At 41.0% G+C, this 55,383-nt stretch carries 53 protein-coding genes, 1 tRNA gene and 2 pseudogenes; 26 read left to right on the forward strand and 30 right to left on the reverse strand.

Annotated elements, in window-relative coordinates:
- The 4 genes from H6G69_RS28905 to H6G69_RS28920 all read right to left on the reverse strand — a co-directional run.
- Window positions 1-2,231, reverse strand: a 2,231-nt coding sequence (locus H6G69_RS28905) for a hypothetical protein (protein ID WP_190692561.1), incomplete at its 3' end; no start/stop codon positions are given.
- 6 nt (window positions 2,232-2,237) lie between these two features.
- The gene (locus tag H6G69_RS28910; RefSeq protein ID WP_190692562.1) at window positions 2,238-2,741 is read right to left on the reverse strand and encodes a phage tail protein; all 504 of its coding nucleotides are present in this window, start codon (window positions 2,739-2,741) and stop codon (window positions 2,238-2,240) included.
- A 14-nt stretch (window positions 2,742-2,755) separates the two neighbouring features.
- Entirely contained in the window at window positions 2,756-2,914 is a 159-nt protein-coding gene (locus H6G69_RS28915; RefSeq protein WP_190692563.1) for a hypothetical protein, read from the reverse strand.
- A gap of 66 nt (window positions 2,915-2,980) precedes the next feature.
- Window positions 2,981-5,233, reverse strand: a complete 2,253-nt coding sequence (locus tag H6G69_RS28920) for a substrate-binding domain-containing protein (RefSeq protein WP_190692564.1) — start codon at window positions 5,231-5,233, stop codon at window positions 2,981-2,983.
- A gap of 151 nt (window positions 5,234-5,384) precedes the next feature.
- On the opposite strand from H6G69_RS28920, the gene H6G69_RS28925 reads away from it, so the two are divergent.
- Both H6G69_RS28925 and H6G69_RS28930 read left to right on the forward strand, forming a co-directional pair.
- Window positions 5,385-6,086 carry a Uma2 family endonuclease gene (locus tag H6G69_RS28925; RefSeq protein ID WP_190692565.1) on the forward strand — a complete coding sequence of 234 codons (702 nt, stop codon included), beginning with the start codon at window positions 5,385-5,387 and terminating at the stop codon, window positions 6,084-6,086.
- A 101-nt stretch (window positions 6,087-6,187) separates the two neighbouring features.
- Window positions 6,188-7,357, forward strand: coding sequence for a homocysteine biosynthesis protein (locus H6G69_RS28930; RefSeq protein ID WP_190692566.1), 1,170 nt, complete (start codon window positions 6,188-6,190; stop codon window positions 7,355-7,357).
- A gap of 142 nt (window positions 7,358-7,499) precedes the next feature.
- Here the strand turns inward: H6G69_RS28930 and H6G69_RS28935 are convergent, their stop codons facing one another.
- A complete protein-coding gene (locus tag H6G69_RS28935; RefSeq protein WP_190692567.1) occupies window positions 7,500-8,531 on the reverse strand; it encodes a hypothetical protein in 1,032 nt (343 codons plus the stop codon).
- 638 nt (window positions 8,532-9,169) lie between these two features.
- Between H6G69_RS28935 and H6G69_RS28940 the strand changes: the two genes are divergently transcribed.
- A complete protein-coding gene (locus H6G69_RS28940; protein WP_190692607.1) occupies window positions 9,170-10,054 on the forward strand; it encodes a tetratricopeptide repeat protein in 885 nt (294 codons plus the stop codon).
- 82 nt (window positions 10,055-10,136) lie between these two features.
- Here H6G69_RS28940 and H6G69_RS28945 read toward each other — a convergent pair whose 3' ends face one another.
- From H6G69_RS28945 to H6G69_RS28970, 7 genes are all read right to left on the reverse strand, one after another.
- Window positions 10,137-10,757 (reverse strand): TMEM165/GDT1 family protein, encoded by a 621-nt coding sequence (locus H6G69_RS28945; RefSeq protein WP_190692568.1) that lies wholly within the window; start codon window positions 10,755-10,757, stop codon window positions 10,137-10,139.
- Between the two features lie 491 nt (window positions 10,758-11,248).
- Window positions 11,249-12,226 carry a protochlorophyllide reductase gene (locus H6G69_RS28950; RefSeq protein WP_190692569.1) on the reverse strand — a complete coding sequence of 326 codons (978 nt, stop codon included), beginning with the start codon at window positions 12,224-12,226 and terminating at the stop codon, window positions 11,249-11,251.
- A 473-nt stretch (window positions 12,227-12,699) separates the two neighbouring features.
- Entirely contained in the window at window positions 12,700-13,128 is a 429-nt protein-coding gene (locus H6G69_RS28955; RefSeq protein ID WP_313952331.1) for a DNA mismatch repair protein, read from the reverse strand.
- An 88-nt stretch (window positions 13,129-13,216) separates the two neighbouring features.
- Window positions 13,217-13,669 carry a DUF29 domain-containing protein gene (locus H6G69_RS28960; protein WP_190692570.1) on the reverse strand — a complete coding sequence of 151 codons (453 nt, stop codon included), beginning with the start codon at window positions 13,667-13,669 and terminating at the stop codon, window positions 13,217-13,219.
- Window positions 13,670-13,747: 78 nt separating this feature from the next.
- Window positions 13,748-13,879 carry a hypothetical protein gene (locus tag H6G69_RS34560; protein WP_277883490.1) on the reverse strand — a complete coding sequence of 44 codons (132 nt, stop codon included), beginning with the start codon at window positions 13,877-13,879 and terminating at the stop codon, window positions 13,748-13,750.
- A gap of 287 nt (window positions 13,880-14,166) precedes the next feature.
- Window positions 14,167-15,894 (reverse strand): succinate dehydrogenase/fumarate reductase flavoprotein subunit, encoded by a 1,728-nt coding sequence (locus H6G69_RS28965; protein WP_190692571.1) that lies wholly within the window; start codon window positions 15,892-15,894, stop codon window positions 14,167-14,169.
- A gap of 157 nt (window positions 15,895-16,051) precedes the next feature.
- Window positions 16,052-16,369: a hypothetical protein gene (locus H6G69_RS28970; RefSeq protein ID WP_190692572.1), complete on the reverse strand. Its 318-nt coding sequence runs from the start codon at window positions 16,367-16,369 to the stop codon at window positions 16,052-16,054.
- Between the two features lie 703 nt (window positions 16,370-17,072).
- Here H6G69_RS28970 and H6G69_RS28975 point away from each other — a divergent pair.
- Complete coding sequence (locus H6G69_RS28975) at window positions 17,073-18,272, forward strand: argininosuccinate synthase (RefSeq protein WP_190692573.1); 1,200 nt, start codon at window positions 17,073-17,075, stop codon at window positions 18,270-18,272.
- 211 nt (window positions 18,273-18,483) lie between these two features.
- Window positions 18,484-19,056, forward strand: coding sequence for a signal peptidase I (gene lepB, locus H6G69_RS28980; protein ID WP_190692574.1), 573 nt, complete (start codon window positions 18,484-18,486; stop codon window positions 19,054-19,056).
- 101 nt (window positions 19,057-19,157) lie between these two features.
- Here the strand turns inward: lepB and H6G69_RS28985 are convergent, their stop codons facing one another.
- A complete protein-coding gene (locus H6G69_RS28985; protein WP_190692575.1) occupies window positions 19,158-19,691 on the reverse strand; it encodes a ComEA family DNA-binding protein in 534 nt (177 codons plus the stop codon).
- 14 nt (window positions 19,692-19,705) lie between these two features.
- Window positions 19,706-20,080, reverse strand: coding sequence for an SHOCT domain-containing protein (locus H6G69_RS28990; protein WP_190692576.1), 375 nt, complete (start codon window positions 20,078-20,080; stop codon window positions 19,706-19,708).
- A gap of 158 nt (window positions 20,081-20,238) precedes the next feature.
- Here H6G69_RS28990 and H6G69_RS28995 point away from each other — a divergent pair, with 158 nt between their 5' ends.
- The gene (locus tag H6G69_RS28995) at window positions 20,239-21,153 is read left to right on the forward strand and encodes a J domain-containing protein (RefSeq protein ID WP_190692577.1); all 915 of its coding nucleotides are present in this window, start codon (window positions 20,239-20,241) and stop codon (window positions 21,151-21,153) included.
- A 137-nt stretch (window positions 21,154-21,290) separates the two neighbouring features.
- The gene (locus H6G69_RS29000; protein WP_190692578.1) at window positions 21,291-21,614 is read left to right on the forward strand and encodes a DUF1825 family protein; all 324 of its coding nucleotides are present in this window, start codon (window positions 21,291-21,293) and stop codon (window positions 21,612-21,614) included.
- A gap of 111 nt (window positions 21,615-21,725) precedes the next feature.
- On the opposite strand, the gene H6G69_RS29005 is transcribed toward H6G69_RS29000, so the two are convergent.
- Window positions 21,726-23,648 (reverse strand): transglycosylase domain-containing protein, encoded by a 1,923-nt coding sequence (locus H6G69_RS29005; RefSeq protein ID WP_190692579.1) that lies wholly within the window; start codon window positions 23,646-23,648, stop codon window positions 21,726-21,728.
- Between the two features lie 174 nt (window positions 23,649-23,822).
- Between H6G69_RS29005 and tyrS the strand changes: the two genes are divergently transcribed.
- The 4 genes and pseudogenes from tyrS (at window position 23,823) to H6G69_RS29025 (ending at window position 27,242) form a co-directional block, all read left to right on the forward strand.
- The gene (gene tyrS / locus H6G69_RS29010) at window positions 23,823-25,019 is read left to right on the forward strand and encodes a tyrosine--tRNA ligase (protein ID WP_190692609.1); all 1,197 of its coding nucleotides are present in this window, start codon (window positions 23,823-23,825) and stop codon (window positions 25,017-25,019) included.
- A gap of 48 nt (window positions 25,020-25,067) precedes the next feature.
- Window positions 25,068-25,781 (forward strand): orotidine-5'-phosphate decarboxylase, encoded by a 714-nt coding sequence (pyrF, locus tag H6G69_RS29015; protein WP_190692580.1) that lies wholly within the window; start codon window positions 25,068-25,070, stop codon window positions 25,779-25,781.
- Window positions 25,782-25,885: 104 nt separating this feature from the next.
- A pseudogene (locus H6G69_RS29020) lies at window positions 25,886-26,557 on the forward strand (GGDEF domain-containing protein); the annotation flags it as partial.
- A 34-nt stretch (window positions 26,558-26,591) separates the two neighbouring features.
- Entirely contained in the window at window positions 26,592-27,242 is a 651-nt protein-coding gene (locus H6G69_RS29025; RefSeq protein WP_242072224.1) for a hypothetical protein, read from the forward strand.
- On the opposite strand, the gene H6G69_RS29030 is transcribed toward H6G69_RS29025, so the two are convergent.
- The 6 genes from H6G69_RS29030 to H6G69_RS29055 all read right to left on the reverse strand — a co-directional run bounded on the left by H6G69_RS29030 (window position 27,239) and on the right by H6G69_RS29055 (window position 31,144).
- Window positions 27,239-27,922 (reverse strand): uracil-DNA glycosylase family protein, encoded by a 684-nt coding sequence (locus tag H6G69_RS29030; protein WP_190692581.1) that lies wholly within the window; start codon window positions 27,920-27,922, stop codon window positions 27,239-27,241. The genes H6G69_RS29025 and H6G69_RS29030 overlap by 4 nt on opposite strands.
- A gap of 91 nt (window positions 27,923-28,013) precedes the next feature.
- Window positions 28,014-29,096: a tetratricopeptide repeat protein gene (locus tag H6G69_RS29035; RefSeq protein ID WP_190692582.1), complete on the reverse strand. Its 1,083-nt coding sequence runs from the start codon at window positions 29,094-29,096 to the stop codon at window positions 28,014-28,016.
- A 220-nt stretch (window positions 29,097-29,316) separates the two neighbouring features.
- The gene (locus H6G69_RS29040) at window positions 29,317-29,646 is read right to left on the reverse strand and encodes a hypothetical protein (RefSeq protein WP_190692583.1); all 330 of its coding nucleotides are present in this window, start codon (window positions 29,644-29,646) and stop codon (window positions 29,317-29,319) included.
- A 315-nt stretch (window positions 29,647-29,961) separates the two neighbouring features.
- A complete protein-coding gene (locus tag H6G69_RS29045; RefSeq protein WP_190692584.1) occupies window positions 29,962-30,393 on the reverse strand; it encodes an NADAR family protein in 432 nt (143 codons plus the stop codon).
- A 30-nt stretch (window positions 30,394-30,423) separates the two neighbouring features.
- Window positions 30,424-30,903, reverse strand: a complete 480-nt coding sequence (bcp, locus tag H6G69_RS29050; protein ID WP_190692585.1) for a thioredoxin-dependent thiol peroxidase — start codon at window positions 30,901-30,903, stop codon at window positions 30,424-30,426.
- A 64-nt stretch (window positions 30,904-30,967) separates the two neighbouring features.
- Window positions 30,968-31,144 (reverse strand): hypothetical protein, encoded by a 177-nt coding sequence (locus tag H6G69_RS29055; RefSeq protein ID WP_190692586.1) that lies wholly within the window; start codon window positions 31,142-31,144, stop codon window positions 30,968-30,970.
- Between the two features lie 122 nt (window positions 31,145-31,266).
- Here H6G69_RS29055 and H6G69_RS29060 point away from each other — a divergent pair, with 122 nt between their 5' ends.
- The 5 genes from H6G69_RS29060 (at window position 31,267) to H6G69_RS29080 (ending at window position 36,524) form a co-directional block, all read left to right on the forward strand.
- A complete protein-coding gene (locus tag H6G69_RS29060; protein WP_190692587.1) occupies window positions 31,267-32,109 on the forward strand; it encodes an FAD-binding domain-containing protein in 843 nt (280 codons plus the stop codon).
- The gene (locus H6G69_RS29065; protein WP_190692588.1) at window positions 32,106-32,522 is read left to right on the forward strand and encodes a hypothetical protein; all 417 of its coding nucleotides are present in this window, start codon (window positions 32,106-32,108) and stop codon (window positions 32,520-32,522) included. The genes H6G69_RS29060 and H6G69_RS29065 overlap by 4 nt, the downstream gene beginning before the upstream one ends.
- Window positions 32,523-32,781: 259 nt before the next feature.
- Complete coding sequence (locus tag H6G69_RS29070; RefSeq protein ID WP_242072225.1) at window positions 32,782-34,512, forward strand: hypothetical protein; 1,731 nt, start codon at window positions 32,782-32,784, stop codon at window positions 34,510-34,512.
- A 91-nt stretch (window positions 34,513-34,603) separates the two neighbouring features.
- A complete protein-coding gene (locus tag H6G69_RS29075) occupies window positions 34,604-35,266 on the forward strand; it encodes a CAP domain-containing protein (RefSeq protein WP_190692589.1) in 663 nt (220 codons plus the stop codon).
- Window positions 35,267-35,357: 91 nt separating this feature from the next.
- Window positions 35,358-36,524, forward strand: coding sequence for a pyridoxal phosphate-dependent aminotransferase (locus tag H6G69_RS29080; protein WP_190692590.1), 1,167 nt, complete (start codon window positions 35,358-35,360; stop codon window positions 36,522-36,524).
- 291 nt (window positions 36,525-36,815) lie between these two features.
- Here H6G69_RS29080 and H6G69_RS29085 read toward each other — a convergent pair.
- Both H6G69_RS29085 and pdxA read right to left on the reverse strand, forming a co-directional pair.
- Window positions 36,816-36,889 (reverse strand) — tRNA-Val (locus H6G69_RS29085).
- 64 nt (window positions 36,890-36,953) lie between these two features.
- On the reverse strand, window positions 36,954-38,027 hold the full coding sequence (gene pdxA, locus H6G69_RS29090) for a 4-hydroxythreonine-4-phosphate dehydrogenase PdxA (protein ID WP_190692591.1): 1,074 nt from the start codon (window positions 38,025-38,027) through the stop codon (window positions 36,954-36,956).
- 394 nt (window positions 38,028-38,421) lie between these two features.
- Between pdxA and H6G69_RS29095 the strand changes: the two genes are divergently transcribed.
- The 6 genes from H6G69_RS29095 (at window position 38,422) to H6G69_RS29120 (ending at window position 43,027) form a co-directional block, all read left to right on the forward strand.
- Entirely contained in the window at window positions 38,422-38,526 is a 105-nt protein-coding gene (locus H6G69_RS29095; protein ID WP_190692592.1) for a PetM family cytochrome b6-f complex subunit 7, read from the forward strand.
- Between the two features lie 163 nt (window positions 38,527-38,689).
- Window positions 38,690-39,679 carry an SDR family oxidoreductase gene (locus H6G69_RS29100; RefSeq protein WP_190692593.1) on the forward strand — a complete coding sequence of 330 codons (990 nt, stop codon included), beginning with the start codon at window positions 38,690-38,692 and terminating at the stop codon, window positions 39,677-39,679.
- A 140-nt stretch (window positions 39,680-39,819) separates the two neighbouring features.
- Window positions 39,820-40,737, forward strand: a complete 918-nt coding sequence (locus tag H6G69_RS29105; RefSeq protein ID WP_190692594.1) for an NAD(+) kinase — start codon at window positions 39,820-39,822, stop codon at window positions 40,735-40,737.
- A gap of 180 nt (window positions 40,738-40,917) precedes the next feature.
- Window positions 40,918-41,604 (forward strand): response regulator transcription factor NblR, encoded by a 687-nt coding sequence (nblR, locus tag H6G69_RS29110; protein WP_190692595.1) that lies wholly within the window; start codon window positions 40,918-40,920, stop codon window positions 41,602-41,604.
- 180 nt (window positions 41,605-41,784) lie between these two features.
- Window positions 41,785-42,315: a DUF192 domain-containing protein gene (locus tag H6G69_RS29115; protein ID WP_190692596.1), complete on the forward strand. Its 531-nt coding sequence runs from the start codon at window positions 41,785-41,787 to the stop codon at window positions 42,313-42,315.
- Between the two features lie 484 nt (window positions 42,316-42,799).
- Window positions 42,800-43,027 (forward strand): DUF2949 domain-containing protein, encoded by a 228-nt coding sequence (locus H6G69_RS29120; RefSeq protein ID WP_190692597.1) that lies wholly within the window; start codon window positions 42,800-42,802, stop codon window positions 43,025-43,027.
- Window positions 43,028-43,230: 203 nt separating this feature from the next.
- Here the strand turns inward: H6G69_RS29120 and H6G69_RS29125 are convergent, their stop codons facing one another.
- The 3 genes from H6G69_RS29125 to H6G69_RS29135 form a co-directional block, all read right to left on the reverse strand.
- Window positions 43,231-44,382: an alanine--glyoxylate aminotransferase family protein gene (locus H6G69_RS29125; protein ID WP_190692598.1), complete on the reverse strand. Its 1,152-nt coding sequence runs from the start codon at window positions 44,380-44,382 to the stop codon at window positions 43,231-43,233.
- 348 nt (window positions 44,383-44,730) lie between these two features.
- The gene (locus H6G69_RS29130; protein ID WP_190692599.1) at window positions 44,731-46,026 is read right to left on the reverse strand and encodes an ABC transporter substrate-binding protein; all 1,296 of its coding nucleotides are present in this window, start codon (window positions 46,024-46,026) and stop codon (window positions 44,731-44,733) included.
- A 330-nt stretch (window positions 46,027-46,356) separates the two neighbouring features.
- A complete protein-coding gene (locus H6G69_RS29135; RefSeq protein ID WP_190692600.1) occupies window positions 46,357-47,022 on the reverse strand; it encodes a glycosyltransferase family A protein in 666 nt (221 codons plus the stop codon).
- A gap of 102 nt (window positions 47,023-47,124) precedes the next feature.
- Between H6G69_RS29135 and H6G69_RS29140 the strand changes: the two genes are divergently transcribed.
- Window positions 47,125-47,283, forward strand: a complete 159-nt coding sequence (locus H6G69_RS29140) for a hypothetical protein (RefSeq protein ID WP_190692601.1) — start codon at window positions 47,125-47,127, stop codon at window positions 47,281-47,283.
- A gap of 69 nt (window positions 47,284-47,352) precedes the next feature.
- On the opposite strand, the gene H6G69_RS29145 is transcribed toward H6G69_RS29140, so the two are convergent.
- The 3 genes from H6G69_RS29145 to lpdA form a co-directional block, all read right to left on the reverse strand.
- Complete coding sequence (locus H6G69_RS29145) at window positions 47,353-47,604, reverse strand: DUF5340 domain-containing protein (protein ID WP_190692612.1); 252 nt, start codon at window positions 47,602-47,604, stop codon at window positions 47,353-47,355.
- Window positions 47,605-47,788: 184 nt separating this feature from the next.
- Window positions 47,789-48,679, reverse strand: coding sequence for an indole-3-glycerol phosphate synthase TrpC (gene trpC, locus H6G69_RS29150; RefSeq protein WP_190692602.1), 891 nt, complete (start codon window positions 48,677-48,679; stop codon window positions 47,789-47,791).
- Between the two features lie 98 nt (window positions 48,680-48,777).
- A complete protein-coding gene (gene lpdA / locus H6G69_RS29155) occupies window positions 48,778-50,205 on the reverse strand; it encodes a dihydrolipoyl dehydrogenase (protein WP_190692603.1) in 1,428 nt (475 codons plus the stop codon).
- A 602-nt stretch (window positions 50,206-50,807) separates the two neighbouring features.
- Between lpdA and H6G69_RS29160 the strand changes: the two genes are divergently transcribed.
- The 3 genes from H6G69_RS29160 (at window position 50,808) to H6G69_RS29170 (ending at window position 55,012) form a co-directional block, all read left to right on the forward strand.
- Window positions 50,808-52,583, forward strand: coding sequence for an SWIM zinc finger domain-containing protein (locus H6G69_RS29160; protein ID WP_190692604.1), 1,776 nt, complete (start codon window positions 50,808-50,810; stop codon window positions 52,581-52,583).
- A 411-nt stretch (window positions 52,584-52,994) separates the two neighbouring features.
- Window positions 52,995-53,780: an RNA ligase family protein gene (locus H6G69_RS29165; protein WP_190692605.1), complete on the forward strand. Its 786-nt coding sequence runs from the start codon at window positions 52,995-52,997 to the stop codon at window positions 53,778-53,780.
- An 89-nt stretch (window positions 53,781-53,869) separates the two neighbouring features.
- On the forward strand, window positions 53,870-55,012 hold the full coding sequence (locus H6G69_RS29170; protein WP_190692606.1) for an AAA family ATPase: 1,143 nt from the start codon (window positions 53,870-53,872) through the stop codon (window positions 55,010-55,012).
- A 170-nt stretch (window positions 55,013-55,182) separates the two neighbouring features.
- Here H6G69_RS29170 and H6G69_RS29175 read toward each other — a convergent pair.
- Window positions 55,183-55,383, reverse strand: a pseudogene (locus H6G69_RS29175) (photosystem II q(b) protein); the annotation flags it as partial.

The following is a 55,383-nucleotide window of genomic DNA, read 5'->3' on the forward strand; positions in this document are numbered from 1 at the left end:
CTTTTATTATTTATCGTGCTAGATGTTGATTCTAGTTCATATGTTGATGCTAAATTATCTTCTGGAGCAGCAATTGAAGTGTGATTTTCCAGTTGCGCTTGAATGAGTGTTGGTTCTATACTTACATTATTTGTTGTGCTAGATGTTGATTCTGCTTCATATGTTGATGCTAAATTATCAACTGCTGTCTTTTCTTGCTCAACAATTGAAGTGTGATTTTCCAGTTGCGGTTGAATGAGTGTTGCTTCTACACTTGTATCATTTGATTGTTTACTAGATATCGATTGTGATTCAGATTTTGTATGTATACTATCAATTCCTGATAATATTTCTTGATGAGCGACTGAATCATTACTTTCCAGTTGTGCTTGAATGAGTGTTGATTCTACACTTTTATTATTTATCGTGCTAGATGTTGATTCTGGTACATATGTTGATGCTAAATTATCAATTGCTGTCTTTTCTTGAGCAACAATTGAAGTGTGATTTTCCAGTCGTGGCTGGATAAGCGTTGATTCTACACTTTTATTATTTGTTGTGCTAAATGTTGATTCTGGTTCATATGTTGATACTAAATTATCTTCTGGAGCAGCAATTGAAGTGTGATTTTCCAGTTGCGCTTGAATGAGGGTTGGTTCTACACTTTCATTATTTGTCGTACTAGATGTTGATTCTGCTTCATATGTTGATGCTAAATTATCAACTGCTGTCTTTTTTTGCTCAACAATTGAAGTGTGATTTTCCAGTTGTGGTTGAATGAGTGTTGGTTCTACACTTTTATTATTTATCGTGCTAGATGTTGATTCTAGTTCATATGTTGATGCTAAATTATCTTCTGGAGCAGCAATTGAAGTGTGATTTTCCAGTTGCGCTTGAATGAGGGTTGGTTCTACACTTTCATTATTTGTCGTACTAGATGTTGATTCTGCTTCATATGTTGATGCTAAATTATCAACTGCTGTCTTTTCTTGCTCAACAATTGAAGTGTGATTTTCCAGTTGTGGTTGAATGAGTGTTGGTTCTATACTTACATTATTTGTTGTGCTAGATGTTGATTCTAGTTCATATGTTGATGCTAAATTATCTTCTGGAGCAGCAATTGAAGTGTGATTTTCCAGTTGCGCTTGAATGAGGGTTGGTTCTATACTTTCATTATTTGTCTTACTAGATGTTGATTCTGGTTCATATGTTGATGCTAAATTATCAACTGCTGTCTTTTCTTGCTCAACAATTGAAGTGTGATTTTCCAGTTGCGCTTGAATGAGGGTTGTTTCTACACTTTCATTATTTGTTTTGCTAGATGTTGATTCTAGTTCATATGTTGATGCTAAATTATCTTCTTGAGCAGCAATTGAAGTGTGATTTTCCAGTTGCGCTTGAATGAGTGTTGGTTCTATACTTACATGATTTGTTGTGCTAGATGTTGATTCTGCTTCATATGTTGATGCTAAATTATCAACTGCTGTCTTTTCTTGCTCAACAATTGAAGTGTGATTTTCCAGTTTTGGCTGAATAAGTGTTGGTTCTACACTTACATTATTTGTCGTACTAGATGTTGATTCTGGTTCATATGTTGATGCTAGATTATCTTCTTGAGCAACAATTGAAGTATTATTTTCCAGTCGTGGCTGAATAAGCGTTGATTCTACACTTTTATTATTTGTCGTGCTAGATGTTGATTCTGCTTCATATGTTGATGCTAAATTATCTTCTTGAGCAGTAATTGAAGTGTGATTTTCCAGTTGCGGTTGAATAAAGTTTAAATCTGCATTAGTAGTTGTTGGTACAATAATATTTGTATTATTATTGACAGATGAAGGGTTAATATCTTTATCTAAAATAAATTTCTTATTTTCGACAGGATAGTTTTTACTTTGAGAGGGTGTTTGAACAATTGATGTTTTAGTATGAGATTTTTTTTGTATATCTGAATCTGAACTAGAGGATTTAGAAGGAGTAAAGTTTGTTTGTGATTGAGTTTCTGACAAAAATGGTGAATCTTGAAAAGATATATCTAATATATTAAAATCTATTGAATCATGTTTAAAAAAAATTGATGGATCAAAATGAGACAATGATTTAGCCCCTAATGGCAACAAAAATTTAGGGCTAATTAATTTTTGTCCTAAAGGTTTGTGAGCTAGTAATGGGTACTTGATTCCCAAGTTTAGATTTGCTATTTCTGGTTCTGAAGGCTGGGAGCCAAAACCCGATTCCAGATTTTCTGTCATATATTATTAATTGCTAGAAAAGTATCCTGAGCTATCGCGTCCTGAAAGAATTGATGCACCGCCAGCTCTGGTTTTATCAACTTTTAAGCCTTCGTAAGTTAAAGTTAATTCTTCAATAGCTACTGTGTTAGAATCTGCACTTAAACTGGGTGCTTTCCAGGAAATAGGTACAGCACCAATCAATGTCCAGCACTGCATTGTTTCTCCCGCTTGATTAAAAACTAAAATATTAACGTTGCGTCGTTCTATCCCACCACTCAAAATTTTATTAATCCAATTCCAAAATGTTAAGTCGTTAGTAATGCCGCGTTTGAGTGTAACATCAGAAAAGTCGGCGGGATTTAACAATACTCTTTGTTGGTCATTAACACCACCTTCGGCAAATTTTTCAGTTTTAATATTTACACCCAAGCCTTGGCATTCTGTAAAGCAGGCACTAATATTACTTTCTATCTCTACATAAAATCTATTAGCAGTAACATAGTTTAATTCTCGGCTACTATTAACCATATTTTTATTCCTGACTAATTTTTGATCCGCTCTTTTTGCTGCTGTAAGTCTTCAATCATCATTCTATAAATTTTATCTGTTAGCTTCCATAGCATTTGCCGATCGCACATTACTTTTGCTGCTAACTTTGCTAATATTTTTTGGTTATCTTGATTATTACTATCGTCTGTCATTTTGAAAAACTCTGAAATAGACTTAATCTATCAATCAAATTTATCTGTTGACTATTAGCCAAAAGTCTACTTCTGCTGATTGAGTGGTACTAAACCCGCTTTTTCTAATAGTTGCTGTACTTCTGCGGTTCTCAGCATATCAGCAAATTTTTGCCCAATAGGTGGTCGGTTATTGTCGCCTGGGTATAATACAACTAATGGATAGCTAAGGGGATAACTACCTGTTTTAAAAACTTGAATATCTGGTTGATAACTACCTTTATCATCACATAAATCTGTGTTGGGATTTATTGATTTTCCATTATCTTGAATTAAAGTTTGAACAGCAGGTTTATTGCCATTAACTATAGCTAAAGGATAAGCAGAACACTGTCCAAATACTTGACTGAGTGTAGCAAAGCCAATACTTCCAATATTATCTTCTTCAAAGTCACTTAATCCTTGCCGCAGCATTTCTAATGTAGGTAAAGTAGTAATATTGACTATTGGCTCTGTGATTGATTGATTTGATTTCTGTTGTTGAATTAAGTTGCGAAATTCTGCGATCGCACTTTCATTTTGCAGTACCCTTTGCTCAAATATTCTTTGTAATTCTTTATCTTGCGGTACATAAAGCTTAACTTTTAATTTGGGTAAATTAGCACCGTTTAAATTTTTCCAATTAGTTACTTTACCTGTATATAAATCTCGTAACTGTTCAATACTAATTTGTCCTTTTAATGCTTGGGGTAAACTTTTATCCCGTTTAGCATAACTAAAAGCCACAAATACAACTAAACCATCATAAGCAAATTCTTGATGTCGTAAATCAGGACTAAATTGCTCAACCATATTTGCGATCGCAAAGTCTGATTGCCGGGATTTTACTTTAGCGATCGCCTGTGCTAATGTGTCTTCTGGTTGATAATTTAATTGTAGTTTAGGCTGACTTTCTTTTAATTTTGCTTCTAATGTTTGATTTTGCAATATTAAATTGCTTTGTCGGCGGATAAAGCTCCAAGTGCTATCTTTTTCTCCAGTGTAGTTAAAGGTTCCTGGAGGTACAGCAGGTACATTTTCTAAACAACAAACTACTGTATTTTCAACTGCAACTTCTGGCTGTCGTAGCTTCTGAATTATCCACCAGATTAATGTACATAAAATTAATCCACCAAAAATACTCAATATTATTGTTGAAGGACGATATAATTTGTTATTTGTCTTTTCTTCTGCTGCTTGAATAATTAATATTTCTTTAGGTAATAATGTAAAAACTTGTGATAATGACTGTCGGGCTTCTTCTGCATTAGCAAATGGTTTATCTAGCTCTAATAGTCTGAATAAAAAAGCCTTAAATGCTGGTTCTATTGCAGGCCAGTGTGACTCAATTTTTGGGTCTAGCGGTAGATAATTAACTGCATCGACTGTACTGCCTGCTAATAAGTAAAAAGCTACATATCCCAAAGCAACTAAATCTTGAGCATAAGTAATATTGCTACTTTTACTAGTTGGTAAATCAAATAAACGCTCCCAAATTGCTAAATCACTTACATAGATAAAAAACTCTGGGGTATCTGCCATAATTAGCAGACTATCAAGATTAATATTACCGTGGGCAATTCCCTGCTGCACTTGACCAGTCGGAAGACTAAATTTTTGACCGTGGAGAAATTGCAGAGTTTGTAATACTTGGTCAAGCACACGGTAAACATCCCTTTGCGACATAGGTCTGTTGATAATTGCCAGGTATGTTCTTAGGCTAGGATAAGCATCTACATTGCCACTAGTAACAAGATAGCAACGTTCGGCAACTGGGTCAGCGACAGCATCCCAAGGAAAATTTAACCGGATATCTTGAATTCTGCCATCAGCTAAACTCAACCCCGCTAAACGTTCAAAAGCTTGTTTGCAGTCTCTAGCTTCTTCCGCATTAAATACCAATTCGGGAATTAAATACTCTTTAATAATTGCTGGTTGTTGGTCAGCTAACTGAGTACCATGATATAAACGGCCCATACCCCGACTACCAACATAACTATCTATGCGGTATCGCCCTTTATAGCCGCGAAATTCAGTTTTTGGGACTAAAATCGTCGGAAAGCCGCAATTTTGGCATTTTTTAGCCGTAGGATTTTGTGCTAAGGTTTTTTGTGTCCATTCACAGCTTACAGGGTTTCCTGTCCAGCAACGATACTTGCGGTAAATGGAATCGACTGCTAAATTTGCTGGCGGTTGCAGATTTACAGTAATAGGAACAGTCTCAGGTTCTACGATTGAAGGTTGTTGTTCTTTTTGGAACCATCCTTGAGGAAGTTTGGCCTTGATTTGTTCATAAACCACGACTGAAACCTTTAGCGATCGCTGTTAATTGCCGCATCCTATACTAATTCTTGGGCAATAGACATTAGACTTTCCGCTAAAAAGTGAGATTCCTATCAAACTTTTTCAAAGTTACAATAAGCCCATAACTACCAGATGCAGTAATTTCCCCATGTCCCTCGCCAAAGAATTAGATGCTCCTCAATCAACCCCAGAAGATGTTATCCTTCCTCCAGGTGATTTATACAGCGATGAACCCCCCTTGGAAACAGAACTGCATCTAGAGCAGATTATGCTCTTACTTAAATGTCTTAAATGGTTGTGGCGAGACAAAAACGACTTCTACGCTGCGGGAAATCTGACTATTTACTACAGTTGGAATAAACGCAAAGATGAACACTTCCGGGGGCCAGATTTTTTTGTCGTGCTGGACACAGAACGCAGAACTCGCAAAAGTTGGGTAGTTTGGGAAGAAGAAGGGAAATATCCTAACGTAATTTTAGAAATTCTTTCGGAATCAACGGCGAAAACCGATAAAGATTTAAAGAAAAAACTATACCAAAATACCTTCCGCACACCCGATTATTTTTGGTTTGACCCAGAAACACAAGAATTTGCTGGATTTCATTTAGTTGATGGTCAATATCAACCCCTAGAACCAAACCCTCAAGGCCATTTGTGGAGTCAGCAGTTAGGTTTATATCTGGGAATTCATGAAGGATTATTGCGCTTTTTTACACCAGAAAGTCAATTAGTTCCCACTCCAGAAGAAGCCGCAGAATTTGAACGCCAACAAAAAGAATTAGCTCAAGCAAGAGCCGAAAAATTAGCAGCGAAACTGCGAGAATTAAATATCGATCCCGAAACAATTTAGAAACAACAGGGTAGGGAATAGGGAACAGGCAACAGTAAAATAGATAGCTCAAAAAGTTTTAACCTACATCCATACACCCCTAAACCCTAATTTGGTATATTATGCGAACGATCGCCGAAATTAACGATAAAATCAGCCGCCAGCGTGCAGTAGTTCTGACAGTTGAAGAAGTCAAAGCACGAGTCGCAGAAGTCGGCGTGAGCAAAGTTGCAAAAGAAGTGGATGTAATTACCACTGGCACGTTTGAACCTATGGAATCAAGCGGTGCAATTATTAACCTGGGACATACTGACCCCCCCATTAAAATTCGCCGTTGTTGGATAGATGGCGTACCAGCATATACGGGGTTTGGGGCTGTAGATTTATACCTCGGTGCTAGTTGTGTTGTTGATGTAATGGACGGCGAAGAAGTCCGCGAACGTGGCGGTGGTCATGTTATCCATGATTTGATAGCAGGTAAACAAGTCAACGTCAGAGCGCAAGGGCAAGTTACAGATTGTTACCCACGGGCAACCTTTGAAACGACAATTACCCGCGACACCATTAATCAGTTTTATTTATTCAATCCGCGTAACCTCTATCAAAATTTTATCGTGGGTGTGAATGGTGGCGATCGCCCATTATTTACCTATCTCGGCCCCTTACAACCCCATTTAGGTAACGCCGTCTACTCTAACCCTGGGGCAATTTCTCCCCTATTCAACGACCCCGATTTACAACTAATTGGCATTGGCACGCGAATTTTTTTAGGCGGTGGTGTCGGTTACATCGCTTGGGAAGGAACCCAACACTTTCCCTTACAAAAGCGGTTAGCCAATCGCACACCCATTGGCCCGGCTGCCACCTTAGCCTTAATTGGCGATGCAAAACAAATGGATGCTCGTTGGGTGCGTGGTTGCTACTTTAAAAGTTATGGCCCTTCCTTGATGTTGGGTGTGGGAATACCATTTCCTGTGTTAAACGAAGCCGTAATTGAACACTGTGCCGTGCAAGACAAAGATTTAGTCGCGCCCATCGTTGATTTTTCCATTCCCCGGCGCGTGCGTCCGACCTTTGGTTTAGTGAGTTACGCCCAACTTAAATCTGGGCGACTCACCATCGAAAATAAACCAGTGCGAGCTGCACCTCTAGCCAGTATGCTTTTATCTCGGCAAATTGCCACAGAGTTAAAACAATGGATTGCCGCCGGCACATTTACCCTAACAGAAGCAGTCGCCCCCATTCCAATGGAGCGATCGTTTTTACCCCAAGACCGTTGGACAGATTTTTAATTTTGATAAGTGAAAGTGGTCAGATCCCCGACTTCTTGAAGAAGTCGGGGATCTCGCAGCCAAGCAAAATTAATGCGATAGACCACTAGGAAAAACTGAAGGATGAAATTTCATACTTCATACTTCACACTTCAGACTTTTGCTACTCTTGCGGTGGCTTTTGTTTCTTTATCGGTTTAGGAGTAGGAGCCGCGCTTTTGGGTAGAGGCTTGGACACAGTAGAGGCTTCGCCACCACCGATTTTTTTAACAGGGCGTGGGCTGGGGCTGTCGCCAACGTTGCGTCTGGGCGGGAATGGGCGACGACCACCGCCACCACCACCACCGCCACGGAACCCACCAGGGCCACCTCTTTGGGGTGGTCGGCGTTTTTTGGGTAAATCCGCTATAGCTTCAGCCGTTTCTATGGCTAATTGATCACCATCGCGTTTTGCTTGAAAGTCCCAGAACTTGCCCACAGCTTTCGTACCTAGGACACCTTTAAGTTTTAGCTTAAAATATTTGGGTTTTTCGTCTTGTTTGCGAGCAGCCTGCTTAATTTTGACAACCAAATTCTTGTCATCAAAAGACTGGTAAACTACCTCGCCACGCACAGAAAAACCGCCATCGGGAATATCTGATGAAGGTTTAATGTCGTTTTTATCAGTTGCAGCATCCTCGGCTGGTGGTGCTTCATTATCTGCCGAATCTTGCGCTTGCTGTTTCGCTAGATTTTCTGGTTCCCACACACCCACAATTTGAATGTGTAAGGCATCGCTTTCTTGCTTAGTCCGGGGATAAACTACCCACAGATGATTTTTTTCTAAATCAAGGTGATTCTTAACTAAGCTCATAATTCGACCGAGCAGAACGGCTTGGAGTTCTACTCCATCTGCCGTGAGCAGCGTACCTTGGGTAAACTGTTCCTCGGTAGCAATATAACGACCCCGAACCAAACCAATAGCTCGATACTGCATTGGTTCGCTAGGGGGGGGAATCGGTTGCTGCCGATTGGCTAAATTTCCATCGTTAGTAGTCTCGCTAGGGTCAACACTCAAATTTTCAGCCAAATTTTCAGATTCCGAGACTGGGGCTGCTACTGTTGGTACATTAGCGGTTGTCTCTAAACTGGTTTCGGGCTGATTGGACTCAGACAAATTAGAAGATTCAGGCGAAGGCATCAGGTCGGAATTCATAGAAACTCCTTGCGGCGGAGACACATCCCATTGTGGGATTTTACTAAGGCTGCTGGAAAGAGCGTTTGTGCGGCTGATGAAAGTATATTTATTTCCACTCTCGTCACATCAAAGCACCCAAGACAACCTTAAAAACGCTAGATTTACATTTATACTCTAAATGTTTAATCTAACGTCTAGACACTAGTTTCGGAAGCATATCATAGGTACAACTCTGACGGCTCCCCCTAAAGTCATCACTTACTTTAGCAGTGGAAATAGTTATTTGTTATAAAATTCACAGACAATTGGCGGTATTCCGCACAGTTTTGGAAATTTTTCATTTCCGATTTGTCAAGGAGGCAGGAGGACAAAGGCAGAAGGCAGAAGGGAATTTCTAGAAATAAATAGAGCTTTAACAACAAAAGAGACTCTTGATTTGTGGTGCGACACGGTTCAAATTACATTTGTTGACTTTGTTCATAAATAAATTTTCTTTTCCTGCCCTTCAGGTGACGCTCCTAACGTCGCTAACGCTGACGCTAACAGCAGTTGCTTATGGGGGAAACCCCCAAGACCGCACTGCTTCACCTCCTGCCTCTTGCCCTGTGCCTTTCTTCATTCATAATGTCATTAGAGTTCTGGAGAATTACACAATTGTGTCTCAACCGCGTAATCGTTGGATAGTTCGGGTAATCTTGGGATTAGCAGTTTTAATGTTTGTGGGTGTATCTGTAATTCCTATATTCGGCGCGTTTAATAATACGACATCTGCAAATCGCAATTCTGCTACTCCTCAAGGCAACTTAGCTTCCACTGACCAAAAAACAAAATTGCAAGACGAAGTACGGGGTTATGAACTAGTTTTGCAACGGGAACCCGAAAATCAAACTGCTCTTAAAGGTTTATTACAAGCGCGGCTACAACTTTTAAGTCTTAACCAAGGTGATATTCAAGGCGTAATTACCCCCCTCGAAAAGCTAGCTCAACTGAATCCTGAAAGGACAGAATATGGAGTTTTGTTAGCTCAAGCCAAACAGCAAATTGGTGACAAGGAAGGAGCCGCAAAAGCTTATCGCACGATTCTTGATACTAAACCCGGTGATTTGAAGGCTTTGCAGGGTATGGTGGTACTGCTTTTAGACCAGCAACGCCCAGAAGCTGCTGTTGGCTTATTGCAAGACACATTGAATAATGCCAACCAAGTTAATACAATTACGCCAGGAAGCGTGAATGTAGTCGCTGTGCAGGTGCTATTGGGTAATGTTTATGCTGCCCAAAAACGCTATCCTCAGGCGATGAATGTGTATGACCAAGCTATTAAGAAAGACCCTAAAGATTTTCGCCCAGTTTTAGCCAAAGCTATGCTCTTTAAAGAACAGGGCAAGATGACACAAGCCAAACCCCTGTTTGATAGTGCCGCAGCTTTAGCCCCGGCTCAATATCGGGACGAAATTAATAAAGCTGCTATGGCTGCCCCAACTCCTACCCCTGCTGCTACTTCTGTGCCAGCAACGACACCAGCAGCTACGTCTAAGCCATAAATAAGAGATGGGGGGCAGGGAGCAGGGAGCAGAGGGGAGGAATTTTCCCCCTGCCCCCTGCTCCTCCTCTCCCTGCCTCTTCTCACGCTCCTTCTATAGCGGCGACAACACCAAAAATTAAAAACAAGCAACCGCCAATCAATGTCAGCTGACGTTCTGAAATGCGTCCGGCGATGAGCTTGCCACCAATAACTGCGATCGCGGCACAAATTCCATGTCCTACAATGGCTCCAGTAGTCACCCCAATCGGGTTATAACTAGCAGCTAACGCAATGGTGGCAATTTGGGTGCGATCGCCCCACTCTGCCATAAATGTTAATACAAAGGCTTCTGTTATAATTGCCCAAGGTGTTTTGCGCTTTGGTAGTTGTAAATCTGCTTGTTTGACAGCCGCTTCCGCTTCTTCTACCACATCGTTATTGCCAGCAGCCGCAGGCATTTTACTCGCGTCATACAACAGCTTAATCCCGAAGGCAATAAACAAAGCGATTTCGGCATAATGAATGTAAACTTTTGGCAGCAACGATGCAGCTTGCCCAAATACGACAGAAAGAATCGTCATTGCCGCCAACGCAGCTATCACTCCTGCAAATACTAACCGCCGCGAATGGTGCATTGCCAAAATCACAGCGATGAAAAAAGTTTTATCACCAAGCTCGGAAACGGTAATTAATAATAAAGCTGCGGTAAAAGCTGTTAACACTCTCTCAAGCTCCTGAAGAATTCTTAGCGATGTGAGCTTGAAGAGAGCCAAAAGACCTCACCAAGCTCACATCTTGTCTGTGAACTTAGTGAAGGTCTCGCTTTCAAATACTTATATATTTGACATCTGAACCAGGTTCATCACCAGTATGTTGATTCAGATGGACTGGCTAGAAACTTTTGCCAGTAGCTACTCCCCTTCGATTAATAGAAATATTACATCTATCTTAGATTAGAGTCAATTATGAAGTATGAAGTATGAAGTATGAAGTATGAAGTATGAAGTATGAAGTATGAAGTGTGAAGTATGAAGTGTGAAGTATGAAGTGTGAAGTATGAAGTGTGAAGTATGAAGTGTGAAGTATGAAGTGTGAAATTAGTTTGTCTTCTTCACTTTAGCAAGTTTCTTAGCTCGTGTAGTGCGATCGCCCCCAATCTTTCTTTACTTTACTGAGTGCTGAGTAAATACAAACTACTCAGCACTCAACACTTTTAACTCAGCACTTTTGCTGCCAAACCAACCAATCTCTCACTCAAATCCCACAAACGTTCAGCTTTTTCATCATCGCGTGCTTGGGGCGAAACTCTCTGTACAAAAGACTTGCCATCTTTTTTCTGACGATTTCCCCAACTCCAATAAGCACCAGATTGCTTGTATTCTGGATCAATCACCACTGCGGCTACCCGTTCACCAGCCAATTCCTGAGACACATATCCCCCAGTGATGTACTTTTGGAACAAGGGGAAGATTTTTTGGAATAGTGGATAGTGGTTGCGGAATAATGGTGTTTCAGCTACACAGCCTGGATACAGAGAAGTGAAGGTAATGCCAGTGGAATTGTGATAGCGGCGATGCAGTTCGCGCATAGTCAGCACGTTGCAAACTTTACTATCTTTGTAAGCTTTGACTGGTTCAAATTTTTTACCGTCAATCATCGAAATCGGTGCTTTAAACCCAGCCTCAAAACCTTCCAAGTTACCCAAGTCAGGACGTGGCGGAATTTTACCACCAAGTTCATCGGGGTTGTGGGTCACAGTTCCCAAAATCACCATCCGCTTATCTGCTGCTGAAGATTTTTTCATATCCTCCAACAGCAAATTACACAATAAGAAATGACCAAGGTGATTTGTGGTCATGGTTAACTCGTAACCTTCAGGGCTGCGTAAAGGCTCTTTAATTAAGGGCATATAAATTGCCGCATTAGCCACTAACCCATCCAAAGATTTACCACTGGCTCTAAAGTTATTCACAAATTGCCGCACACTGTCCAAAGAACCGAGGTCAATGTGCATGATGGTATAGCTGTCTTTGGGTATGCCCACTTCTTGAGCAGCTTTTTCTGCCTTTGCCAAATCTCGGCAGGCCATAACAACGTGCCATCCTCTGCGAGCAAATGCTTTTGCAGCGTACAAACCTACCCCAGAGGACGCACCTGTGATTACAACCGTTGACTTCCGATCCTGTGCCATTTCTCTTCTGACTCTGTTAATCGCCTTTTACTATCTTTTGGATCTTACATCACAGAGTTATACAGATTATCTATCAATTTTTGCTTAATACTTGTTAACAAACAAGCAGATAAATTTAGAGTTACAGATAGTAGTTATTGCGAAATATTAACTGTATATCGAAATTATAATGCTGATACCAATTTAATGTGAAGTTGCACATATCCTCGCCTTCAAAAGGGGGACTTTGATTCTTGTTCCCCCTTTTTTAGGGGGGTTAGGGGGGATCGAATTCTATGCAGCTTTATAAAAAATTGGTATGAGTATAGATTTAAATGTAGGCGATCGCTTCCATACTATTAAATCAAGCCTAACTTTTTTAATTAGCAAAATCTTCAATTGAAAACAGGTATAAATTTTGAATTTTTATTGAATTTCATTGAAATTAAAATGGTGGGGACAGCCCACCAATAAGGAATTATTTAATGTTTATTTTATAATAAATATTCTCTGGTATGGTGATGATTAAAAAACATTTCCATATCATATTCAATATTATCTAAGATAATCGAAAAATTAGTTCTATCATATTCACCTTCACAAAAAGTCTCCATATATAGATTGTTGCCTAAATTATCTATATATACTTTCATGAACATAAATAATAAATTTAATTCATTCACATATTCTAAAAGACTGACTCTACTAACATTTAAGTCACAAGAGTAAAGAATTCTAATTAATACGCCTCGGTTATGGATATGTTTAACTATCAAACCATGCTTTCTGGGATGACGACATAACAATAATTCATCCTCTTCTTCAACATGATAGCCATTAAATTCTAAATGGTTACGGTATCTGACTAAGGGGTGAGCTAAAGAGTCCCCGATATTAACTTCTGACATTGGCCTCAACCTCACAAATTTTCCACCCAGCTACACTGGTTAAAATTAGTATTCCCACTTAGAGCCAATTTATAAACTAAATCTTGAGATAGCTAAGTGACTATCATTCAGGTAAATACTCATCATTTGTCACATCTAGGATGTCATAGGGACAAATACTTGGAAAAGATTCTACTGGCAAACCAGTTTCAGCTTTTGCTTGCTTAACAGCTTGTAAGTAAGATTCTGCAAAAATGCTGTCCAGATAAGATTGAAGACTAGGCGAATCATTGAGAGCTTCATTTACACGTCTACGATGCTCGATTATGCTTGCTTCCCAGCTACCGCTTCTTTTTTGGGGTTGAAATTGCCATTTGAGCAAATGCACCAGAATCACAATAAGATTACTTTTGAGCCTGCGACGCTCACTCTTCCCCATATCGGCAATTTCCTCAATTAAATTTTCCCAGTCCACGTTTGCATAGTCCTGACTTTGCAATTTTTCTACAGTTGCTTCTATCCATTGCAAGTAGTCGATATTGTATAAGGTTTGGGAATGAGCCTTTAAGGAAGACATAGAGGTTTCTGTAGGAGATAGTTAGACAAATTTTTACATAATTGTAGTTTGTGCAGGTGCGATCGCTGTAAGGTACATTTAATCCATCATCCAATACAGTTCAGATAAGATAATTAGCCTACCAATAACCTTTGTAGAGACGTTGCATTGCAACGTCTCTACAGATTCGGCAACATCACGAATCACCTTAACCCAAGCGTATTGATTCATAATCGCTTGATTTGTGATTTATCTTGTAAACACATATCTTGCACGCCTGCGACTGAAGTCGCAGCTACACAGACAAAACCCGCACTTCGACAAGCTCAGTGACCACCTGCGCGGGTTCCAAACCCTTGATATTGCGTTAGTCCGCGTGGTGCGCCAAGCGCAGCGCAAGCGCGATAGGCGGACTTCGTTTGTATAGCCGCGAATTCCATTCGCTGGGGCTAGGTGCAAGATGTGAATAAACAACTTGATGAGGAGTAAACTGTTATTCACCTATCCCCACAAAGTAGCTAATACTTCCTCTCCTGTGGCTCAAACATATTAATCACAACGGGGCGATATTGAATATCAATACCTGCGGGTGAATAGTAAGCCATTGTATGTCGGAGGAAATTGACATCATCGCGCTGCGGAAAGTCTTCGCGGAAGTGTGCGCCGCGGCTTTCTTGGCGATTGAGGGCGGATGCTAAAATTGTTTGCCCGACTACCATTAAGCTTCGCAGTTCTAAAGCTTCTACTAGTTCGGTATTCCAGCAACTACCTTTGTCGTCTAAGAAAACTTGAGAATATTTTTGTTGGATTTCGGTGATTTTTTGCCAGCCTTGACTCATTAATTCTTGGGTGCGGAAAACGCCGCAGAATTCGGTCATCGTATCTTGAAAGGCTTGGCGGACTTGGTTAATGCGGTATTGTCCTGGTTGTTCTAGTAAAGCTTGAATTTCTTGCTGGGCTTCTTTGATGTAACGTTGTTCTTCAATAGTAGGTAATTTACGTTTTTGGACATATTGAGCGATCGCTGCTCCCGTGCGCTTGCCATAAACTACACATTCTAAGAGCGAATTACTACCTAAACGATTGGCTCCATGAACAGAGACGCAAGCAGTTTCTCCAGCCGCAAAGAAGGCTTCAACAAAACCATCATCACTACTGCGAACTCTACCATCAATGTTAACAGGTATACCACCCATACAATAGTGAATTGTTGGGCGGACGGGCATTGGTTGAGTGACTGCATCAACACCGACTAAGCGGTGGGCTTCTTCCCAGCAGAAGGGAACGCGACTCATAATTTTTTCTTTACCCATATGGCGCAAGTCGAGATAGACGAAAGGGCCACCTGCGCTACCATCAGGATGAACGCCACGCCCAGCACGAATTTCATAAGCGATCGCTCGTGAGGTAATATCACGGGGGGCTAGTTCCATCCGACTGGGTGCGTAGGTTGCCATAAAGCGATCGCCTTCAGCATTAATTAAATACGCCCCTTCTCCCCTAACTGCTTCAGAAATCAGCACCCCGACTGGATATAAGCCTGTGGGGTGGAACTGCACAAACTCCATATCTTCTAAGGGTAAACCAGCGATCGCCGTCATCGCCAAACCATCGCCTGTAGAAGCGTAATCATTAGAGGTGGTGTTATAAACGCGACCATACCCACCAGTGGCAAACATTACAGCCTTTGCCCTGACCACCTCAATATGCCCATCCAAAAGGTGATACATCACCACGCCTTTAGCTTGACCGTCTTCTAAAATCAGGCGCATTACGTACCACTCTTGATAAATATGCACACCGTACCGCCGCAAATTATTGACCAATTCGTGCAAAATTGCGTGACCAGTTTTATCTGCGGCGTAACAGGTGCGGTTGTGGGAGTGTCCCCCAAAAGCCCGTTGGGCAATGCGACCATCGGGTAAACGCGAGAACAAAACACCCATATGTTCTAGGTCAATCACCACATCCGGTGCTTCTTGGGCGAGAATTGCGACAGCATCTTGGTCTGCCAAATAATCGGAACCTTTGACAGTATCAAAAGCGTGTGCTTGCCAAGAGTCTTCAGTATCGACATTTTTTAACGATGCTGCCATCCCACCTTGGGCAGCCACCGAGTGCGATCGAATCGGGTGAGTTTTAGCAACTACAGCAACATTTAAACTGGGATCAGTACGGGCAATTTCCACAGCCGCACGACATCCTGCCAATCCGCCCCCGACAATAATCACATCATGTTCCAGCATAACTAATCCCCGATTGCAAAAAGCTGCTGTTCTATTGTAAAGATGTGATTCACTCAGCAGTTTTACATCTTTACAAAAAACTTCCCTGCCAGGTGACAGGGAAGTTAATTATTTCAAAATGAACAATAATTAAAATCTACTATTGCCTACTATTAAACTAGTAAGTAGCTTGTATGGGTTGCTGCTGAGAGACATTACCAGGTATTGGTTCAGTTTTTGTCCCTGGTTCTATAGCAGTTAGTTCAATATGATTTAACAATGTAGTTACAAATGCGAACAGTAAGAACGGTAACGAAAGCAGAACAATTAGACCGACTGTTGCCAACGCATATACAGGTCGTCTCGCACCCATCAACGCCAAGGCAGATGCCAAACTGATAACGATTGTAATCAGCCAAACAATGATTTGACCGTAGATATCACCAAAGGTCAGAGTACAGACAAACCGATAGTTTTTAATATCACCCTTATTCATCACAATTGCCTCAAGTCTCTCCTATAGGTTCTACGTTAGAGCCATGTTTGGCTTGTAGACAATTTCTCAATATTTTTGCAATGTTTGTAATATCGCTTTACAATCTGATTGTTTTATGACAAATCTAGTTGATTGACCATATATCTAATTTCCCAATTAGATATAGCAATATTTGTAGAAATGACAAGCAAATTTGTGCCTGTAACCTATCTCAAGAAATATTTTTTGAAGAAGAATTGAGAAGCCAAGAGTCAGGAGTCAAAATGAATAAGAGAATGACAGAAAATAAAATATCCAATTTAAGAGAGAGTGTATTTTTCTTTTTCCCACAAGGTGATTGTCTATTTTTTTAGTTAGAAGTCCCTATTGATAAGTTATTTTCTGGCAGTCTTTGAGAATCAATTAGTAAACATTCATGAGTGTGAGTTATTGCAACGCTGAACGCCGCAACAAATAAAGGTGTAATTTACGGCTAATTCTGGTTTTTTTCCAACTACAAACTTTTCCTATAGCCGTAACACACCCCATAATTTAAGGCTGACTAATTTTAATGATGGAGATTCCTCTGTTCTCTGGGAAAATTATTGTTTGCAAATATATGAAATTAATCCTGCTGTCTTCTGCCTTCTGACCCCTGGCTACTACAACATCAGAGTCCGATATAATAGTGACTCATTCTTTGTTTTCCTAACTGGAGAAACCAATGGGTCGCGCCAAAAAGGTTGTCTTAGCATATTCAGGTGGTGTAGATACTTCTGTGTGCATTCCTTACCTCAAGCATGAGTGGGGTGTGGAAGAGGTAATTACTCTTGCAGCAGATTTAGGCCAGGGAGATGAATTAGAGCCGATTAAAGAAAAAGCACTCAAATCTGGTGCTAGTGAATCTCTGGTAGTTGATGTCAAAGACAGCTTTGTTAAAGATTACGCTTTTGGGGCGATTCAAGCCAACGCACTTTACGAAAATCGCTATCCTTTGGGAACTGCACTGGCTCGTCCTTTAATTGCCAAAATATTAGTAGAAGCAGCAGATAAATACGGTGCTGATGCGATCGCACATGGTTGTACTGGTAAGGGTAATGATCAGGTACGCTTTGACGTTTCCTGTGCTGCCTTAAATCCCAGCCTCAAAATTTTAGCACCTGCGCGGGAGTGGGGTATGAGCCGCGAAGAAACGATCGCCTACGGGGAAAAGTTTGGTATTCCTGCACCTGTGAAAAAGTCTTCGCCTTACAGTATTGATAAAAACTTGCTTGGTCGCAGTATTGAAGCGGGTGTGTTGGAAGATCCCACAAAAGAACCGCCAGAAGAAATTTATCAGATGACAAAAGCGATCGCCGATACCCCCAATGAGCCAGAATATATTGAAATCGGTTTTGTCAATGGTATCCCCACCACTATCAACGGTGCAGCTAAAAACCCCGTTGAATTAATTGAAACACTCAACGAGTTAGCAGGCAATCATGGCATTGGTCGCATTGACATGATTGAAAACCGTTTGGTAGGAATCAAATCACGGGAAATCTACGAATCACCAGCGATGTTGGTGTTAATTCAAGCACACCGCGATTTAGAAAGCTTAACTTTAACCGCAGATGTTAGCCACTACAAACGCGGTATCGAAGAAACTTACACTCAATTGGTTTATAACGGTTTGTGGTACAGTCCCCTTAAAGCTGCGATCGATGCGTTTATTCAAAAAACTCAAGAACGCGTCTCAGGAACCGTACGGGTGAAACTTTTCAAAGGTAACGCCACAATAGTTGGTCGTTGGAGTGACAACACACTCTATACCCCCGACTTAGCCACCTACGGTGCTGAAGACCAATTTGACCATAAAGCTGCGGAAGGTTTTATTTATGTTTGGGGTCTTCCTACCCGCATCTGGGCGCAACAAAATAGATAATTAAAAGCTGTGTTGGGTTTTGCTATTGCTCAACCCAACAAAAACTGAACGAGCAAATTAAGTGATTCACAGCTTAGAGGGTCTTGGCGATCGCAGCCAGCATAATATCATTAGTATTTGCATGGGTTCTGCACGAACTCAGCGCACTTACCTTGGGTCTTAAAATAATCAAGGTAGTTATCCCACTTTTTGAACTGGCTGAAAAACCTTTATGATTCCTCAGGAAACTGATGCAAAAGCAACGCCTACGTCATCAAAAACATGGCGTAATTGGCGAGAAAATGTGATTTTAGTGGCCATCGCTTTATTTTTAGCAGTGATCATCAGGACTTTTGTTGCCGAACCCCGCTACATCCCTTCGGAGTCGATGGTTCCTACTTTATATGAAGGAGATCGTTTAGTTGTCGAAAAAATGTCTTACCACTTTCACCCGCCTGTCACTGGGGATATTGTGGTATTTCAGCCACCAGAAGAACTGCAACGACGCGGCTATCCCAAAGACCAAGCTTTTATCAAACGGGTGATTGGCGTACCTGGAGAAATAATTAAAGTCGCCAACGGCAAAGTTTATCTCAACGATCAACCTTTGCAAGAAGACTATATTGCCGAACCACCAAATCAACCATTCCCACCTGTACAAGTCCCAGCAGACCAGTTTTTTGTTATGGGAGATAACCGCAACGATAGTAATGACTCCCGCTACTGGGGTTTTCTGCCAAGACAAAATATCATTGGTAAGGCAGTATTTCGCTTTTGGCCTTTCAACCGCATTGGCTTTATTTAATGATTCAAGTTTTCCCCTACATCACCAGTATGGGGATTCTAAAAAAACTCCGCGCACCTTTGCGTTTACCTCAGCGTTCCTCTGCGTTTCAAATGGTTAATCTAAAACCTCAAAAAATGCATTAACTGGGCGATCGCCTCAGCAGGTAATTGCAATCGTCGTTGAAAATCAGCTACATTACGATATGGCCCAGCTGCTTGCCGATTTTCAATCACTGCTTCAGCCAAAGACAAATCCATATATGGTATTTTCGCTAATGTTTCGACTGTAGCAGTGTTGGGGTTGACTAAATGGGTAGGGTCAATTATAGATTCATGATCGTAATAAACAAAATTCAGCAGAGGTTCTAAAGGCTTAAGTCGTTGTACTGGCAAACTCAGAGCCGCCGCAATATCTTCAATACAATAAAATTTAACACCTGAACGCGAAAGTTCCACCAGCGATCGCGCTTGGTGAATTGACAATCCTGGTAAACGTAGCCAATCATCTACAGTCGCTTGATTAGCATCAATCCGCATCCCTAATTGTGCCGCGATGGGAATTTCTTCTCCAGATTGCAACCGATAATAAGGGTCGTTGAGTAATTTAGCCCGCAGTTTTTGTAATCTAAAGTTTAAAGGTAGCCAGTTATTCATGGTTTTTCCTTGCATCAAGAAATTTGGTCGAGTAGCTGGCGACGCTTTTGTTCAAACTCATACTCAGAAATTAAACCATCTTGGCGTAGTGCATCTAACTCCCGTAAAGCACTAGCGACACTTTCGACTTGATTGCTTGTCTTTGGAGAAAACTTGACTGCTGATTTACCTTGATTAAAATTTTGGTCAAAAGCTTCCTCATCTTGAGCTAAATACCACACAGCCTCAATGGCACAAGCTACCTTAGGAATAGGTGTCCAAGAAAGTAACACATATAAAATTCCCCACACAGGCTGACCTAAATAAAATTTATGGAATCCTGAAACCAAGGGGATACCAGAAAGAGCCAAAATAGCAGCGATAGTCCGGCTTTTGCGTTTAGTTAACATACTTATTCTAAATTTACTACTGTCACAGTTTGCCTAATTAAACAGCGATCGTAGCAAAATCACTACATAAATTCAGCATTATATAATTCTGGCGAAAAACCAACATCTAAATATATTCTGATGCTATCTTAAAGTTTTCATCTGCAAAGCTGATTACGATGTCACAGAACACACTCCCATCAGCATGGCTAAAACTACTATCTGACCCTTTCGCCGTATTAGGAATCCCTGTGACTGCCGATGAGCGTCAGATTAATAAATGTTATCGTGCCTTAGCCAAACAACTGCATCCCGATCGCTATGCTCAAAGTGGTGAAGCAGAACAAAAATTAGCCACAAATATATTTACTCGCTTAATTAATCCTGCTTACGCACAAATTAAGCAAACCCAAAAATGTGCGGAAACCATAGCCATGCTGCGCTTAGAAGCTAAAAGTTGGCAGCCAAAAGCTGATTTGGCAAAAAATTCAGCATTAGAAAAACTGATTCAAGCCTCTGCACAATCAGCCGAGAGTATCTATGAACAAGCGATCGCTGACTATGCAGCCATTCAATATACCTCGCTACAACAAACCTACCAAATAACTCAACAGTTAAACCAGCTAAACTTAGCTTACTTTAGCTTGCAGCAATCCCAACCATCAATTCCTCAAGCCGCCCCTCCCGTAAGTTCCCCAGTTCAACCTCAACCAACACCACAGACATCAGAAAACACCCAACCAGTTCCCGTCAACTATGCTCAACGCCACTACCAACGAGCCATTCAATATAGTAAACAAAGTAAATGGTCACTGGCTGTTAGCGAACTGCGAGATGCTATCAAATTAGAGCCAAATAACAGCGATTTTTACGCCTTACTCGGATTAGTACATTTCCACCAAAATCTTTTAGGTATGGCTAAGGTTTATACTCGACAAGCATTAAAACTTAACCCTACAAATCGCCTAGCCCTCAAATATGCAGAGCAATTAAAAATTGACATGAAAGAAAACATTAATCCCCAGTCAATGGCCAAAGCTGTGGGTATTGCGGCTTTGTTAAGCAGGTTTGTTCCCAAAACAGAAAGCCACTAAAGTCAAGTGTTGGAATTTCGGTGAAAAACCGTACTTTAACCGAAGATAGTTTTTTAGATGAATCCCCTAGACTAGAATAAACATATAGGCATCACTCTAAGCGACTGAGTGACATCACTCAGTGAAGTGGAAGCAACATGGGATTCTTTGACTCTGAGATAGTTCAGCAAGAAGCAAAACAGCTATTTGAAAATTATCAAGCACTAATCAAGCTTGGTAATAACTATGGCAAATTTGACCGTGAAGGCAAAAAACTGTTTATTGATCAAATGGAAGCCATGATGGAGCGTTATCGCATCTTTATGAAACGCTTCGAGCTATCGGAAGATTTTATGGCTCAGATGACAGTAGAACAGCTAAAAACCCAGTTAGGGCAATTTGGTGTCACGCCACAACAGATGTTTGATCAAATGCACTTCACCCTAGAAAGGATGAAAGCCGAACTGGAAAAACAACCCTAGAAAATTTTAGATTTTAAATTGTGGATTTGGGATTGGTTATAACCTAAAATCCGTCTGGAAAAGTTGCGTGCGGGGGAAACCCCCGCACGCAACTTTTCGCAAAATCTCAAATTAATTTGACTTAGGGCGAGGAAACTGTGACGGTGGCTGAAATTTTTCCACAGGAACACCTTTAAGTGCCTGAGTCATGAAATCTTTCCAGATGGGAGCTACCATTACACCACCAGTAGCACCACTAGCTAACTGTCTGTTGTCATCTCTACCTACCCAGACAGCTGTCGTTAGTTGAGGTACTGTACCGACAAACCAAATATCCTTTTCTGAGGAAGTTGTACCTGTCTTGCCAGCGGCAGGACGACCTATAGCAGCATTTTTACCAGTTCCTTCAGTAATTACTGATGTCATTGTATCAATAATTGCTGCTGATGCCCAAGGATCAAGAACTAGCTGGGGTTTTGGTGTATTGTCTAGCAAAACATTGCCACTACTATCAGTTATCCGAGCAATAATAGTTGGCGGTGACTGCCAACCGTAATTAGCAAAAGTTGCATAGGCGCTCGCCATTTCCAATGGTGTGACACCAATCGCACCCAAAGGTAGCGAAGTCACAGGTTCCATCGGACTCATAATGCCTAAAGTCCGGCAGGTTTCTATGACCTTAGACATCCCTACAGACTTACCCAGCTTGATTACAGGGATGTTACGAGATACGGATAAAGCTTTACGAATTGTCATCGCGCCCCCGAAACTACCATCATAGTTTCTCGGAAAGTACCAACCGTCGCCATCTCGATAGCTCACTGGCGCATCAATCACGGTTGTATCTGGCCCATACTTACCAGTAGCAAAGGCAGTATAATAAACAAAGGGCTTAAACGAAGATCCTGGTTGGCGTAAAGCTTGAGTAGCACGGTTAAATTCACTGGCCTTGGGATCTACACCACCTACTAGTGCCTTCACAAAATGGGTACGCGGATCAATCGCTACCAACGCAATTTGATTTTTTGATAATCCTTGCCCACTGAGGGATTTGTGCCACTTTTTCACAGTGTCTTCCGCCATAATTTGGAATTTGGCATCAACAGTTGTTTGTACGCGCATCCCACCTTTGAGTAAGGCATCACGCCCAAACTTTTTCGCCAATTCCTGCGCCACGGTATTACTCACATAAGGTAAAGCACTACCTTGAAAAGAGCGAATTCTGCCTAGTTTGATTTCTTGCTTGAGGGCATCATCATATTCTTGCTGGGTAATCCACTTCAATTCCAGCATCCGCCCTAGCACTTCTTTTTGTTTCTGTTTTGCCAGTTTCATACTAGCAAATGGGCTGAATTGCTCTGGCGCTTGAATTAAGCCTGCCATCATAGCAGATTCGGCAATAGTTAAATTTTCGGCTGACTTATCAAAGTAAGTGCGGGCTGCTGTTTGTACACCGTAATTATTGTGACCCCAATACACTTGATTGAGGTACATTTCTAAGATTTGGTCTTTGGGGAGAATTTGCTCTAGGCGAATTGCCAATACAGCTTCAGCTAATTTCCGGGTAACGGCTCGTTTTTGGGACAAAAACAAATTTTTGACCAACTGCATGGTGATGGTAGAGCCACCTTCTTTCACGCCACCAGCTACTGCATTGACAACGATCGCCCGACCAATACCTGTAGGATTAATACCGTGATGATAATAAAAATGGCTGTCTTCACTAGCTAGTACCGCCCGTTTTAAATTGGGCGAAATTCTATCTAGCGGTACGACTTCCCGGTTAGCTTCCCCGTGGACGCTGGCTAACAGTTTTCCTTTAATGTCATAAATATAAGTTGTTTCTGAAGGCAAAAAGTTACGTAATTGTCTAACATCAGGCAAATTACGGAAACTAATCGCTAAACCAACCAGCCCTCCAGCTACAATAGAGCTTGTCAGCATGGTGATAGATAACAAAGTACCGCCAGTTATCTGACCTACGCCTTTCAAAAACTCAAAACCTTGTGAAGGCCGACGTTGTGGCTGCTTATTTTCAAGAGTCCTAGACGACACGGTGATATCACTTCCTCACTTGTAAATTTAACTGTAATTCATCGAAATGCAGCATGGTGGTTAATTTTTTGCAATTATATTATTTTGGCAGATGAAACAACGGACAAATTGCCAGTGAATATAACCAACCTAACTTCTCAAATAAAAAGTGTAGTTAATAGCGAATCTCCTATTATGGCGCAAGATTTTTCTTGGCTGCATCGTGGGGTAGTGGAAGTATTTCCCCAACCGACTGATATTAATAGCGAAATTGAAAGTTTAGAACAACGTCTAGCAAATAGTAACAAACCTCTGAGGGTGAAATTGGGAATTGACCCTACAGGTGCTGATATTCACTTTGGTCATAGCATACCAGTAAGAAAACTGCGAGCGTTTCAAGATGCTGGTCATACGGCAGTCCTCATCATTGGTGATTTTACTGCTCGTATAGGCGATCCAACAGGTAAATCTGAGGTGCGTCGTCAGCTAACAGCAGCTGATGTGGCGCAAAATGCCCAGACTTACTTAGACCAAGTGCGTCCTATTTTGGATTTTGACACACCCGGACGCTTAGAGGTGCGCTATAACTCCGAATGGCTTTCCCAACTGAATTTAGGAAAAATTTTGGAGTTACTCTCGACTATGACTGTGGGTCAAATGTTGGCCAAGGAGGGATTTGCTGAACGTTACAAAAAAGAGAATCCGATTTTCTTGCATGAGTTCCTTTATCCTTTAATGCAGGGCTATGATTCTGTGGCTGTTGAGGCAGATGTAGAATTAGGTGGAACTGACCAGAAGTTTAATATTGCTGTGGGACGGGATTTACAACGTCATTTTGAACAAAAGCCACAATTTGGACTACTGTTACCAATTTTAATTGGTACTGATGGCGTACAAAAAATGTCGAAGTCTCTGGGCAATTATGTTGGTTTGTCGGAACACCCAGGACAAAAATATCAGAAGTTACAAGGGGTTCCTGATAATTTGCTGAAACAGTATTTTGAACTACTGACAGATTTACCTTTAGATCAATTGCCAGAAAATCCCCGTGATCGCCAAATGCTGTTAGCTTGGGAAGTAGTTAAACAATACCACGGCGAACAAGCGGCAAATGAAGCCAAAGAAGCAGCAAAAAGCGGTGGTAAAGCAGGTGCTGTTCCTGAATTTTCTTTGGCTGGTGTGCCTCAATTTCCAGCAAAGTTAGCTTTTATACTCAATGCTAGTGGCTTGTGTAAAAGTACAGGCGAAGGACGGCGGAAAATTCAAGAACGTGGTGTGCGTTTAGATGGCGAGCAAATTACTGATGTTGATACTACTTTTGCCGAACCTAGTGAATTACACGGACGAGTGCTGCAAGTGGGCAAGAATAAGTTTGTGCGCTTAGTACCTTGAAAGTGTGAAGTATGAAGTCGGAAATTTTATTTTTTTGACCATTGACAAATGACAAATGACAAAATCATCGTAGCTTTGGATGTGCCGGATTTGGAGGGTGCGATCGCTTTAATTGACAAGCTAGAATCTGTGAGTTTCTGGAAGGTTGGGTTAGAGTTGTTTACCAGCACTGGGCCGAGCATTTTAGAAATTTTAAAGTCTCGGCAAAAGCGCATCTTTCTAGATTTAAAATTTCACGATATCCCTAATACTGTGGCTGGGGCTTGTCGCAGTGCGGCGCGTTATGGGGTAGATTTATTGACAATTCATGCCACAGCAGGCAAAGATGCCCTCAAAGCCGCCACAGAAGCGGCCCACACAGGTGCAGACCAAGCAGGTATGCAACCGCCAAAATTAATTGCGATTACGCTGCTGACGAGTATTTCGGCGCGACAATTGGCGTTTGATTTAAAAATTCCCCTAGAGTTGCCAGAATTTGCCCTAGAAATGGCATTAATGGCGCAAGCGTCAGGGTTAGATGGGGCGGTGTGTTCACCCCAAGAAGTGGCACAATTGCGCCAAACCTGCGGCGATGAATTTTTATTCGTTTGTCCAGGGGTGCGTCCAACTTGGGCAGAAAAAGGAGATCAACAGCGATCGCTCACACCTTCCCAAGCCCTGCAAGCTGGTGCAAACTATTTAGTAATTGGTCGTCCCATCACTGCTGCCTCTGATCCTGAGTTAGCCTGGAAAAAAATTGGTGATGAGTTAATTACAACTTGAACTAGACGCTATATCTGTAGAAACTGGGTGTAGGGGTGTATGCCTCCAAAACCCAGTTTTTCAGCAAAATTGAACCAGTCCTTTGGGTTTAACAAATTGTTGCAATGTCTATTTTAGGACTGCACGTCATGGATACTTGCTTTAAATCGACGCGTGCAGCTTACTACCAACAAGGCAATACCGTCAGGTCAGTGTAGGTAGTTCACCATCAATTACAACAAGCCAACCAGGAATTACAACGCCTGGCTTCTTTTGATGGCTTAACACAAGTAGCAAATCGGCGTTGCTTTGATGACACACTCAACAGAGAATGGCAAAAGTTGGCACGAGAAGCAGGCTGCTTATCTTTGATTTTGTGTGATGTTGATTACTTTAAGCTTTACAACGATACACACGGACATTTAGCCGGCGATGATACCCTCAGACAAGTTGCACAAGCGATTCAACAGGCCCTCAAACATCCTCATGGTTTGGTAGCTCGCTATGGTGGAGAAGAGTTTGCCGTAATTTTACCAAATACTGATATGACAGCAGCGATCGCAGTTGCAACAGAAATTCAAACTAATATCAATGCTTTACAACTCCGTCATCCCCATTCTCAAGTCAGCGAACACATCACACTCAGTCTTGGCTTGGCAACCATTATTCCCCATGAGCGCTCATCGAGTACTATATTAGTTGCTGCTGCTGACCAAGCGCTTTACCAAGCAAAAGCACAAGGAAGAAACTGTGTTGTACACATAGGCTGTGAAGATATTGAAACCAAATTTAGCTAATCACAACACGAATAAGCACCAACTTTGGTCAAGGATGAACGGAAAAATTACTGCCAACATTAACCAAGTTAATTCTGTTTCTTCCTCCGTTCACGTTAGTGTTGTCCTGGTTGCGGCTTTTGGGATACTATTGACCAACAATGCTGATAATTCCGCATTTTCTCAAACTTTGAAGACCTCTCCAGCCACAAATAGAAGTGAAACTTTTGTTTGTAGCGACAAAAATTTAGCAACATTAACTACTCAAATGTTAGCAGATTTACCTAGCTATGTTAATCGTGCTAGTCAACGTGGTCGTCGTCTGCGTAGAAGTAGTGATGTTTATAGCTATATGGTATTGGCTGGCAGACCTGAATTTCAACCTCTACCATTAAATTCTTTTAGCGGTAATTTGGCTGAACCAAAAAGTACAGATGCAGTTGAACAAGTTTTTTTTACTACTTTAGCTCGGCAGTATGCAGATGGAAAAGCAATTGAATTAGAAGAATTTCATTGGGCATTTTTAACAAAAACTCAACAACTTGGTTGGCGTTTAGTCTTAATGTTTACCCAAACTGATGGCTACCCAAAACAACAACTACCCACACCGCCACGGGATAGTAGTAATAGTACGGTGGCTCAAGGAATTAAAGCTTGGTTAAGAGATTGTCAAGCTGGGAGTGTGCGTATCCGAAAAAAGATTTAAGCTGATTGTTGGCGAATTTCATCGTATTTAGACCGCACAGCTTGAATATCTTGCCACATCAACCATTTAGGGCTGCCTTTTTCCTTTGAGGGGTTACGCAATAAGTATGAAGGGTGGAAAATTGGCATACACAAGCGTCCTTGCCACTCTAGCCATTGTCCACGAATTTTTGTAATTCCCTGCTTTTCACCAGTTAAACCTTTGAGTGCAGTTGCGCCTGTTAATAAAATAATTTTGGGGTCAACTAGGCGAATTTGCTCCAGTAAATAAGGCAAGCAAGCTGCCATTTCGCTAGGTGTGGGAACACGATTATTCGGTGGTCTACATTTATTGATGTTGGCTATGTAGACATCTTCTTCAGTTGTGAGGTTGACAGATTCTAAGATTTTGTCTAGTAATTGCCCGGATCTACCCACAAATGGTAAGCCTGTTTCATCTTCATGTTGACCTGGTGCTTCACCCACAATCATGATTTGCGCGTTGAGATTTCCTCTTCCCACTACTGCATGAGTGCGAGTTTTTCCTAATTCGCAACGTTGACACTGGTTGCAGTGCTGGGCTAATTCGCTCATCTGGTTATATGTTCCCGCAGGTATGGGAATTTTGGCATCTGTAGGAATTAGCTCTGTTGGGTTTGAGCTTGACTCATTAAAGAGGCTGAGTTGAATGTCGCTGCTCATGAAAATACGCTTGTTGGGGTCAGCACCTGAGATTTAATTTCAGTTTGTTGCTGAATACTGAAATTAGCACGAGTTCCATTGTAGCAGTGAATTACTGCTCATATTGCATAGCCTTAGCATAATCACCCAAGGCGTAGCAAGCGACTTTTAAGCTAGCGAGCGCTTGTTCTTCAATGCGGCGGTCATTAATGCTTCTGGCTAGCAGTAGTCTTTGCTCATAATAGTTAATTGCTTTGTTGTAGTCTCCTAGGGCTTCACAAGCCACCCCTAAACTGCCTAAAGATTGTTCTTCGCTACGCTTATCTTTTAATTCTCTGGCTAATTGCAAACGTTCTTCATAATAAGCAATTGCTTTGCCGTAATCACTCGTAGCATAGCAAGCATTACCTAAATTTTTGAGTACTTGAATGGCGCTGCGGGGATTGTTGAGTAGGCGGGCAATTTTGACACACTGTTCATAATAGGCGATCGCTTGGGGATAATTATCTAAAGCATACCAAGCGTTGCCTAAATTCTTTAGTACCTGTTCTATACCCCAATTATCTTGCAATTCTTGGACAATTTTTAAGCTTTGCTCTTGGTACTCAATTGCTTTAATAAAATTTCCTGATGCTTTATAAACTAATCCTAAGTTATTTAAAGCGGCGACTTGACTGCGCTTGTCTTGCAATTTTTGAGTTATTTTTAAGCATTCTTCTAAATATTTAATAGCTTTATTATGCTCACTCAGGTGTCTGTAAGCATTGCCTAAGTGAGATAGAGCTTGCATCTGCACTGTTAAATTGGGCTGATCTTTTTTTAAGGCTAAACACTGCTGGGCATAAACAATAGTTCGCTTATAATCTCCAGAGGCGTAAGTTACTACCGATAATAAAGATAAAGCCTGTTCTTGCTGCTGGATTTCTCCTACCGCCTGAAATAACTCCAGAGATTTTTGCAACGACTTCAACGCCGCCATTAATTCTCCAGCCTGCTGCTGTTGCACGCCTTGTCGCATTAACTGTGCTGCTTCTAATAGCTGAGAATCGTTTTCTTGCGCCAACGCCATATCTTCTGGCCCATGTTGGCCAAATTCATGAGTGATGGTGTTGCGCTTGATGGGTTTGATCTTAATAGCAGGCACTGGCGTGGGAGAGGTATTGTTGATGTTATTTTTCAGTTCAGCGTCTGACATCGACCAATTCCTATTAAGTTGGCTAGTGTAGCAGAAAGCAACTTGCAAAGCTCTAGCGTCTATGTTCTTGTGCAACTGCTGTAAATCAAGTTTTCCCAAAATTAAAGCCTATCTTTCATCGCTCATCATCACTTTAATTTGATGAATGAAACATTTTGCATTCAGCGAGCGCTATTCTCAACTCAATATATACAGCAAATATATGGCTACTGTAGATTCTTTAGGACTTGACTGTAATATCAACCGTGGATCTATTCATTGGTGTTTGTGTATTCCACACTTGTTCAAATTCTGCTTTAGTGATGCCAAATTCTTGAATATCTCTTTCGTCTAGTGGTTTATCACATAACATTCCGTAATCATCAAGAAAGTGACTACCATCATAAAACAGCACATTACCGTTTTCGTAGACTTCTATTTGTCTAACAGCATATAAATCTTGACCAATCTCGAGAAAATAGGTACTAGTACCCCAAGCATCAAACTCACCGCCTAGGGTTTCATCCCAGAACCATTTGCAATATTTCTTGACATTGGTTGGTAAAGACATAGTTTTTTCCTCCTGTGAGGGATTTCTATTCTCAACTCAAATCTACAAAAAATATAATTTTTCCATGTCGAAGCAAGCATATATTAGCCATATTATGGGATTTTTTAACTACTCACAGAAATTGAGCATCAATAAGTAGGAAGTAGATACTTAGAAGTCAACTTGTTGGTAAATTCTATCCAGACTGCTATATCTATTTTAAAGTATTAATTTATCGACATAATTTAGATGTTTATCTAATTAATGTCTTGATTAAAGATAGTTAAGCCTCAAAAAATCTTGTGCAGAAAATTCTTAACTTTGCTTTTATTAGCTTCAGCGCAGCATTTCTCGCACTTCCATTAATATTACTCCCAACATATTTTTCCCGCTACCATCGGCTCCACACCCCCAGTAGTAATCAATAGGTGAATTTTCGACAAGTTCTTCATCACCTGTAGACAGCAAAATTTCTCTAATATCTGGATGAGTGGCAAATTTGCGTAACACAGCTTGCTTCATCACATGATCTTTAACTTGCTCCCAGTCTGGGCGCAAAGGACGATTTCGTTCGCGCCCCATCTTGGCTGCTTCTTTAGGTGTTTTTGCCAGCCGAATTTGCTCTAAATGAATTGTACCGACAAACTTTTGCGCTTGAAAATAATGTTCGCTAGTATACCAATACAACTCATCTAAAACAAAGCCGTGGGCGGAAAAGTTGGAAAAACAGCCATATTGTTCACGAGTACTGTAGAAATAAATAGTCATAAGGAATCCCGCTTGATTTTGGGCATTATCTTAATGGTTAACCAATTCTTGCAACTTTGTTAACACAGCTTGGGCATGAGCTTTGGCTTTGACATTTGGCCAAGCATAGGTAATGGTTCTATCAGGTGAAATCAAAAAAGTTGACCTGACAATTCCCATATATTCTTTACCCATAAACTTTTTTAATTGCCAAGCACCATAGCTTTCGGCTAGTTGATGTTCTGGGTCACTTAATAGGGTAATCGATAAATTATGTTTAGCAATAAATTTGCCATGAGATTTACCTGAGTCTGGACTGACACCTAAAATTTTGGCTCCTAATTTGCTAAATTCTGGATGTAATTCGGTAAAGTCTTTGGCTTCTGTGGTGCAACCAGGGGTGTCATCTTTGGGATAAAAATATAGGACAATCCATTCACCTGAAAAATTATCCAGGCTAACTAAATTAGCGTTTTGGTCAGGTGTGGAGAAATTTGGTGCAGGCTGTCCAATTTGGGGGATGTTGCTCATGATGGAACTAAAAAAATTACGATCGCCTCAAAAATTTTACCTGGAGTTGGCGATCGCTTATCGGCTAAATGTTGATACTGTTAGGTATCCGCGATGGCAGTAAATATTTATACTCAACTCCAGTCTCATTCAAACGTAATTGATTGCGGGAGTTGATTTGATCTTCGATATCTACGAGTTCGTTTTGAAACACAGTAATAATTTTGTAACGATAATGACCTTGTTGCTCCTTAGAAGACATAATCTGCGCCTAGCTTAATATTCGTTAATAATTTATATAGACGACAAAAAATCAAACTGTGCCGTATAGGTTGATTGTCTACCCCGATGTTTATACATACTCAATTGTGAAAAATACCATTCATGCTACGTAAATTTACCAACCGTGAAGAATTCATCGCTTATCTGCGTGAACAGTTCCCCCAAGCCGCAGCCAGAGACAACCATATCAGCGATATTAAAGGGGGACGCAAAGCCGCCCAAAAAGCACTACAAAAAGTAGATCCCGCAGCCTACAGCAAAACACGTAACTTTTTAACAGGGGCAGTTACCAAGCTTTCACCATACATCCGCTACGGAGTTTTCAGCCTGGCAGAAATTAAAGAGTACGTCCTAGAGAATGTCAAACATCCTGATGATGCCACCAAACTGATTAATGAATTAGGTTGGCGGGATTATTGGCAAAGATTATATGTCAAGCTAGGCGATGGTATTTGGCAAGACCAAGAAGAATACAAAACTGGTTATTCACCCCAAGACTACGCCGCCGAGCTAGCCCAAGATATTCAACAAGGTAGTACAGGAAGAGTTTGTATAGATAGTTTCAGTAAAGAGTTACGTGAAACTGGTTACTTACACAACCATAGCCGGATGTGGTTAGCAGCTTACATCGTTCATTGGCGGCGCATTCGTTGGCAAACAGGTGCTAAGTGGTTTTTAGAACATCTTTTAGATGGTGATCCGGCAAGTAATAATATGTCTTGGCAATGGGTTGCTAGCACCTTTAGCCATAAACCATATTTTTTCAATCGGGAAAATTTAGAACGCTACACCAAAGGTATTTACTGTCAGAAATGCCCTTTATATGGACATTGTGATTTTGAAGGTAGCTACGAAGAACTCGAACAAAAATTATTTCCTCAAGGGGAATTTACTAAAAAACCCAATAGTCAAAGTTGGCAACATAGTAAGAGAGGCAAAAAATGAGTAAACCAATTATTTGGGTACATGGAGACTGTCTGAGTCCATCTAACCCGGCATTTCAAGAATACCCTGATGCCCCAGCAATTTGGGTTTGGGATGATGCGTTGATTGAAGAATGGCAATTAAGTCTAAAACGTATCGCTTTTATTTATGAATGCTTGCTAGAGTTACCCGTTGAAATTCGTCGCGGCAATGTGTCGCAGGAAATTTTAGCTTTTGCGCAAGAAAATAATGCCAATTTAGTAGTCACGGCGGAAAGTCCTAGCCCTAGATTTGATGATATTTGCGATGAAATAGAAAAAAATTTAGAGTTAGAAGTTTTAGAAGTAGAACCATTTTTTGAGTATGAGGGTTTTATAGATTTGAAGCGTTTTTCGCGCTATTGGAAGGTAGCGGAAAAGTACGTTTTTGAATGAATTTAGACCCATACTCTATCAACTTGCACTAAATAATGATTCTTCGCTTTCTTGGCGTACTTGGCGGTTCGTAATCAAAAAATTTTCTGCATCTTCATGAAGAATTGGTATTGGCGTGACATGACTAAAGTAGTGCATAAATATAACTCTTGTGGTGTGGACAGGAAAGCCCGCACCGGACAGGTCTAATGCAACATTTTGGCTGTGTCAGTCCACTACAATTTAAAATTTACTAATCATTAGGAATTGTGATTATTTAATGTTATTCTTGCAGGAATTGTTAATTACTCCAATTAAAAGCACATCTGTTAATCAGAAACAACGTAATTTGGTATCAGTTTTATTTTACTTAATTCTCAGTTTAGGATTTGCTTTATTCTACGGCTGGCTAGGACTGCAAAAAGCTTTTAGAGGTGAGTATGTTGTCCAAGATGATGCTAGAGAATATGTATTTTGGATGCAGCGTTTTGTTGATGCAGAATTATTTAATCAGGATTTAATGGCTGATTATTTCCAATCAATTACGCCGTTAGGTTATGCCAGTGTTTACAAAATTCTGGCATATTTGGGAATTCAGCCTCTATTACTGAGTAAAATCTTACCTATTTTTTTAGGTTTGATTATGACTATCTATTGTTTTCGCCTTTGTATGGCAATATTTTCAGTACCATTGGCAGCTTTTATCAGCACTTTGCTACTTAATCAAAGTCTTGGGTTTAAAAGTGAGTTAATTTCGGCTACGCCGAGGTCTTTTTTATATCCTTTATTATTGGCTTTTCTTTATTATTTAGTGCGCGAATCTCGGCTCAAAATTTGCCTGGTAATTGTATTGGCAGGATTTTTTTATCCCATAACACTATTCATTTCTCTAGGAATTTTACTTTTCAGGATGCCGAGAAATTATGCTTTAATTGCCACTACTGTGGGATTAGGATTTTTAGCGTTGTTGCCTTATGCTTTGATGTCTTCGCAATACGGGCCTAGTGTCAGTGCAACTCAAGCTTTAACTATGCCAGAGTATTGGCCTGAAGGTAGACATCCTTTTTTTAATCACAATCTTTGGCAGTTTTGGTTGATTGGACAGCATAGCGGGATCTTACCCCCTTTACTACCCCCTTTTATTTGGTTGGGATTGTTTTTGCCGATTGTGTTGCGCTATCCTCATCGCTTTCCTTTAGTGAGGTTTGTGAATAGTAACATCAAGTTATTGCTACAAGTTGTTATAGTATCTTTGATTTTATATTTTGCTGCCCATGCCTTTTTCCTAAAGTTATTTTTTCCCACACGCTATACAGTTCATACGCTAAGAATTGTGATGGCGATCGCAGGCGGCATTACCTTAACTGTATTATTAGATGGATTTTTTATTGCTGATCGACAAATGCAGGCTGCGGGAAATAAACGCAGATTCGGCTCCTTAGCGTTGACAATATTGGTTACTGCTATCCTATTTTTATATCCAAATCTATCAGGACGCTTCCCAACTACAGATTACAGGGTATCAACAGAGGGAAATTTATATCAATTTCTGCAACAGCAACCTAAAGATAGTCTAGTTGCAACTCTCGCAGATGAAGCCGATAATATTCCAACTTTTGCTCAAAGACCTATTTTAGTTGGTAGAGAATATGCACTGCCATTTCATATTGGTTATTACTCGCAAATTCGCCAACGCACGATAGATTTAATTCACGGACAATACAGTTTTGACATAACATCCGCACAACAATTAATTCAAAAGTATGGCGTAGATTTTTGGCTAGTAGAACGCACAGCTTTTCAAGTTGAGTATTTAAATAAAAAAACCTGGCTGAAAAGTTTTCAACCAGTGTTTGCGGAAGCTGTAGGTAATTTGCAACAAGATAAAATTCCGGCAATTGCAAAATTAATATCTCGCTGTTCTGTTCTAGAAACAGAAAGCTTTTCTGTTTTAAGAGCCGACTGCATTTTAACCTCACCCCAACCACAACCACCCTCTTCCGATAGATAGAGACAAGTGGTAAATTTTTACGTAATCAGTCTTTATGCAGATGTAGAAGTAATTTTAGTATTCTGTGCATCTTTCACTTTGAAGTAAGACAATGGATACAAAAGGCAAAGTCAATATTTGGTGGCAATACGTTCTTTTACTAGTGTTACTTTTAACAGTAGGGCCAACCACTCTCTTTATTCGTCAGGCTTTGCGAGGACATCCACTAGATATTAATTACTTTTGGACACAACTATCACCCTTTGGGTTGCTCAAGCAAGGGCTTTATAATGGCAACGGTGGCGCAGATTGGAAAATCGGCCAGCCAAAAGTGACGCTTTGGAATGCTGAACAGTTGCGGACTTTGCCAGAACTGGGAACATTCGCCTTAGAATTGGTGAACCGCGATCGCACTTTGAATCACTTAAAGCCTTTAAAACCAGACTCATTGCTTTCGCAAGCTGCACAATTCCACGCCCAAGACATGCTGGAGAAACAATACTTCAATCATATTTCTCCCGATGGTAAAACTCCCCGCGATCGCTTTTTGGACTTAGGGGGAAATCAGCGTGTCGGCGTTGGTGAAAACATTATTAAGGATGGCGTTCAAGGTTTAGGCTTTACTTATGGCACAGTCGAAGATTTTCAACGCGGTTGGATGTACAGCAATAGCCACCGCGAAAATATCCTCACTGCGGAATACACTAAATTTGGCTATGGCTTCGCAGTAGGAAAAAACGGTCAAATTTATGCAGTACAAATGTTTTCTGAATAAACTAGCAAAGGAATTCCCAACAAGACAAAACTCGGTAGAGTTTCTGGGATATCCTAAAATAAGTGAGAGATTTGCCAAAGAATAAGTAAGAATGAAACTGGCAGCAAGAGTAAGTCAGGTAAAACCTTCTTTAACCTTAGCGATCGCAGCTAAAGCTAAGGCCATGAAGGCAGAAGGTATAGATGTTTGTAGTTTTAGTGCTGGAGAACCAGATTTTGATACTCCAGCGCATATTAAAGCCGCAGCCGCAAAAGCTTTGGAAGAAGGCAAAACCAAATATGGCCCCGCAGCTGGAGAACCAAAGTTAAGGGAAGCGATCGCCCAAAAGCTGAAAACTGATAACGGTTTAGATTACAAAGCAGAAAATGTCATCGTTACCAATGGCGGTAAACATTCTTTGTACAACTTGATCGTCGCACTCATCGACCCAGGTGATGAGGTAATTATTCCGGCTCCCTATTGGCTGAGTTATCCAGAAATGGTAACTTTAGCAGGTGGTGTATCCGTAATTGTCAATACTGATGCTTCCACAGGCTATAAAATTACACCAGAACAACTGCGCCAAGCCATTACCCCCAAAACCAAGTTATTTGTCCTCAACTCCCCATCCAACCCGACAGGGATGGTTTACACGCCAGAGGAAATTAAAGCTTTGGCGCAAGTAATAGTTGATGCAGATATCTTTGTCGTCTCCGATGAGATTTACGAAAAAATTCTCTACGATGGCGCAGAACATATCAGTATCGGTTCTTTGGGTCAGGAAATTTTTGACCGGACTTTTATTAGCAATGGGTTTGCCAAAGCTTATTCTATGACAGGCTGGCGATTAGGTTACTTAGCCGGGCCAGTAGAAGCCATTAAAGCCGCCAACTCCATTCAAGGGCATAGTACATCGAATGTATGTACCTTTGCTCAATATGGGGCGATCGCCGCCTTAGAAAGTCCTCAAGACTGTGTAGCCGAAATGCTGACTGCTTTTACCAAACGGCGACAAGTTATGTTAGAGAGAATCAACGCGATTCCTGGCTTAAATTGTCCCAAACCAGACGGTGCATTTTATCTATTTCCTGACATCAGCAAAACCGGACTCAAATCTTTAGACTTTTGCAACGCCTTGATAGAAGAACATCAAGTTGCCGTCATTCCCGGAATCGCCTTTGGTGCAGATGATAACATTCGCCTTTCCTACGCCACCGATTTAGCCACAATCGAAAAAGGATTGGATAGGTTAGAAAAATTTGTGCGATCGAGGATTTAATTCAATGTAAGTTCTACGGATAGATCAGGTAAATCTGGAAAAGTCAGTAGACCGAAAACTGTTTCGTGAAGACAGGGGCTAGGGTGTAGGTGACAAATACGCGCTGTTGTGGTGTGATTAAAGGCTAATTAGGTCAATCATGGCTTTTTGATGATGAGAGATTGAATTTACTCACGCTAATTAACTTTTCTTCCCCTACACCCCACACCCTGCCTAAACCTTAGGCCACTTAATTTGTTTGATGACAACAATTTGTCGGTAACGACATGAATATGTCACTTTAAAAAGCAATGGACGTAACTGGATTCGAACCAGTGACCTCTACGATGTCAACGTAGCGCTCTAACCAACTGAGCTATACGTCCTTAACCACACAATCATTAATATTAGCGTATATTCATCCAGACAGTCAAGCATTAGGAGATTTTTTTATAATTCAACTTGTCTTCTGCTATTGGCTAACTCAGCAGCTAATTCAATGGCGGCTTTCATGCTGGTAGAGTCGGCAATTCCCTTACCTGCTATATCAAATGCTGTACCGTGGTCGGGTGAAGTGCGGACAAATGGTAGACCAATAGAAGTGTTAACGGCTCGGTCAAAGGCCATCAATTTCACAGGAATCAGACCTTGGTCGTGATAAAGTGCCAGATAAGCATCGGCTGGATTTTGTAGAGGAGAGTTCCCATACCAAGCTTGACCCGGTTTAACCCACATTGTATCTGGTGGTATCGGCCCACTTAGTTGTAAATGCGATCGCTTTTCTTGTTCTTGCTGCAACCAAGGAATTAACCAATCTAATTCTTCAGTTCCTAGCTGTCCCTGTTCGCCACTGTGGGGATTTAAACCTGCGATCGCAATTTTGGCTTCAACAATCCCAAAGTCTTGCTGTAAACACTCTACTAATAAATCTAGTTTCTTGGTCAACAATTCTGGTGTGAGTGCGTCGGGAACTTCGCGTAAAGGAATATGGGTAGTAGCGAGTAGTGTACGCAGTGTCCAACCAGTATAAGGCGATCGCGCCACAAATAACATCCCAAATCTTTCCACACCAGACTTTTGTGCTAGCAGTTCCGTTTGTCCGGGATAGTTGTAACCTGCGGCTTTCCAAGCAGACTTAGCGATAGGCCCGGTGACGATAGCATCAAATTTACCAGCTAGGGTTTCGGCGATCGCATCCTCCATATACGCAAAACTCGCTTTTCCGCTAGCGGCATTACCTTGACCGATGACAATCTCATCAGTAATATTCTGCTTTAACGGCACATCAATCACATTTAAGATGTCTGGATTTGCCAAAGGAGCTAAATTCCCACCTAAATTTAACTGCTCATATATCTGCACCAACAAATCTCGATTGCCAATCACGCTAATATCGTAATTTTTGCTCAACTCTGGGTCTGCCAACGCTTTTAAAATTACTTCTGGGCCAATTCCGGCTGGGTCTCCCAACGTCACGGCTAAACGTGGCAGATGTTCTCTGGGCGTGTCATTTATGAAAGACATACAAAAAAATCGCAGTGAGAGATTAGGGATATAAAAAGTTTAGAGGGATGGGGGATGAATCAGCAAAACCCTTACCAGCTTATATCTCATATCCTCATACCCAAGCTTCATCACTAAGCTTTATCGGTAAGTCCTGTAGGGATTGACCATCAAACTAGTTTAGAATTATTTACACAGGACTAATTCAACATTAACTGTTGAGCAGCGCAAGTAGACCTGGCCTTTACTTCAGTCTATCTGGAGTAATTAAAACACTTCACCTTGGTGTCTCAGGGCTGGTAAATATTAGATTTGAGCAAACAAGTCTAGTAGCAGCATACAGACCGAGAACCAGAAATTCTCAAGGTTTACTCTGAGAATTATTACAAACCATTCACAAAGGAGAGTCATCCCAATGGGCGGCGAAATTTTCAATGCAGCAATTCTGGCTTTTAGTTTAATCTTCGTAGGTTGGGCCTTAGGTGCTTTATTACTAAAAATTCAGGGTGCAGAAGAATAAACTCTCTGGAGTCTGAAAAAATAGCGTGTCCGGACAACGGACAACGCTGTTTATTTAGGCCATCAGTATTAATTAACTTCTGAGAAAAAGTGTAAACTTTTGTTTACGGATATAATTCTGTTAAGATTCATTTCATAAAACATTAATATTTAATACAACCCTCATGACATTATTAATCGTCGGTGCTACTGGCACCTTAGGAAGACAAGTGGCTCGTCGTGCTATCGATGAGGGGTATAAAGTACGCTGTCTTGTCCGGAGTACTAAAAAAGCGGCTTTCTTAAAAGAGTGGGGTGCAGAACTTGTAGTTGGAGATTTATGTTATCCCCAAACCCTGCCAGCGGCATTAGAAGGAGTAACCGCAATTATTGATGCGGCGACATCTCGTGCTACTGATTCTCTCACGATTAAACAAGTAGATTGGGAAGGTCAAGTAGCGTTAATTCAAGCTGCCAAAGCTGCTGGTGTCGAACGCTTTGTCTTCTTTTCCATCATTGATGCCGATAAATACCCAGATGTGCCGTTGATGGAAATCAAGCGGTGTACAGAAATTTTTCTCGCTGAATCTGGACTAAATTACACCATCCTACGTTTAGCCGGATTTATGCAAGGCTTAATTGGCCAATATGGCATCCCCATTTTAGAAGGACAACCAGTTTGGGTAACAGGTGAGTCATCACCCATTGCTTATATGGATACCCAAGACATCGCCAAATTTGCGGTGCGTGCTTTGAGTGTGCCAGAAACGCAAAAGCAAGCCTTTCCAGTAGTTGGAACTCGTGCTTGGAGTGCAGAAGAAATCATTAGCTTGTGCGAGCGCTTGTCTGGGAAAGAAGCCAAAGTCACACGGATGCCGTTAAACTTATTGCGTACAGTGCGACGATTTGTCCGTTTCTTTCAATGGGGATGGAATGTGGCAGATAGACTTGCCTTTACAGAAGTTTTAGCTAGTGGTAGACCTTTAAACGCTTCTATGACTGAAGTCTACAAAATCTTTGGCTTAGAGGCCAAAGAAACCACTACCCTAGAAAGCTACTTGCAAGAGTACTTCAGCAGAATTATGAAAAAACTCAAAGAGCTAAATTACGAGAAAACCAAGACCAAAAAGCAGAAAAATAAAAGGTCTCCGTTTAAAAATGTTAATAGTCAATAGTCAACGGTCAATAATGCCCAGTTAAAAGTGCTGAGTGTCTCTGGTTTTTTGGACTTTTGACTCTAAGTTAATGACTGGGTTGACCAAAATATGTCAGGATTACATAGTACAAAGCATCTGCAAAACTTGGATATTTGAATGTGCCGAAAGCAGGCATTATCTACAATGATTTAAAACCGATAGCGGGTCGCGTCGCTATCGAATTAAAAGACCAACTCACCGCTGCGGGTTGGGATGTATGTATCACAACTAGTATCGGTGGCATATTGGGCTACTCTAATCCCGAAAGCCCTGTATGTCACACTCCCCTTGATGGTTTAACACCCCCTGGTTTTGATGCGGAGATGGCCTTTGCAGTCGTACTGGGGGGAGATGGCACTGTTTTAGCAGCCTCGCGTCAAGTTGCTTCCATTGGTATTCCACTGTTAACGGTGAATACTGGACATATGGGCTTTTTAACGGAAACTTACCTCAATCAATTGCCTCAAGCTATTGACCAGGCAATGTCAGGTCAATATGAAATTGAAGAACGGGCAATGCTGACGGTGAAGGTTTTGCGTGAAGATTCGGTGTTGTGGGAAGCTTTATGTTTAAACGAAATGGTACTGCATCGGGAACCTTTAACCAGTATGTGCCATTTTGAAATTGCAATCGGTCGTCATGCACCAGTAGATATTGCGGCTGATGGCATAATTGTTTCTACACCAACAGGTTCAACAGCTTATTCGCTGAGTGCTGGTGGCCCTGTGGTTACGCCAGGAGTACCTGTTTTACAATTAGTCCCAATTTGTCCGCACTCCTTAGCTTCTAGGGCTTTGGTGTTTCCCGACACAGAAGCCGTCAATATTTATCCAGTGAATATTCCACGGTTAGTGATGGTGGTAGATGGCAATGGAGGATGTTATGTCTTTCCTGAAGATCGGGTATATTTAGAGCGATCGCAATATAGTGTGCGATTTATTCGTTTACAACCACCAGAATTTTTCCGGATCTTGCGCGAAAAATTGGGATGGGGTCTACCGCACATAGCCAAACCGACCTCAGTAGAGTTACCTTAGTGTTTAGTCAATAGTTCAATCGTCAAAATTTTTGATTGTGGTTTTTCCCGAATCAATGTTTTAAAAATGGAATTGAGAAACAGCCATGAAAATTCCATCAGTAAAATTTGAAATATTTCAAACAGCACCATCACCTATTTGATGCTATTGACTATTGACTCATCACATTTGACCTAAATTATGACAGTTGCTCACAGTCCCTGTGTTTTGGTGATTGAAACCGATGAAACTCTCGCAAATCAACTCTCTTTTGATTTGCAAGAAGCAGGTTATGACGCAATTTTAGCCCACGATGCCGCCAGCGGTATGCAGCACTGCCGTGATTCTCAGCCTGCTTTAATTGTTGTAGACCGAATGCTAGCAGGCGAATCAGGCCTCTCATTGTGTAAAAATATCAGAAGTGCTGGTCTGCGTTCCCCTGTGCTAGTTTTAATGGCCAGAGATACAGTTGATGACCGTGTAGCCTGTTTAGAAGCGGGTGCTGATGACTACATCCTCAAACCTTACCGCCCAGAAGAATTTTTAAAATTAATTCGCATATATTTAAAACCTGACATTGATACCACAGAGCAATTACGTTTTGGGGACTTAGTGTTAGATATATCGACTCGCCGTGCTATCCACAACGGGCGGGTAATTGATTTAACAATGAAAGAATTTGAATTACTGAAATTCTTGATGGAACATCCCCGTGAAGTTTTAACCCGCGAACAAATATTAGAAAATGTCTGGGGTTACGACTTTATGGGTGAGTCCAATGTCATAGAAGTATACATTCGTTACCTGCGCTTGAAAATTGAAGACGAAGGTCAAAAGCGTCTCATTCAAACAGTGCGCGGTGTCGGCTATGTTTTGCGAGAATCTTAAAGCAACAACAAAAGGTCAATAACTAAATTTTGCTCAAAACTTCTAGAATTATGCTAGAGCGGAGTTTTGAATTTCTGAGTAACTCTACCTATTTATGTCAGCAAAAAAACACTAATGGTAGTGGGCTTTCTCCGAGAAATTCTGTAAAATCGAAATTTAAATAACAAGATAGTAGATTTTATGATACGTTGGCTAAGTTTACTACCAATGGTTCTGAGTCTGTTGCTGATGGGGTGTTCTACGCAAACAACTGCTAATCCCACTGTAGATACTGCAAATACTCCAGTCCAAGCAGTGCAAAACCTTGGTCAAAACCTACCAATTGCGGCTAAAGCTATTGTGCCTAACGGTACAACAATTGATTTAGAAGTCGCAGTTACCCCAGAACAACAACAAAAAGGCTTGATGTATCGTCCGGCTTTGCCAAATAATCGCGGTATGTTATTCAAGTTCCCTACTGCACAACCTGTACAGTTTTGGATGAAGAATGTCCCTGTCGCTTTGGATATGGTGTTTTTGCAAAATGGGGTAGTGCAGTATGTTCAAGCAGCTGCACCTCCCTGTGCTAACGAACCCTGCCCTACTTATGGCCCTAATGTACCTATTGATACTGTAATTGAATTGCGATCGGGACGAGCAAGTGAATTAAAGTTGCAACCAGGAGATAAAGTAAAAATTAAATTTTTAAATACTAGTAATATACCGAAATAAAACTTAAGAACTTTGTGCAGTTAGGCAGAAAAAGACTGAATTAGTAATTTTTTGGTAAAAAAAATGTCAAGTAGTGATGAAATCGCTAATTGTGCCTAAAGCATCTAATATGATGACAAAAATACTAAAAAACGCAACTTAAGAGGTAAAATAACAATCTCAAAGATTCTTGGCGAAAAATCCTCCTTTTGACATAAGTGTAAATAGTCTTTCATAGGAGAGCATAGGCTATGGAATCTTTGTTACTCAATGTGTAACTGAATAAAGCACTTAAGTAAATTAGGGATGAAACCAATTTAATTTGTAGGACGTGCTACTAGAAAACTGAGCAAACCGATCATGATTCATCTGAAATTTCCCAGTTTTCGTGAATAAACGTTCTAATTGTGGAATATCAAGCAATATTTTGGGATCGTCATCCGGTAATTGCACAGTCACAGATGAAATAGTAGCTGCGGACAACAGAGGAATGGTGAATCTACATATGACTACAAATACTAAACAAGGAGGTGAGTTACAAATGTCACCATCAACATATTCAAGACTGATTCATTTTTTACAGGAAGATTTGTCAATTTCATCTGCATCTCTGGCAGTAGCTTTACGGCATAGCGAACAAGACCCTGGGCCGTTGCCGATGATTCTTTGGCAGTACGGTTTAATAACGATGGAACAGTTAGAGCAAATTTACGATTGGCTAGAGACTGTATAAGTACAAAAGCTCATACAGGAGAATTGATGTATGCTGCATCCACTCTGTCTTTTGCCTAGGTTCATAGATAAGATAAGAAAACTGATTTTTAATCCCACTTATTTCCAGCCAAATTAAAAGAGCGAGTTAAAAACAAAGATTTGACTCGCTCTTTTGATTTCTGGTCAAAAATATCGGGGAAATCTCGTCAAGAAACTGATTAACTATTGACCCAAAATCCTGGCTGCTGCCGCTACACCAGCACCTGGTGTGAAGTTTTCGTAACCTAGCTCTAACAACACTACTTCTAAGGATGCTATGCAGCTAAGGATATCGCGATCGCTCACAAAACCCAAGTGACCAATACGGAAAATTTTATTTTTCAGATGGTCTTGACCACCAGCTAAAGCAATATCAAATCGCTTATTCATCAGTGAACGAATTTTATCCGCTTCAATACCTACTGGTGCTACGGCTGTAATAGCTGGACTAGCGTAATTATCTGCGGCAAATAATGGCAAATTCAAGCCTTTAATAGCAGCCCGAGTCGCATTCTTTTGACGTTCGTGTCTGCCAAAAATAGACTCTAAACCTTCTTCTTTCATCATCTTCAAGGTGGTGTGTAGTGCCACAATGAGATTTACAGGCGGTGTGAAAGGTGTGGTATCTTTAGCCGCAGATTTCTTGTATTTGCCTAAATCTAAATAATATTTCGGCAATTTAGCTGTTTTATAAGCTTCCCAAGCTTTGGGACTCACAGAAACAAAACCCAAACCAGGCGGAATCATGTAGCCTTTTTGAGAACCAGAGGCGACTACATCTAATCCCCACGCATCCACAGGTAAATTAAATGCGCCTAAACTAGTCACAGCATCGACAATAATTAATGCTTGACCATGTTCTTTAACGTGGCGGTTAATAGTTTCCAAGTCATTGAGAACACCTGTGGAAGTCTCACTGTGAGTGATAATGACAGCTTTGATTTCTTTGGCGGTGTCTGCTTGTAATTTTTCAGCAAATTGCGCTGGGTCTAAAGGTTTACCCCATTCTGCTGTAATGGTTTCGACATTCAACCCGTAGGCTTGGCCGACTTCTGCCCAGCGTTCACCAAATTTACCATTACTACCAACTAAAATGCGATCGCCTGGGGAAAGAAAATTAATAATCCCCGCTTCTACTGCACCTGTACCGCTAACATTCAACATCAGTACATCGCTTTGGGTTTGGTGCAGCCATTTTAGGTTGGCAAACACCTCTGCAAGGAGGTTACTAAATTCACTGGTACGGTGGCCAATGGGATGTTTGGCTAAAGCGAGTAAGGCTGCTTCTGGCACTGGGGTAGGGCCAGGAATCATCAGCATCAGCTTATCTTGCATATGTTTGTCCTAGTCTTCAAATAAAAGTTGCAACTTTGCGGGATGGTTAATTTTAGAGCAAAAACTATACATAGTCATATACACATACAGTGTAATTTTGCTCCGCTATTTTTTGTATTTGTCAAATCCATAGAATTTTTGGTCAGCCTGACCTTAACAATTGGCGAACTCTAGATCACCTGATGTTTTTCAGGAAATTCCCCAGATGCATCAATCTCTGCATCTGATTTTTTCATAGAAGCTGATCTTTAGCTAACTACAACAAGACATCTAAGTTTACTACCCAGTTGATTTAAGTTTTATAGCAGCGATTATCTAGAATCTCACAAATTGGGGTGAAGGTACAACTTATTTTTTCCAGATTAGTTCTATACGCTCTTGTGCTTTTTTCAGAGCTACTTGCGGAGATTCACCCAGCAATGTAGACTCAATTGCTCGACCTAGACTGTCAGAAAGCCGATTATATCCAGCTAAAGTTGGACGAGCGCGCGCTACAGACATTTGCTCTAAAAACACCTTCATCCAAGGCTTTTGTTTAATGTATTCTTGATAAGCTTGACTTTGGGCCGATTTTAAATTTGCAGGTAAAAACCCAGCGCCAATTGCCCATTGTGTTTGAAATTCTTCACTTAAAACATATTCTAAAAACTTGAATGCAGCTTTTTCTCTTGCTGGCGTGGTTTTCATCACATATAAATTTCCTGACCCAGTTACTGTGGCTTTTTTAACATCACGCGGAATCGGCAACACTTGATAATCAACATTAGATTTAGTGATGTAAGTCCAAGGCCCAGTAATTTGCATAGCTACCCTACCTGCGATAAAAGCATCTTCTTCATAACCGCGTTCTGGCGGAGAAAGAGTAGCAGAACCATCTTTTAATAAGTCGTACCACAGCTGTAAAGCATGAATAGCTTGAGGATTATTTAAATTTGGTAGACCATTATTGACAACTTCACCCCCAGCACTTAATAAAAAGGGAAACCAACTAAACACAGTCCATTCTCCCTTACCGAAAGGCAGCAACATACCATACTGTTCTGGTCGCTTGTCACCATTGCGGTCTATAGTCAATTTTTTAGCCACTTCGCGCAATTCTTCCCAGGTTTGGGGTAGCGTTGTAATACCTGCCGCTTGAAATAACTTGGGACGGTAAAAAATGCCTAAATTACTGGTGGAAAGTGGTATTGACCATAGATGACCATCTAATGTCAATTCTTCTAAAAGATTAGGGCTAATTTCTGATTTAATTGGCGATTTATCTAGCCAGTCTTCTAGAGGTTGAATAGCTCCTAATTCAACAAACTGACCAGTCACTTGGGGATAAAACGCCAGAATATCAGGAGGAACTTTACCCACAACTGCGGTTAAAATTTTTGGCAATTGTTGATCTAGTTGTCCAGCATAGATAGATTCGACTTGAATATCATTATGTGTTTGGTTGAATTTCTCTACCAATTTTTGGAAGACTTCTCGATTAACAGGTGGATTAATACCTTGCCAGAGGGTTATACGAGTAACTGCATCGTTTTGCTGTACTTGGGACTGACAGCTTGCTAAGATAATTGGGCTAACACTTAAAATAGCGATTAAAATAGCCATTCGCCAGATAGAGCCAAGCCAGCGGCGAATTATATTAATCATGGGAAATATTTGTGCATAAACATGATTTAGCCAAAGCTTACCATATACTTGAAACAAGTCAGCTTAAAAGCATAACAGACGATAATCTGCAAGAATTGAAGCCTGAGAGGATGTTTTAAAAGTTTTGGGCGAATATAATTCGCTACTATACAAACAAAGTCCGCACTTCGACAAGCTCAGTGACCACCTGCGCGGACTCATGAAAAATCAATGGTCTTGAACCCACGCAGGTGGTGAGACCAGCGCTCTTGGTATTAAGAACTAGACTTGTTTCATCTTGATTTTGCGGTTGCTACTTGTATTGCTGAAAAATAAAACCCATCAAGACTATTACAAGCCAGATGGAGAAATTTCTGTTAAAACGCTCTTAGTAATACTGGTTTCCGCTCTGCTATAGACGTAAGTTTGAAATTGCGGTAATTTTTGAGTTTTGAAAGTTTTTTCGGCTCGATACCAAAAGTCAGTATCTTCGCCATAAGCAATATTATTAAAGCCTTTTAACTCAAAAAATACTTGTCTCTTGCCAAAAAAGGTTGCGCCAAGTACGCATTCTCGAACATTAATTGTTTTATCTGGTTGAAAATAATCTGCTACCCAAATCTCTTCTTCAGCAACAAAGCCACCTTCTATCAAATCAATTTCTGGATGCTCTTGCATATATTTAATGCGGAGATCCAAATGCTCGGGTAAATAGCTGTCATCGCTATCTAAAAATGTGATATGTCTACCAAATGATGCCTGAATTCCCACATTTTTAGCATAGCACTGTTTTTTATTTTGATGTTTTAAATAACGGATATTCCGAAATTTTTGAATATATTCATTGATGACTTCAAAGGTATTATCACTACTGCCATCATCTACTACCAACAGTTCCCAATCTTTAAAAGTTTGAGCAATAATACTATCAATACAATAATTTAAATATTTAGCACGATTGTATGTACAAAGTATGATTGATATTTCAGGAATGTTGTCAAAAATTATACTCATCATCAATAACTCAAAAATATTTTGAAGAAGAATTCACAAGTCAGAATTTAGGAGTCAGAATCAAGAAGAGTCCTGAATTCTTACCATAGGATAGCAAAACCGCTTGTGGCTGAAGATAGAATTTGGGAATTGGTAGAAGCTTTAAATAGTTTTGATGAAATCGATCGCCTAACTAATAACATAATACGTACAGTTAAGAAAGTTTCTCAATTGACACCAGGGAACAGCAAAAGAAAAAATGCTGATCTAAACTGTATTGGCTGATAACTAAAGACAAATATACCTGAAAAGCTGTTAGGCGATCGCTGGCATAATAATTAGACAATATTATACTTACTCAGGTGCAACCACTTTCTCTGCAATATGGTGGTTGAGTGACCAACGGTGGTCAACAGGTACAGAAGTAACCTCACAAATTTGTTCTAAGCGTTTTTGCTGAACTGCAGCTTTACGTAAGGTAATAATTAGTTGATTTACCTGATGCCGCAAGTCTGGGTTTTGATTGACTGCTAACATGGTTTGTCTTTCTAATAGTTGCAGTATCAGTTCGTAATGGATCGGTGATGGTAGAGGAATTTGCTCCATGTGGTTTAATATTGCAGAAGTATAATTTGTATTCATCAAAATTTATCTCTTGCTATGAATTGTTACACAAGAAACAAATATTTGGTTGTAGTGTGGATGTAATTAGAAATTAAGTTTTCGCCAAGCCCCGTTAAATTACCAAGCTATCTATGTTATTTTTATTACTTATTATATAGCATCACCTTTAATAAGTTTTAGGTAAAATTTGCGCGATCGCTATTTCAGGATCAGCTTGTTTGACTAATGATTCGCCAATTAATACGGCGGCTGCACCTGCGTTTGCCACTACACTTAAATCTTCGGGTGTATGCAAGCCTGACTCGCTGACAACCAAGATATTCCGTGCGCTTAATTCCTGACTTCTAGCCGCTAAAAGTTGGCAAGTGGTTTGCAAATCTACAGTGAAATCCTCTAAGTTGCGGTTATTGATGCCAACTAAAGAAACACCATCTAAAGCCAGTACTCGGTCGAGTTCTTCTAGACTGTGAACTTCAATCAAAGCTGCCATATTCAAGGCTTTAGCTATTTTGATGAAATATTGTAAGTCTTGGTCACTGAGGATAGCAGCAATTAATAAAACCGCATCTGCACCGTGAATTCTCGCTAAGTACATCTGGTAAGGATAAATAATAAATTCCTTACACAATAAAGGTATATCAACGGCGGCACGTACTTTAGCTAAGTTGTCAAAGCTGCCTTGAAAAAATTTGACATCTGTTAATACAGAAATACAACTAGCACCACCTTGCTGATAGGATAAAGCGATCGCCACTGGGTCAAAATCTTCTCGTAAAACGCCCTTACTGGGGGAAGCTTTTTTAACTTCGGCAATTAACGCTGGTTTTGTTTTACCTCCTTTGAGGGCGGCGACAAAATCTAAAGTTGGCGGTGCGGAAAGTGCTTGTTTTTGCAACTCTATCAAAGGCTGCTTTTCTCGCATCTGGTCAACTTCAATTTCTTTTTGCCAGACAATTTCTTCCAAAATGTTGTTTGGTTGAGAATCTGGCAAAGCTACTTGATAGCGCAATATGGATACATCTATAGCGGGGCTGGGTGAACGGCGACGGATTTGCATAACTAGTGCTGAGTGCTGAGTGCTGAGTGCTGAGTAGTAAGAAAGTAAAAAGATAAAAAGCAACTATTTTTACTTTTACCTTTTTACTTTTTACTTTTTTAAGCTACTGCCCGTTTATAGGCTTCATCTAGAACTTCCGAGAGGGTGGGGTGGGCGTGGACTAGATGGGCGAGGGTATGGACAGATTCACGCTTGGCTACGGCGGCGGAGGCTTCGTGAATTAAGTCAGAAGCGTGCATCCCGAAGATGTGAACGCCTAGGACTTCGCCTGTGTCTTTGCGATAGATGACTTTTGCTATACCATCGGCTTCGTTTTCTGCCAATGCTTTAGAGTTGCCTTTGAAGTAACTCTTACTTGTAGCAACTTCAAAACCTTCTGTTTGTCCCAATTCTTTAGCGGCGGTTTCAGTTAAGCCGACGTAGCTAACTTCTGGGTGGGTGAAGGCGGCGGCGGGGATACTGCGATAATCAACAGTACGCGATCGCCCGACGATATTTTCGACAGCTACAATACCTTGAGCCGAAGCGGCGTGAGCCAACATCATTTTGCCGTTAGCATCACCAATTGCCCAAAGATGCGGCACAACTTCACCTGCACTCAGCACTGCCATGCGATCGTCTACAGGGATGAAATTGCGCCGATCTAACTCTACACCTACAGATTCTAAACCGAGATTTTGGGTAGCGGGGATGCGTCCTGTGGCTACTAAGCAAGCATCAACTTCTAAAACTTCTAAATCTTCTTTGGTTTTGAAATTGGCTAACTCAATCACCACTGGCGAACCAGGAATCACTCTTTTAGCGTAGATGCCAACTTTGGTTTCAATATCGCGGGGGGTAATTAATACCCGTTCAGCGAGTTTAGCAATGTCGCGGTCAAACCCTGGCATTAATTGGTCTAGGGCTTCAATCATCGTGATTTCGCTGCCCAAAGCCGAGTACACATCCGAAAATTCTAAGCCGATGTAACCGCTACCAATGATTGCCACCCAAGATGGTAGGGATTCTAGCTTGACGCCTTGGTCGCTGGTAAATACAGTTTTGCCGTCAACTTCAATTCCGGGAGGAACGAAGGGAACTGAACCAGGCGAGAGAATAATATCTTTGGCGGTGATAGTTTTTTCGCCGCCATCGCCACTGACAGTAATTTTTTGTGTACCTGCGATTTTGCCCCAGCCCCGGATGATATCTACACCCAGACGCTTGAGGCTGTTGGTTAAGTCTCCTTGAATTTTTGAGACTAGATTACCGGCATGATCCGCGATCGCTTGGCGATCGAACTCCACATTGCCGATTTGAATGCCCAATGACTTGAGGTGGTGGGCATTGCGTAACTCCCGCACACGTCCTGCTGCGGCTAACAAAGCTTTTGATGGAATACAGCCCCTGTTGACACAAGTGCCTCCCATATCTGCTGCTTCGATAATCGCTGTTTTCAAACCGCAGCTTACCGCGTGTAGGGCTGCGCCATGCCCGCCTACACCCGCGCCAATAATCACTAAATCGTAATCAAATCCTTGACTCACGTTAGTTTCCCCGTGTGCTTCGCCTATTTATTCTCAACTCGACTAGCAATCCTGACAACCCCTAGAGGTTGGGAGTGGCTAAATCACTAAATCAACTATTATGATTCACGCTAGCAAGCGAAGAGATAAATTTATTAACAATTTTAGTAAACATTATTTACTTATTTAATTTTATACTGATATGGCTGATTTTTTCTGAAGAGTGTAATAGCTCATTCAGGTTGTAAAAATAGTTTTTTCCCTTTGGAACTATTTTGTATTTTGATTCATCAATAAACTACACAAAACAACTTAGTGAATTAGTATTAGAAACTACTAGTATTAATGTGGAAATAAACTAAATGTTCAAATGAATAGTGCTGAGTCAGAGTCAGACTACTTAGTAATGCATTGAAAATATAAATGTCCTATTTGATCGCCAGCAGCCTTTTAACTCAGCACTTAGCACTGTTTACTGCTTTGTTGTACTAGTATCAGATTGTTTGAAATTTCAGGAACAGCCTCATGGTGATGACTGGGAATTCAAATGTGGGTATGAGCCGAAAAGCCAACCTGGATCTAAAATTCATTTACGCATAGGATCTTCGTACTTCGTCCGCCCAATGTCTATTCCCAAAATCAGTGAATTTACCATCCGTCGTTATGCCAACGCCAAGTCTTACCAGCGCGGTGAGGCTTATTTTGAGTCAGGTGCAGTCGATACCATTACTCGGCGCGGTAATTTTTTGCAAGCAGAAGTTGATGGCAGTGAAGCTAGGCCTTATCGGGTTAACCTCAGTTTTGATGGTCATAGTTTAACTTCTGCAACTTGCACCTGTGCTTATAACTTGGATGGATGGTGTAAGCACATTGTGGCCACCATGCTTGTCTGTGTTCGCCAGCCAGAAATTATTGAACATCGTCCGACATTAGAACAATTATTAGATCGATTAGATCATGTGCAGACACAGAGGCTAGTACAAGAATTAGTCGCTGAACATCCGCAACTGATAGAGACGATAGACCGCCATGTTATTTGGATGACCAGTCCGCCGCCCCAGCCAAAAAAGCTCAAATCTCTACGCCAGAATATTTTTGATACCAATCCTGTGCGGCGAAAGGTACGGCAGATTCTCCACGATGCAGTGCGCTATCTGGAGGATGGGTGTGAAGAAGACCCGATTGCGGAAGAATTGTTGAGTTTAGTGCAAACTGCGGTAGACTTGAGCGAACGAGGAGAAGGAAATAAAGCGATCGCCGTTTTAGAAGCCATTACTTCTACCTGTATCGAAAATTGGTATGAAGTCGCCGAGTATGGTGCTGACTATGACGAAATTGCTTGGGAATTCAATAATGCTTGGTGCGAAGCTATTTTGACAGCTGAACTAACTTCTGAAGAAAAAGTGGATATCCAAGTCAACTTGGAAGTTTGGCAAGACGAATGGGACGTTGATTTTGGATTAAGTTTAGAAGCTTTACGCCAAGGTTGGGATTATCCGCCACTGGTGCAAGTTCTTCAAGGTAAGATTGGCGAAAAAGGCGCGTGGGAGGCGAAAATTCCCGATTATGCTGATGATTTGGCCTTAATTCGCCTGAAAATTCTCGAACGCCAAGAACGCTATCAAGAATATTTATATTTAGCTGAGGCAGAAGGGCAAACGCGGCAATATTTAACTATGTTAGGCAGACTCGGCAGGGTAGAAGAAGCCGTAAAAGTTGCCCAAACCGAGATGAATTCAATGGAAGAAGCCTTTGCCTTGGGGAAAACTTTAAAAGAACAAGGTGCGTTACAACAAGCATTACATATTGCTCAAATTGGCTTACAATTATCAGGTAACTGTCAGTATGAATTAGGCATTTGGGCCAGTGATTTAGCCCAAAATTTAGGCAACAAAACCACAGCTTTACAAGCGAAAAAAATCGCCTTTCAAGCTCACCCATCTTTAGAAGAGTACCAAAATATTCAAGAATTGGCAGGTGAAGATTGGGAAACTGTCAAAGCCGAATTAATAAAAATTCTGCGTGTCTATAGTAGTTGGGAAAGTGCTGCTGTTAAGGTTGATATTTATTTACGAGAAGGACTGATTGATGATGCGATCGCAATTGCTAAAGAACTCACTCATTATCACTCTGATATCATTCATCGGGTGATGAATGCCGCCATCTCCTATCGTCCTGAGTGGGTGATTAGCCAAGCTTGTAGGCGTGCCGAATTAATTATGGATGCAGCTAAAGCAGAGTATTATGATGCCGCCGTCGAGTGGTTAAGAAAAGCTCGCGCCGCTTATATTGCATCCGCTAGACAAGCCGACTGGTTAAAATATCGCGCCAAAATCATGGAAATTCACGCCCGCAAACGTAAGTTGATGGGAATGTTGCAGGGAAGAGATATGGAATAGTTCGTAATTCCCACAAGAGGCGGCTATAGGGAGAGCAGCAGATATTATTGATTAATAGTTTCTGGAAAACTACATATTAGGTAAGCTAGTCGTCATTTAAATTGCACCATATTCATGGTAGTAAAAGCTGCAAACCCTCTCCCTTGCTCCCTGCCCCCTGCTCCCCTGCGGTCTCAATGTGAAAATTAAACGATTAACAGCTTACTATAAGCCGCTCTATTTCCGAAAACTCTGCGGCTGCTTGTGAAGTATGTAATTATTAAAATACATCCTTGGAAAACTACGGTAAAAGCTTATGTAGTCCTTCAGTCTCAATCAAATTCATTTCATTGGCGAATGCAAAAATCCTCTGTTGATTCGGTGGAAGTTCGCCACGCCCTTATTTGATTGCAGTCACCAAGGTAAAAAGTTATGGAACAAATTTATAAATATCCGCGTACCCATCACATCGAGGGTTCGCGGTTGCAGCCTGGGGATGAAGATTTAAACAGCGTTCCCTTTAGTGCGATTAAAAATCAGTATGTAGTCGTGGAAGAAAAAGTCGATGGCGCAAACGCCGCTATTAGCTTTACTGCCAACGGACAACTCAAATTGCAAAGTCGCGGACATTATTTAACAGGTGGTGCGAGAGAAAAGCACTTTAACTTGTTTAAACAATGGGCGCATACTCGCGCCACCGCATTTTTGCAAGTTTTGGGGAGTCGGTTCATTTTGTTTGGTGAATGGCTGTATGCCAAGCACACCGTTTTTTATGATGCCTTACCTCATTACTTCCTAGAATACGATGTGCTGGATTTAGAACAGCAAGTTTTTCTCAGCACCAAGAACCGTCAGCAGTTACTTGCAGATTTGCCTTTAGTTTCTGTACCTGTGTTGTTTGCTGGCGAACTGCAATCTTATCAACAACTCATCGCCCTGCTGCAAAAGTCCCATTATCAAACCCCCGCACATTTGCAGCGTTTCCAACAAATTTGTCTGGAACAAGGCTTAGATGTCGAACGTTCCCTCAAACAAACTGACCAAAGTGCTTTGATGGAAGGTTTATATATTAAAGTCGAGCCACAAGCAACGGTAACAGCCCGTTATAAATATGTGCGTTCCAGCTTTTTAACCACCATTCAGCAGTCCGATGGACATTGGCTAAACCGCCCAATAATTCCCAATCAACTGCATCCTAGTGCAGATTTGTTTGCTTAACGGGGCGAATTCATCTCTCAAACTCTTATTATCCGCGCCTTTGCGCCTCTGCTTGAGACAAAAATCATCTAGTTTACAGGTAATAATTTATGAATGCTTTGATGCAAAATTGGACATTTCCTTATTGTCCTAATGAAGATGACTGGACAATTAACTGGTCAGCGTTAGAAGCAAAATTTGATTGGTTGCGATCGCTTGCTGATTGTCCCCAAGACCCACGTTATCATGCTGAAGGGAATGTTCTCATTCACACCAAACTTGTATGCGAGGCATTAGTCGCTTTACCCCAATGGCGAACATTACCAGCTAAAGAACGTTCTGTATTATTCGCCGCAGCTTTATTGCATGATGTCGCCAAACCCGCCGCAACTCAAATAGCTAAAGATGGCTCGGTTTCTTCTAAAGGTCATGTCCTCCAAGGGGCGAAAATGGCACAGGAAATTCTCTGGGATTTAAACGTACCATTTCCAGAGCGGGAAGCGGTTGTAGCTTTGGTGAAATATGGCAGTTTACCCCTGTGGTTTTGGGATAAACCCAACCCAGAACGGGCGGTAATTAAAACAAGTCAAATCATTCGTTGCGATATGTTGGGTTTACTCGCCGAAGCAGATGTGCGGGGACGTTACTGCAATGACCAAGCACAATTATTAGAACGGATTGAGTTTTTCCGCGAATTTTGCCAAGAAAACCAATGTTTTGAGCAACCGCGTGCATTTCCTTCCGCACACAGTCGGTTTGTGTATTTTCAAAAAGAAAATGCCAACCCAGACTATGCAGCCTTTGATGATACGCGCTTTGGGGTAGTGATCATGTCGGGTTTACCGGGTGCAGGGAAAGATACTTGGATAAAGGAAAATTTGCCTGACTGGCGAGTGATTTCTTTAGATGCACTGCGAAAGCAAATGAATATCAGCCCAGAAGATGACCAAGGTGCAGTGATAAATGCAGCCAAAACCATAGCCAAAGAATATATGCGCAATGGTCAATGTTTTGTGTGGAATGCAACTAATATTAGTCGGCAATTGCGAGGGATGTTAACTCGTTTGTTTACCAGTTATCAAGCCAACATTCGCATTCTTTATTTAGAAGCACCTTGGGAGGAATTGTTACGGAGAAATTGCGATCGCCCTGCTCATGCTAAACTTCCCGAAAAAGTACTGTATAAATTAAAGCAGCGTCTAGAAGTTCCCGATATTACCGAAGCACACAAGGTAGATTGGTTAGTACGGTGAAAATGTTAGTGTGCGATCGCATCATATTAAAAATTATTCTACTTTTAAAACTCTTGCTCTTTGCATCTTTGCGTGAGATAAAAATCATCCCATTAATCAGCCACATTAAAAAGCACTCTCCTTAAGGAGAGTGCTTTTGATTAATTAGTTATTGCTTCTATCTTAGAAGATTAACCATTGATAGCAGGAGCAGAAATAGCAACAGGAGCTTGCTCACCGCTAGCCAAATCTAAGGGGAAGTTGTGAGCATTGCGCTCGTGCATCACTTCCATACCCAAGTTAGCACGGTTGATGATATCAGCCCAGGTGTTAATGACACGACCTTGAGAATCAATCACAGATTGGTTGAAGTTGAAACCGTTCAAGTTGAA

Origin of the sequence: Nostoc sp. FACHB-110 (assembly GCF_014697425.1) — a bacterium.
In the GTDB taxonomy this organism is placed as follows: Bacteria; Cyanobacteriota; Cyanobacteriia; order Cyanobacteriales; family Nostocaceae; genus Nostoc_B.

Excerpts from the sequence above, each read along its gene's own strand:
- H6G69_RS28910 (WP_190692562.1), bottom strand. The coding sequence starts at position 2,741 with ATGGTTAATAGTAGCCGAGAATTAAACTATGTTACTGCTAATAGATTT.
- H6G69_RS28915 (WP_190692563.1), bottom strand. The coding sequence starts at position 2,914 with ATGACAGACGATAGTAATAATCAAGATAACCAAAAAATATTAGCAAAG.
- H6G69_RS28925 (WP_190692565.1), top strand. The coding sequence starts at position 5,385 with ATGTCCCTCGCCAAAGAATTAGATGCTCCTCAATCAACCCCAGAAGAT.
- H6G69_RS28930 (WP_190692566.1), top strand. The coding sequence starts at position 6,188 with ATGCGAACGATCGCCGAAATTAACGATAAAATCAGCCGCCAGCGTGCA.
- H6G69_RS28935 (WP_190692567.1), bottom strand. The coding sequence starts at position 8,531 with ATGAATTCCGACCTGATGCCTTCGCCTGAATCTTCTAATTTGTCTGAG.
- H6G69_RS28950 (WP_190692569.1), bottom strand. The coding sequence starts at position 12,226 with ATGGCACAGGATCGGAAGTCAACGGTTGTAATCACAGGTGCGTCCTCT.
- H6G69_RS28960 (WP_190692570.1), bottom strand. The coding sequence starts at position 13,669 with ATGTCTTCCTTAAAGGCTCATTCCCAAACCTTATACAATATCGACTAC.
- H6G69_RS34560 (WP_277883490.1), bottom strand. The coding sequence starts at position 13,879 with ATGAATCAATACGCTTGGGTTAAGGTGATTCGTGATGTTGCCGAATCT.
- H6G69_RS28965 (WP_190692571.1), bottom strand. The coding sequence starts at position 15,894 with ATGCTGGAACATGATGTGATTATTGTCGGGGGCGGATTGGCAGGATGT.
- H6G69_RS28970 (WP_190692572.1), bottom strand. The coding sequence starts at position 16,369 with ATGAATAAGGGTGATATTAAAAACTATCGGTTTGTCTGTACTCTGACC.
- H6G69_RS28975 (WP_190692573.1), top strand. The coding sequence starts at position 17,073 with ATGGGTCGCGCCAAAAAGGTTGTCTTAGCATATTCAGGTGGTGTAGAT.
- lepB (WP_190692574.1), top strand. The coding sequence starts at position 18,484 with ATGATTCCTCAGGAAACTGATGCAAAAGCAACGCCTACGTCATCAAAA.
- H6G69_RS28985 (WP_190692575.1), bottom strand. The coding sequence starts at position 19,691 with ATGAATAACTGGCTACCTTTAAACTTTAGATTACAAAAACTGCGGGCT.
- H6G69_RS28990 (WP_190692576.1), bottom strand. The coding sequence starts at position 20,080 with ATGTTAACTAAACGCAAAAGCCGGACTATCGCTGCTATTTTGGCTCTT.
- H6G69_RS28995 (WP_190692577.1), top strand. The coding sequence starts at position 20,239 with ATGTCACAGAACACACTCCCATCAGCATGGCTAAAACTACTATCTGAC.
- H6G69_RS29000 (WP_190692578.1), top strand. The coding sequence starts at position 21,291 with ATGGGATTCTTTGACTCTGAGATAGTTCAGCAAGAAGCAAAACAGCTA.
- tyrS (WP_190692609.1), top strand. The coding sequence starts at position 23,823 with ATGGCGCAAGATTTTTCTTGGCTGCATCGTGGGGTAGTGGAAGTATTT.
- pyrF (WP_190692580.1), top strand. The coding sequence starts at position 25,068 with ATGACAAATGACAAAATCATCGTAGCTTTGGATGTGCCGGATTTGGAG.
- H6G69_RS29025 (WP_242072224.1), top strand. The coding sequence starts at position 26,592 with ATGAACGGAAAAATTACTGCCAACATTAACCAAGTTAATTCTGTTTCT.
- H6G69_RS29030 (WP_190692581.1), bottom strand. The coding sequence starts at position 27,922 with ATGAGCAGCGACATTCAACTCAGCCTCTTTAATGAGTCAAGCTCAAAC.
- H6G69_RS29035 (WP_190692582.1), bottom strand. The coding sequence starts at position 29,096 with ATGTCAGACGCTGAACTGAAAAATAACATCAACAATACCTCTCCCACG.
- H6G69_RS29040 (WP_190692583.1), bottom strand. The coding sequence starts at position 29,646 with ATGTCTTTACCAACCAATGTCAAGAAATATTGCAAATGGTTCTGGGAT.
- H6G69_RS29045 (WP_190692584.1), bottom strand. The coding sequence starts at position 30,393 with ATGACTATTTATTTCTACAGTACTCGTGAACAATATGGCTGTTTTTCC.
- bcp (WP_190692585.1), bottom strand. The coding sequence starts at position 30,903 with ATGAGCAACATCCCCCAAATTGGACAGCCTGCACCAAATTTCTCCACA.
- H6G69_RS29055 (WP_190692586.1), bottom strand. The coding sequence starts at position 31,144 with ATGTCTTCTAAGGAGCAACAAGGTCATTATCGTTACAAAATTATTACT.
- H6G69_RS29060 (WP_190692587.1), top strand. The coding sequence starts at position 31,267 with ATGCTACGTAAATTTACCAACCGTGAAGAATTCATCGCTTATCTGCGT.
- H6G69_RS29065 (WP_190692588.1), top strand. The coding sequence starts at position 32,106 with ATGAGTAAACCAATTATTTGGGTACATGGAGACTGTCTGAGTCCATCT.
- H6G69_RS29070 (WP_242072225.1), top strand. The coding sequence starts at position 32,782 with ATGTTATTCTTGCAGGAATTGTTAATTACTCCAATTAAAAGCACATCT.
- H6G69_RS29075 (WP_190692589.1), top strand. The coding sequence starts at position 34,604 with ATGGATACAAAAGGCAAAGTCAATATTTGGTGGCAATACGTTCTTTTA.
- H6G69_RS29080 (WP_190692590.1), top strand. The coding sequence starts at position 35,358 with ATGAAACTGGCAGCAAGAGTAAGTCAGGTAAAACCTTCTTTAACCTTA.
- pdxA (WP_190692591.1), bottom strand. The coding sequence starts at position 38,027 with ATGTCTTTCATAAATGACACGCCCAGAGAACATCTGCCACGTTTAGCC.
- H6G69_RS29095 (WP_190692592.1), top strand. The coding sequence starts at position 38,422 with ATGGGCGGCGAAATTTTCAATGCAGCAATTCTGGCTTTTAGTTTAATC.
- H6G69_RS29100 (WP_190692593.1), top strand. The coding sequence starts at position 38,690 with ATGACATTATTAATCGTCGGTGCTACTGGCACCTTAGGAAGACAAGTG.
- nblR (WP_190692595.1), top strand. The coding sequence starts at position 40,918 with ATGACAGTTGCTCACAGTCCCTGTGTTTTGGTGATTGAAACCGATGAA.
- H6G69_RS29115 (WP_190692596.1), top strand. The coding sequence starts at position 41,785 with ATGATACGTTGGCTAAGTTTACTACCAATGGTTCTGAGTCTGTTGCTG.
- H6G69_RS29120 (WP_190692597.1), top strand. The coding sequence starts at position 42,800 with ATGACTACAAATACTAAACAAGGAGGTGAGTTACAAATGTCACCATCA.
- H6G69_RS29125 (WP_190692598.1), bottom strand. The coding sequence starts at position 44,382 with ATGCAAGATAAGCTGATGCTGATGATTCCTGGCCCTACCCCAGTGCCA.
- H6G69_RS29130 (WP_190692599.1), bottom strand. The coding sequence starts at position 46,026 with ATGATTAATATAATTCGCCGCTGGCTTGGCTCTATCTGGCGAATGGCT.
- H6G69_RS29135 (WP_190692600.1), bottom strand. The coding sequence starts at position 47,022 with ATGATGAGTATAATTTTTGACAACATTCCTGAAATATCAATCATACTT.
- H6G69_RS29145 (WP_190692612.1), bottom strand. The coding sequence starts at position 47,604 with ATGGAGCAAATTCCTCTACCATCACCGATCCATTACGAACTGATACTG.
- trpC (WP_190692602.1), bottom strand. The coding sequence starts at position 48,679 with ATGCAAATCCGTCGCCGTTCACCCAGCCCCGCTATAGATGTATCCATA.
- H6G69_RS29160 (WP_190692604.1), top strand. The coding sequence starts at position 50,808 with ATGTCTATTCCCAAAATCAGTGAATTTACCATCCGTCGTTATGCCAAC.
- H6G69_RS29165 (WP_190692605.1), top strand. The coding sequence starts at position 52,995 with ATGGAACAAATTTATAAATATCCGCGTACCCATCACATCGAGGGTTCG.
- H6G69_RS29170 (WP_190692606.1), top strand. The coding sequence starts at position 53,870 with ATGAATGCTTTGATGCAAAATTGGACATTTCCTTATTGTCCTAATGAA.